Consider the following 57,065-nt stretch of genomic DNA (forward strand, 5'->3'; position numbering starts at 1 on the left):
CTGAGCAGCGCGATCTGGCGCGTTACATCGATCTGTCGATGCTGGACAGCACCTTTTCCGTTGAGAAGGTCGTCGCGTAACACCGAAACCGGGCAGCAGTCCTGACTGCCCGGCTATTATCCGCAGTATTTACGTGTCGCTGTGAATATTCAGTGCACGACGGGTTCGTCCTGAACTCAGATACTCCGCAATATAATCCTGCGAAATCTCACCGTTATAACCACCCTCTTCATCCACAATCGGCATCCAGCTGGTGTTGCTCTCATACAGACGCGACAGAACAACGCGCAGGTTGTCTTCCGCTTTGCCCGTCATTCGGAACGGATGCAGCATGTCTGCGCAAGAGCCAGTGGCGTGACGCGCTTCGCGGCGCTTCACAAAGCCCAGCGGTTTGCCGTTGCCATCCACTACGGTGATCGCGCGGATGTCGTTGTCATCCATGGTGGCAAACGCCTCCGGCAGGGGGGTGGATTCGCGCACGGTGATCGTCGGCTGTTGATCCGTAACGTCACCCGCCGACACCAGCAGCAGGCGTTTCAGGGTGCGGTCCTGGCCGACGAAAGAGCCAACAAATTCATTCGCCGGTTTTGCCAGCAGTTCATCGGGGCTGGCGCACTGCACAATACGGCCCTGACGGAACACGGCGATACGGTCGCCGAGCTTCAGCGCTTCGTCAATATCGTGGCTGACCAGCATCACCGTCTTTTTCAGCTTGCGCTGCATCTCCAGGAACTGGTTCTGGATCACCTCACGGTTGATCGGGTCTACCGCACCGAAAGGTTCATCCATCAGCAGCACCGGAGGATCCGCCGCCAGGGCGCGAATCACGCCGATACGCTGCTGCTGGCCGCCAGACATTTCGCGCGGGTAGCGGTTGAGGAATTTATGCGGGTCCATCGCCACCATATCCATCAGCTCTTCAGCACGCGCTTTGCTGCGTGCCTTATCCCAGCCCAGCATGCGCGGCACCACGGTGATGTTCTCTTCGATGGTCATGTTCGGGAACAGACCAATCTGCTGGATCACGTAACCGATATTGCGACGCAGGGTGACGGTATCCATCTCGTTAGTATTTTCGCCGTTAATCAGAATAGTGCCGCTGCTTGGGGTAATCAGGCGGTTAATCATCTTCAGCGTGGTGGTTTTACCGCACCCTGACGGCCCCAGCAGGACACACATTTCCCCTTCAGGAACATTCAGGTTAACGTTGTCGACGGCCTTAAAGGTCTGGCCATTTTTCTGTGAAAATTGTTTGGTGAGGTTTTCCAGTTTTATCATTATCGAATCCCCTTCGGAGTCAGCACGACCTGCAGGCGATGGAGCAGCCAGTCGAGCACAATAGCTAAAAGACAAATCATTAAGGCACCGGCAATCAACATGCGAATGTCGCTCCCGCCGATACCGTTCAGCAACAGCAGCCCCAGACCACCCGCGCCAATCACGGCGGCGATAGCCATGACGCCGATATTCATCACCACGGCAGTACGAATGCCGCCGAAAATCACCGGCAGGGCCATTGGGATCTCCACCCAGCGCAGGCGCTGCCAGAAGGTCATGCCGATTCCGCGTCCGGCTTCACGCAGACCAGGCGGCAGGCTGTCGAGCGCGGTGTGGGTGTTACGCACAATCGGCAGCAGCGAGTAAAGGAATACAGCGGTAACGGCGGGCAGGGCGCCAATACCCTGACCGATCAGCGAAAAGAGCGGAATCATCAGGCCGAAAAGGGCAATCGACGGAATGGTCAGAACAATGGTCGCGATGCCCAGCACCGGCGTCGCCAGCCATTTATGGCGCACGATTAAAATGCCCAGCGGCACGCCGGTCACGATCGCCAGTCCGACGGCTAATGCCACCAGCCACAGGTGCTGAAAGGTGAGGGTTAATAAATAATCCCAGTTATCAATAATGTAGTGAATCGTCTCCATAGCGCCTCCTTACAGCAGCTGCTTGCTACGCAGGAAATCACGGGCGACCTGCTGCGGTGACTGATGGTCGATATCAACCTTTTTATTCAGCTCGGTGATAACGTCGTTATTAAGCTGGCCGGAGAGGGTATTGAGCGCCTCTTCCAGACCGGGGTTGGCCGCGAGGGTGTCTTTGCGCACCACCGGCGTGACCGCATAGCTCGGGAAGAAGCCTTTATCATCTTCCAGCACTTTCAGATCGAAACCTTTTACGCGCCCGTCAGTGGTGTAGATAAGGCCCGCATCGACAAAACCGTCGCGCACGGCGTTATACACCAGGCCGGGGTCCATCTGGCGAATTTGCGGACGGTCCAGTTCCATCTGATAGGCTTCCTGCAGCGGCTTCATGCCATCGCTGCGCCCGGCGAATTCCAGGTCTAAGCCCAGCAGCCAGTTGTTGTCCGGATCGGTTTTGCGGATCTGCTCAATTTTGGCCACCATCTCGGACATCGTATTGATGTGCTCGGTTTCGGCGCGTTTACGTTGCATGGCGAACGCGTAGGTGTTGTTCATATCCGCCGGTTTAAGCCACACCAGGCCGTGTTTCGCGTCCAGGCGTTTCACCGTGTCGTAGGACTCCTGCGGCGACATGCGTTTGTTGATGTGGTTAAAGATAATCAGCGACGTCCCGGTGTACTCCCACGTCATATCAATCTGCTTGTTGATCATCGCATTCCGGGAAATGACCGTCGCGATATTGGTTTGCGGCTGAACCTGAAACCCTTTCTTTTGCAGATACTGTACGGTCATGGCAGATAAAATATGCTGCTCGGTAAAGCTCTTGGTCGCCAGAATCAGCGGTGCGGCCTGGGCCTGGCTGACCAACAGCGCGGCGGTAAACAGGGCCGCCAGGCGTGAAGACAGTCTCATACTTGCTCCTTGTTATTGTTATCGTGCGATATGTGGGCTCATCAGGCGGCCCAGTGCAGCCAAAAGCGTATCCAGAATCAGCGCGAAGAGCGCCGTGGCCGCCGCACCCAGAATCAGGGTCGGGAAATCGTTCAGATAGATGCCAGGGAAAATCAGCTCGCCGTAGCTGCTGGCACCGATCAGGAAGGCCAGCGGTGCGGTACCGACGTTGATCGCCGTGGCGATGCGGATGCCGGAGAGCATCACCGGCCAGGCGTTAGGGATCTCCACCTGACGCAGGCGCTGCCATTTGGTCATCCCGATACCGTTAGCGGCTTCGAGCAGTGAGGCGGGAACCGAGCACAATCCGGCATAGGTGTTACGCACAATCGGCAGCAGCGACGCCAGGAACAGGGCGATAATCGCCGGTTTGTCACCGATGCCGAGTACCACCATCGCCAGGGCCAGAACCGCCAGCGGCGGCAGGGTGTTGCCGACGTTAAAGATTTGCATCACGTATTCGGCGGTGCCACGCGCGGCCGGACGGCTCAGTAATATTCCGCTCGGGATCCCGACTAACAGGGCAAAGAACATGGAAGAGAAAACTAAAATCAGGTGCTGCTGACCGAGATACAGCAGGTCAACCTGGCGCGCTTTGATCGTATCCAGCCCAATTCCCCAGGCGAGGAGAGCGAGAACTGCAATAATCGCGCCGATGAAAAGCAGCGTACGTGTCAGTAATGATGAGTGCATTGCGGTGTGTCTCCCTGTGCGCATGCGTTATAGCAACCCATTGATTGCCTGTTGTTATGCCATGTTTCGGCAGGGGTACATGACCTATAGCAAGCGATTGGGAAGGGTTCCAGCGGCAGAGAAAATCAGTTCGGGGAAGATGGCAATGTAAACAGGGTGTTACGCCTTATGGAGTAAGGCCTCAGGGGATGCGGGCAGAATAGTCCTAAAGGTAAAACGTGTGAAGTGACACCGTCACAAATGAGGGGTTTCGCACGGCAGGAGAAGTGCCGTGCGAAGAGACGATTAGCGATACAACGGTTTGTCGGCGACCGGGATCAACAGGGAGGATTGCCAGCTGGCCAGCGTCTGGCGGGCAAGCTGAGCAAGGCCGACGTAAAACGGATGACCGGCTTCTTCAATGAACACCGTCAAAAAGCGCTGGCTCCACGGCAGCAAATGCCATGCCAGGAGTTGATCGCGCTCGGCGTCGCGTCCATTTTCGGCAAGCCAGGCGGCCAGCATCAGCAGCGTGCCGAAATGGTCTTCCGGCTCGTTTTGCTGTACCTCGAAAGCGATGGCGTTTTCCCGCATCCACTGGCGCAGGGCCAGCGTCGAATCGCCAAACAGCACCGATTCACGATCGAGCCACACGGAACCCCATGGCGGCGCATGCAACGCCCACGGGCCGATGAACAGACGCTGCCAGGCATCCGCCAGCGGCTCGTCGGTGGTGGTGCGCAAGGTCTCAGCGATGGGCCGTAAATCGTCCTGCGCCAGCGGCCAGTCCAGGTGCCAGTCGCTGGTGGTCAGCGCTGACACCAGCGGAGCGGCCTGCTCGCTGTCGGGTGAGAAATAAAACAAGGCTCCCAACACCCGGGCACTCAGTGCGAAAGATTCGCGCGGTAACACTTCATTCATAACAACGTTCCTTTAAACCTTCTCGATCTGCACCAGGTTGGTGTGCTGCGGGTTGCCTTTCGCCAGCGGCGACGGGCGGTGTGTGGTCAGGGTATTGATGCACGAACCGTGATCGACACGATCCCCGCTCATATTCGCATCGTGCCATGCGCCCTGGCCCATCGCGCTGACGCCAGGCATGATGCGCGGCGTCACTTTTACCGGAATACGCACCTCGCCACGGGCGTTAAACACCCGCACCAGATCGCCATTTTTAATGCCGCGCTGATCGGCATCGACCGGGTTAAGCCACACTTCCTGACGGCAGGCGGCCTGTAAGATATCAATATTGCCGTAGCTGGAGTGGGTGCGAGCCTTAAAGTGGAAACCAAACAACTGCAGCGGGAACTTGCTGCGCTCCGGAGCGTCCCAGCCGTCAAAGGTTGATGCGTACACCGGCAACGGACTGATGGTTTCGTCTTTTTCCAGCTCCCAGCTGCTGGCAATTTTCGCCAGCTGGCTCGAGTAGATCTCAATTTTGCCCGACGGCGTTTTCAGCGGATTGGCCTGCGGGTCGTCACGGAATTGCTTGTACGCCACAAAGTGGCCGTTCGGATCTTTGCGCTTGTAAATGCCCATCTCTTTGAGGGCGTCGTAGGAGGGCAGCTGTGGATCTTTCTCAAGCATTTTCGCGTACAGCAGTTTTAACCACTCCTCCTGCGTACGCCCTTCGGTGAACTGCTGATAGACATCCGGACCCAGGCGCTTCGCTACTTCGCTCATGATCCAGTAGATCGGTTTACGCTCAAATTTCGGCGCGGTGACGGGCTGGAGGAAAATCAGATAGCCCATGTTACCCGCGTAGTCGTTAGGAATAATATCTTCCTGTTCGACGGTCATCAGATCGGGCAGCAGAATATCGGCGTATTTCGCCGACGAGGTCATAAAGTTATCGATCACCACAATGGTTTCGCACAGGCTTTCGTCCTGCAAAATATCGTGGGTTTTGTTGATATCGGAATGCTGGTTGGTGATGGTGTTCCCGGCATAGTTCCAGATGAATTTAATCGGCACATCCAGCTTATCTTTGCCGCGCACACCGTCGCGGGTGGCGGTCATCTCAGGGCCACGCACAATGGCATCGGTCCAGCTGAAGCAGGAGATCTGGGTTTTGACCGGGTTATCCGGGAGCGGCATCCGTTCAATGGTGATGGTGTAGGTGGATTCACGGGCACCGCTGTTACCGCCGTTGATCCCGACGTTGCCGGTCAGAATGGGCAGCATGGCGATGGCGCGGGATGTCAGCTCGCCGTTGGCCTGACGCTGTGGTCCCCACCCCTGGCAGATATATGCCGGTTTCGTGCTGCCGATTTCCCGGGCGAGTTTGATGATTCTGTCGGCGGGAATACCGGTGATGCGTGACGCCCATTGCGGCGTTTTGGCCGTACCGTCTTCGCCCTGGCCGAGAATATAGGCTTTGTAGTGGCCGTTTGCGGGCGCATCGGCGGGCAGCGTTTTTTCGTCGTAGCCGACGCAATAGGTGTCGAGGAAGGGCTGATCGACCAGGTTTTCGTCGATTAACACCCAGGCGATACCCGCGACCAGCGCGGCGTCGGTGCCTGGGCGGATTGGAATCCACTCATCTTCGCGTCCTGCGGCGGTATCGGTATAGCGCGGATCGATGACGATCATGCGCGCATTTGAGCGTTCACGCGCCTGTTCCAGAAAATAGGTGATCCCGCCGCCGCTCATACGCGTTTCCGCCGGATTGTTGCCAAACATCACCACCAGTTTGGTGTTTTCGATATCCGAGGTGCTATTGCCGTCGTTGGAGCCGTAGGTGTAAGGCATGGCACAGGCGATTTGCGCGGTGCTGTAGGTGCCGTAGTGGCTGAGAAATCCGCCGTAGCAGTTCATCAATCGCGCCACCAGCGAGGCATACGGCGAGGAGCGGGTAATGTTGCCGCCGACGATGCCGGAGGAGTAGTTGATATACACGGCTTCGTTGCCGTATTTCTCCACCACGCCTTTCAGACTGCGGGTGATCGTATCAAGGGCTTCATCCCAGCTGATACGCTCAAACTTGCCTTCACCGCGCTTGCCGACGCGCTTCATTGGGTAGTTAAGACGGTCGGGATGGTTGATTCTGCGGCGGATCGAGCGGCCACGTAAACAGGCGCGCACCTGATGATTGCCGTAGATATCCTCGCCGGTGTTGTCAGTTTCGACCCAGTAAACCTCGTCGTCGCGGACGTGTAATCGCAGGGCGCAGCGGCTGCCACAATTCACTGAACAGGCGCCCCAGACCACTTTATCCGCGGCAGGCTGTACCGCCTGTTGTACGGCAGCAGCGGCACTTTTCAGGCCGAAGGGTAGTGAAATCCCTCCGGCAGCGAGCGCCAGAGAGCCAATTGCAGTGGATTTAACGAGAGTTCGACGGCTGATCCCGCCGTGATGTTCGATATCGGACATGACTCACTCCATCTTTGTCATTGCGTAGGGTTTTACCCGCGATAAGAACCGGGGTAATGATGGAGTGAGTTTTACCTATTCAGGGGTAATAAACATTAATCCTTATCAAGCTAAGGGAATTCCCGCAGATAAATTACTGCGGTTCGTTCGGCGCATTGTCTTGCGTCCCCGCGCCACCCGCAGGTGCGCTGCTGCTGCCGGTACGGGTGTAGAGAATTTTAAAGGTATCGTTCGCGCAATGTCCCACCACCTGCGCATCCGCCTGGTCGGCCTGATCGTTTGGCACAATGTTCAGGCTAAAACCGGATTCAGGCACGCCGTTATTGATAATGCGTTGCTGAATATCACTTTTCACGCGCTCGCACGAGTCGGGGGCGGCCAGAACAGCAGGGGAAATGCCTGCTAACAGCAGCGCGGTAATCCAGGGTAACCGTTTCATGTGTGGCTCCTTCTCTCTGTGTGTGAGTCTTATTTTAGCAGGCATAATGTAAATAGTTGTATTGCCGCGAAATTTTCTGAAAAATCCGAGAGCGAATTAAATTCTGGTTAAGTGCGCGATGTGATTATTTAAGCGAGCGATGAGTAGCCTTCTAATAAATCCATTCGTTGGCCATATTCCTGTACATTATTTATTTGAATGTGGATTTTAATTTCCAGCGTCGTCAATGAAAATAAAATTGAGCAAGTGGCTTATTTAATTATGCCCGTTAGGCTTATTGGCTGACGTTTCATTTTAATTCTGTACTTTTAAATTTTACGGAACAGGAGAAATAAAATGTTAAGCCAAAAAAGTTTGACGGAAAAAGAGCGTCAGGATGGAATGTATGTGTTAGAGCAGTGCATGGGATTTGTCTGGCAGGCTGCCCTGCGTACCGCTGCGTTATTACGGGTTGCGGATCATCTTAAAGACGAAGATAAAACCGCAGAGCAGCTCGCGCACGAGCTGAATGTCGATGCCGGCTATCTGTATCGGGTCATGCGAACCCTGGCCTCTCGCGAGGTGTTTAGCCAGACTGACGATGGTCTGTTTACCCTGACCCCCGCCGCACAGTTTTTGCGGTCTGACACCCCATACTCCTTGCGCGAAGCCGTGCTGATGTTAACGGATAAAACCCTCTGGCAGCCCGCCGGGGAGATGACGGATATCGTGAAAGGCAGGCCGGTCTTTAACGAATTATTTGGCATGCCGTTTTATGAGTACTGGGGGACGAAAAAAACACCGTCAGGCGACGACGGTTTTCATGCCGGGATGGCCTCGATGTCGAGCGTCGAAAACGACATGCTGGCCGATAATTATCATTTCCCGGAAAATGCCACGGTGGTTGATATAGCCGGTGGGCTGGGGAATCTTTTATTGACGGTTTTGCGACGCAATCCCACTCTGCACGGTATTTTATTTGATCGCGATAACGTAGTTAGCGAAAACAGTTTGCATTTATTAGGCAATAAATCCCGCTGGGAAACCATTGCAGGGAGTTTTTTCGAAGCCTGCCCGGTAGCTGATATTTATATGCTGAAATATATTTTGATGGACTGGCCAGACGAAAAAGCCAGTCAGATATTACATACCTGTCGTAAAGCGATGAAAGCCAGTTCCCGTTTATTAATTCTGGAGCCGCTGATCAAAGAGCAAGATAACGAGCAGGGAAGGTATGAAATTGATCTTCTCTTGCTGTCGGGTTTCGACGGCGGACGTGCTCGTACGGAGAAAGAGTATGCAGACTTGTTAGGTCACGCCGGGCTGAAGATAAACCGGGTGATCCACACACCGTCCTATTTATCCATCGTGGAGGCGGTACCGGCCTGACGCGTCGCCGGGTTCACAAATGTCATCATTGCTGCTGTGTTTCGCTAAAAAGTAACCCTCTGTATTTGCTAATATGTGAGGTAATAATGTTCACGCATCGGTGAGAATGTGAAGAAACTAGCAGTAATGATTGCGCTGACAGGCGTGCTGGCGGGGTGCGATAACGCCTCCGCGCCGCTGTCGTTTACGCCGGAGATGGCCAGCTTTTCGAACGAATTTGATTTTGATCCCCTGCGCGGGCCGGTAAAAGACTTCACCCAGACGCTGTTCAATGAGAAAGGGGAAGTGAGTAAACGCGTCACAGGATCGCTCTCGCAGGAGGGGTGTTTCGATACCCTGGAGTTGCACGATCTGGACGCGAACACCGGCGTGGCGCTGGTGCTGGACGCCAATTTTTATCTGGATGCAGAAACCCAGCAGCAAAAAATAAAGCTGCAGGGGAAATGCCAGCTGGCTGAGCTGCCCTCGGCGGGCGTGACATGGGACACAGACGATAACGGATTTATTGTCACCGCACACGGCAAGGCGATGGAAGTGAAGTACCGCTACGACGCTGACGGCTATCCGCTGGGTAAAACCACGGTGTCTGGCGATCAGCATCTGTCGGTGTCAGCCACGCCGTCGAATGATAAGCGCAAAAAACTCGATTACTCTGCCGTCAGCCTGCTTAACGACAAACCGCTTGGGTCGGTGAAACAGAGCTGTGATTACGATCGCCACAATAACCCGGTAAGTTGCGAATTACATATTGTGGATGACAGCGTGAAACCGGCGGTGGCGCACAAGTACACCATTAAAAACAGTATTGAATATTACTGACTGGCAGGCGTTTAAGCCGGGTGGGGCGAAGCCGCTACCCGGCTTAAACGCGTCACTGTGCGGTGGGTTTCAGAAGCTGGCTTCCGGTCGCTCTGTGTTCTGCCAGGTAGCGATCCTGGAAAATACACATGCGAATGGTGTTGCGGTACTCGCCGTTGATAAAGAACTCGTGAATCAGTTCGCCTTCAACCATAAACCCGAGTTTACGGTAAATATGGATGGCTTTTTCATTCTCTTTATCGACGATCAGATACAGCTTATACAGGTTGAGCACCGTAAATCCGTAATCCATCGCCAGTTTCGCCGCACGGGTGGCAAGGCCTTTCCCCTGGTATTCCGGCGAAATAATGATCTGAAACTCCGCCCGGCGGTGGACGTGGTTAATCTCAACCAGTTCGACCAGACCGGCTTTTTCTCCGTCGCACTCGACAACGAAACGGCGCTCGCTCTGGTCGTGAATATGTTTATCGTACAGATCCGACAGCTCAACAAACGCCTCGTAAGGCTCTTCGAACCAGTAACGCATGACGCTGGCGTTATTATCGAGCTGGTGAACGAAGCGCAAATCCTCACGCTCCAGCGGTCTGAGTTTTACCGTTAACGGGCTGGCCATAATCATCCTTTCTGGCTGTCGAAATTAAGGCGCGACCGAACGACCGGTACGACGATCCAGGCAGCGCAGGGTATTCGGTTCCCAGTAAGCATTCACGTTCGCGCTTTGCTGGCATTTATCACGCATATCAAAAGCGACATCATCTTTGTCCCACTCTTTTTCAACGCGTTTATTAACTTTATGGCGAAGACTGCGGGTGTCATTCCATTGTTCTTTATCCATTGCGGCATTCTGACGGCTCTGCGCGCTGTCACCCGACTCAATGATCAGTTTGCTGGTGTTGGCGGAGGCGGGGGCCGTAAAGGCGAACGCCGTCAGGGAGAGCATGGCCGCCAGACAGAAGCGATTGCGTAATGTACTCATTGCATGTTCCTTGTAGTGGGTTTACCCAGGGTCAATTCTACACCAATCTGAAAAGGTGGCATACCCACGCGGCAGGCAGGGTAATGGTCGCGCCATTATCGCGTATCATGGTTAAACCTATTCTCACTCACTCGTCAAAATGATTAAAACAACCTTACTTTTCTTTGCGACCGCGCTGTGCGAAATCCTCGGCTGCTTCCTGCCGTACCTGTGGCTGAAACGCGGGGCATCGGTATTGCTGTTACTTCCGGCGGGGATCGCGCTGGCGCTGTTTGTCTGGCTATTGACGTTACATCCGGCGGCCAGCGGGCGCGTGTATGCCGCTTACGGCGGTGTTTATGTCTGCACGGCGCTTGTCTGGCTGCGGGTGGTCGATGGCGTGAAGCTCAGCGCCTACGACTGGGCAGGCGCGCTGATTGCACTGTGTGGGATGTTGATCATCGTGGCAGGCTGGGGGCGCACATAAGCGCCTTTGTTTTGTGATCTGTGGAAGATTTTTTGATCACTATACTTGTATGGTAGTTGCGTAATTAAGTAAGTTCCTTGCATCACACTGAGCGATGTAAGGAACTGGATCATGAAAATTGTCGGGGCCGAAGTCTTTGTCACCTGCCCGGGTCGTAATTTTGTCACCCTTAAAATCACCACGGACGACGGGATCGTCGGCCTGGGTGATGCCACCTTAAATGGACGCGAGCTTTCTGTTGCCTCCTATCTGAAAGATCACCTTTGCCCGCAACTGATTGGCCGCGATGCGCACCGCATCGAAGATATCTGGCAGTTCTTCTATAAAGGCGCCTACTGGCGGCGCGGGCCAGTCACCATGTCGGCGATTTCTGCTGTCGATATGGCCCTGTGGGATATCAAAGCCAAAGCCGCCGGTATGCCGCTGTATCAGCTGCTGGGCGGTGCGTCGCGCGAAGGTGTCATGGTTTATTGCCATACCACCGGGCAGACCATCGATGATGTGCTGGAAGATTACGCGCGTCACAAAGAGATGGGTTTCAAGGCGATCCGCGTGCAGTGCGGCGTTCCGGGCATGAAAACCACCTACGGCATGGCGAAAGGGAAAGGGCTGGCCTACGAACCGGCGACCAAGGGCGACTGGCCTGAAGAGCAGCTGTGGTCCACGGAAAAATACCTCGATTTCACGCCTAAACTGTTCGACGCCGTGCGCAACCAGTTCGGCTTTAACGAGCATCTGCTGCATGACATGCATCACCGCCTGACCCCCATCGAGGCGGCCCGTTTCGGCAAGAGCATCGAACAGTACCGCATGTTCTGGATGGAAGATCCGACGCCCGCCGAAAACCAGGAGTGCTTCCGCCTTATCCGCCAGCACACGGTCACACCGATTGCAGTCGGGGAGGTGTTCAACAGTATCTGGGACTGCAAACAGCTGATCGAAGAGCAGCTGATCGATTACATCCGCACCACCATTACCCACGCGGGCGGGATCACCGGGATGCGCCGGATTGCCGATTTCGCCTCGCTTTATCAGGTGCGCACCGGCTCGCACGGCCCGTCCGATCTGTCGCCGATTTGCCACGCCGCCGCGCTGCATTTCGACCTGTGGGTGCCGAACTTTGGCGTTCAGGAGTACATGGGCTATTCCGAGCAAATGTTGGAGGTCTTCCCGCACAGCTGGAGCTTCGATAACGGCTATATGCATCCGGGCGATAAGCCGGGTCTCGGCATTGAGTTTGATGAAAAACTGGCCGCGAAATATCCGTACGACCCGGCGTATCTGCCGGTCGCCCGCCTGGAAGATGGCACCTTGTGGAACTGGTAAGTTGAGATCGGGAGTCCGTATGACAACTGAAACTATCAATACAGAAAGTTTAACCAAGCCTGCGCGGATTAAAAAAATCCAGACCCTCACTCTGGTGCTGTTATTCCTGGCAGGGATTGTCAATTTTCTGGATCGCTCCTCACTGAGCGTGGCCGGTGAAGCCATTCGCGGTGACATGGGGCTGTCGGCAACAGAATTTGGCTTTTTGCTTTCCGCATTTTCACTTTCGTACGGACTGGCGCAACTGCCTTCCGGCATATTGCTCGATCGCTACGGGCCACGACTGGTGTTGGGCGCAGGCGTAATCTTCTGGTCATTGATGCAGGCCCTCACCGGCATGGTGAACTCCTTTAGCCATTTTATCCTGCTGCGTATTGGCTTAGGGATCGGCGAAGCGCCCTTTATGCCTGCCGGGGTGAAATCCATCACCGACTGGTATGTGCAAAAAGAGCGGGGGACCGCGCTGGGGATTTTTAACTCCTCAACGGTTCTGGGGCAGGCCATTGCGCCACCGATCCTGGTGACAATGCAAATCCTGTGGGGCTGGCGGGCCATGTTCGTGATCATTGGTCTGCTGGGGGTGATAGTCGGCGTTTGCTGGTACGCCTGGTATCGCAACCGCGCGCAGTTCGCTTTCCAGCCGGAAGAACGCGAATACCTTTCCGCGCCGGTAAAACCGCGCCCAACGTTACGTTTTAGCGAATGGAGTGCGTTGTTCAAACGCCGCACCACCTGGGGAATGATTTTAGGGTTCTCTGGCGTGAACTACACCGGCTGGTTGTATATCGCCTGGCTGCCCGGCTATCTGCAGGCCCAGCAGGGCTTTAGCCTGGCAAAGACCGGCTGGGTTTCGGCGATCCCGTTCCTGGCGGCAGCCGTCGGGATGTGGGTCAACGGACTGGTGGTCGATGCACTTGCCAAAAAAGGCTATGACCTCGCCAAAACGCGCAAAACGGCGATTGTGGTGGGATTGATCCTGTCGGCTTTAGGCACTCTGCTGGTCGTGCAATCGTCGTCCCCGGCGGAAGCCGTCACCTTTATTTCGTTAGCCCTGTTTTGCGTCCACTTTGCCGGAACCTCCGCGTGGGGCCTGGTGCAGGTGATGGTCGCTGAAAGCAAAGTCGCCTCCGTTGCCGCCATCCAGAACTTCGGCAGCTTTGTTTTTGCCTCGTTCGCGCCGGTCGTGACCGGCTGGATCGTCGATAAAACGCATTCCTTTAATCTCGCCCTGGTGGTCGCGGCCTGCGTCACCTTTGTTGGGGCGATGTGTTATCTCTTTATTGTTAAACACAGGATTGATTAATTTCTTAATAACAACGCGTTATGTAAGAAAGGGATCGGTCAGGAGCAACCATGAAAAGCATCGTTATTCAAAAACCGAATGAGCTGTTGATCGAAGAGCGTCCGTTGCCCGTTCCGGCACCGGGCGAAGTCCGCGTCAAAATCACCTTAGCCGGGATTTGCGGCTCCGACAGCCATATTTATCGCGGTCACAATCCGTTTGCGAAATACCCGCGTGTCATTGGCCACGAATTCTTTGGCGTGATTGACGCAGTCGGAGAGGGCGTGGAAAAAGCGCGTCTCGGGCAACGCGTATCCGTGGACCCGGTGATCAGCTGCGGAGAGTGTTGGCCTTGCTCAGTCGGCAAACCGAATGTCTGCACGTCGCTGGTGGTTTTGGGTGTGCATCGTGACGGCGGATTCAGCGAATATGCCGTGGTTCCGGCGAAAAATGCGTGGACCATTCCGGATACGATTTCCGATCGCCACGCGGTGATGGTGGAGCCTTTCACCATTGCGGCCAACGTCACCGGGCACGCTCAGCCGACGGACAAGGACATCGCCCTGATTTACGGTGCCGGTCCGATGGGACTGGTGACCGTTCAGGCGCTCAAAAGCGTCTATAACGTGAAACAGGTTATCGTCGTCGATCGCATCGATGAACGGCTTGAGATGGCTAAACGCAGCGGTGCGGACTGGGTGTTCAACAACGCGGAGCAGTCCTTGCAGGCGGCACTGCATGAGAAGGGGATAAAACCGACGTTAATCATCGATGCCGCCTGCCATCCGACGATATTGCAGGAGGCGGTCACCCTCGCGTCACCGGGTGGTCGCATCGTGCTGATGGGCTTCTCCAGCGACCCGAGCCAGGTAACTCAGCAGGGTATTACCGGCAAAGAGCTGTCGATATTCTCATCTCGCCTGAATGCCAACAAATTCCCGGTGGTCATCGACTGGCTGGAAAAGGGGCTGATCGACCCGGAAAAACTGATTACCCACACTTTTGACTATCACCACGTGACAGACGCCATCGAACTGTTTGAGAAAGACCAGCGGCAGTGCTGCAAAGTCTTGCTGACGTTCGGCCAATAACAACAAACGCGGTTAAGTGGTACGCATCTTACCTACATTCAGAGATAGCCATTATGACTCAGACACAACCTCAAAGAACGACGTCGGATCTGGTGAAAGCGGCGGTGTCCGGCTGGCTTGGCACCGCGCTGGAATTCATGGATTTCCAGCTCTATTCGCTGGGTGCGGCGCTGGTCTTTCATGAAATATTCTTCCCGGAGCAGTCCGCTGCGATGGCGTTGATTCTGGCGATGGGGACCTACGGCGCGGGCTATATTGCGCGCATCGTCGGGGCGTTTATCTTCGGCAAAATGGGCGACCGGATCGGGCGTAAAAAGGTGCTGTTTATCACCATCACCATGATGGGGATCTGTACCACGCTGATTGGCGTTCTGCCAACCTACGCGCAGATCGGGATTTTTGCACCGGTTCTGCTGGTGACGCTGCGTATTATCCAGGGGCTGGGTGCCGGGGCGGAAATTTCGGGTGCGGGGACAATGCTTGCGGAATACGCGCCGAAAGGGAAACGCGGGATTATCTCATCGCTGGTCGCAATGGGGACCAACTGCGGGACCTTAAGCGCCACGGCGATATGGGCGGTAATGTTCTTCGCCCTTGACCGTGAAGAGCTGGTCGCCTGGGGCTGGCGCGTACCTTTCCTCGCCAGCGTCGTGGTGATGATCTTCGCCATCTGGCTGCGAATGAATCTCAAAGAAAGCCCGGTGTTTGAGAAGGTCAACGATGAGAGCAGCCCAGTGGTGACGGCAGAAGAGACCTCTCTGGGGGCGATGTTCAAAAGCAAATCCTTTTGGCTGGCAACCGGCCTGCGCTTTGGTCAGGCGGGAAACTCCGGTCTGATTCAGACGTTCCTCGCGGGCTATCTGGTGCAGACGCTGCTGTTCAATAAAAGCATTCCGACCGACGCGCTGATGATCAGCTCCATTCTCGGGTTTATCACGATCCCGCTGCTGGGCTGGCTCTCCGATAAGGTCGGGCGTCGTCTGCCGTACATTCTGCTCAATATTTCCGCCATTATTCTGGCCTACCCGATGCTGTCGATTATCGTCGATAAAAGCTACAGCCCAGGGGTGATCATGCTGTCGATCATCATCATCCATAACTTTGCGGTGCTGGGGCTGTTTGCGCTGGAAAACATCACCATGGCGGAGATGTTTGGCTCGCGTAACCGTTTCACGCGGATGGCGATTTCGAAAGAGGCCGGTGGTCTGGTGGCGGTCGGTTTTGGCCCGGTGCTGGCGGGGATTTTCTGCAACATGACCGGCTCATGGTGGCCGATTGTGGCGATGATGGTGGTCTACTCCCTGATTGGCCTGGTGTCTGCTTTCCTGATGCCGGAAGTGCGCGACCGCGATCTGAGCCTCGCGGAAGATGCCGCTGAAAAATCGGGTTCGGCAGTGCCTCTCGGGCATACGGTGAATCAGTAATCTGATGGGGCGGGAGCGTGATCCCGCCTTTTCTTCTCTTCTTGTATGGTAGTTGATGAAAATCAAAGATGTCATACCAATTGCGTGAGATGGTCTACCTCCTCAGATTCGACGACCTCTCACCTAAATGAGCCTTCTCATGAATAATAAATTGTTGAATGCCAAAGCGACACTTCCTGCTTATGACCGTAACACACTGGTACCACGTATCGTGCACCTGGGTTTCGGTGCGTTTCACCGCGCCCATCAGGCCGTTTACACCGATATCCTAGCGGCTGAGCATCATAGCGACTGGGGCTACACCGAAGTCAACCTGATTGGCGGCGAACAGCAGATTGCCGATCTCAAAGCCCAGGATAATCTCTACACCGTGGCGGAAATGTCCGCCGATGCCTGGACCGCTCGCGTCGTCGGCGTGGTGAAAAACGCGCTTCACGCGCAGGTAGATAGTCTGGAAACCGTGCTGGCCGCCATGTGCGAGCCGCAGGTGGCGATTGTTTCACTCACTATCACCGAAAAAGGCTACTGCCACGCGCCTGCGACCGGGCAACTGATGCTCGATCATCCGCTGATTGCCGCCGATCTGCAAAACCCGCAGCAGCCAAAATCCGCGCCGGGCGTGGTGGTCGAAGCGCTGGCACGCCGCAAAGCTGCGGGCTTACCGGCGTTCAGCGTGATGTCCTGCGACAATATGCCGGAAAACGGCCATGTGATGCGTAACGTCACCTGTGCGTATGCGCGTGCCGTTAACGCTGAGCTGGCAGACTGGATTGAAGCGAACGTGACGTTCCCGTCTACGATGGTCGATCGCATTGTTCCGGCCGTGACGGCAGAGACGCTGGATAAAATCGAACAGATTACCGGCGTTCGCGATCCGGCAGGCGTGGCCTGTGAACCTTTCCGCCAGTGGGTAATTGAAGACAACTTTGTCGCCGGGCGTCCTGAGTGGGAAAAAGCAGGCGCAGAGCTGGTGTCTGATGTGATTCCGTTCGAAGAGATGAAACTGCGTATGCTCAACGGCAGCCACTCTTTCCTTGCCTATCTCGGCTATCTGGCGGGCTATCAGCACATCAACGACTGTATGGAAGACGAAAACTATCGCCGTGCAGCCCATGCGTTGATGCTCAACGAACAGGCACCGACTCTGAAGGTAAAAGGGGTCGACCTGGGGCGCTACGCTGACCTGCTGATTGCGCGCTACAGTAACCCGGCGCTGCGTCACCGCACCTGGCAAATCGCGATGGACGGCAGTCAGAAGTTACCGCAGCGTATGCTCGATTCCGTGCGCTGGCATCTGGTGCATCAGCAGAGCTTCCCGCTGCTGGCGCTGGGCGTGGCAGGCTGGATGCGTTATGTCGGCGGTGTGGATGAAAGTGGAAACGCGATTGAAGTCTGCGATCCCTTGCTGACAACGATTCAGGCTGCGGTGAAGGGCAGTGCCGAAGGCGAAAGCCGCGTGAAAGCGCTGCTGGGAATTGAGGCGATTTTCGGCAATGAACTGCCGCTGGAAGCGCGTTTTGTGGATGCGGTAATGCACGCATATAAAATGTTGCTGGAGCAGGGCGCTAAAGCAACCGTGGCGCAGACTGTCTCTCAGAAATAATCTCGACTCATGCCGCCGCGTACGGCGGCATGTCATTGCACCTGTTAGTGCATTCCCAGACGAATCAGTTCAATCGGTTCGAACTTGCCTTCACAACCTTCCACTTCTACCGTTTTGTTGCGGCGTACCTGGGTCGCATCCAGCCCCTCGGCGTGAATTGCGCGGATAACCCCAATATGGCCAGTGCCGTTAATCATTACACGGCTGCCAGTGGTAATAGCGTTGCGGTTGCGGTCGTAAGTCATCATGGTTATTTCTCCTCTTCTCAACACATCACGGCGATATACAGTTCCAGCCGCTGACGGGAGAATATAAATACGCCTCTTGCGGCAACATTTTTTTGTTTTTGATCAAGGTCACACTTTTTTGTCAGCATTTTATCCGCATGGCCCCGCTCAGACGCAAATTGACAAAACGGACAATTGTTTTCGTTTATTGATAGTTCCGTCAGTGAACGGTTTAGCCTTCGTTTCAAATAGGCATGTCACTCTGAAGACAGATAAGTAATTATTTTTATTTGGATAAGGAAGGGCTTATGTACAAGAAAATATTGATGCCTGTGGACGTATTTGAAATGAATCTGAGCGATAAAGCAGTACGCCATGCGGAGTTCCTGGCGAAGGCGGATAACGCCACCATCACGCTGCTGAATATCTTGCCCATCAGCAGCCGCTCGTTGCTGCGCGGCTTTAACTCTGATATCAAAAAATTTGAGGCTTATATGGTAAACGAGTCAGAGAAAAAGATGAATGAATTAAAACGCTTGTTTGATATCGCGCCGGAGAATATTCACACCGAAGTACGTTTTGGCAATGTTCGCGATGAGATCATCAGTATGAGCAATAAAGATGATTATGAGGTGATTGTTATCGGCTCTAAGACGCCCGGTTTATCCAGCCATCTGCTTGGCTCGAACGCGGAATCTGTTATTCGCTACGCCAAAATACCGGTATTAGTGGTACGTTAATTTCTGGACCGCATCCCTGAATTCACGCGGGATGCGGTTTTCATTAATCTTCCGTAAACCAGTCGCTGTTTTCCTGGCGAATAAGCTGAACCGACTCGCCAATTTCCTGCAAATGCACGGTCATCGCTTTGACGATGGCGTCTCCGTCGCGTTTTTCCAGCGCGGCAAAAATATCGTGATGCTGACGCAGCAGCATTTCCGGCGGGGAGACGTGATCGAGACTCATATAGCGCACGCGGTCCATCGTCGCTTTGATATTTTCAATGGTATCCCACGCCAGCTGACAGTCGGCAATTTGCGCCAGCTTCTGGTGAAACTCATCGTCGAGCTGGAAAAAATCATTGATCTGTGTGCGTTCAATCGCAATGCGCTGCTGGTGGAGGTTTTGTTCCAGAAGGTAACACTGATGCTCGTCGACCAGCGACGCCGCCCGACGCACAACCGCGCACTCAATCGCCTGACGGACGAAACAGCCGTTGCGCACCTGCGAGAGGGAGATCTTATTGACGTAGCTGCCGCGCTGCGGGCGAATCTGAATCAACCCGTTTTCCGCAAGCTTAATAAAAGCTTCGCGAACCGGCTGGCGGGACACGTCAAAACGCACCGATACCTCTTTTTCAGAGAGCGGAGTGCCAGGCGGAATCAGGCAATGGACGATATCTCGTCGCAAAATGCGGTAGATTTGCTGATTAACAGGTTGGGTAGGATTAAGTTGCGATTCGGCGGCCATTGGATGTGGTTTCTCAGAGAGTTAACGCTTCAATACTACCATTCTTTTGCCGCGCATCCCATACCCGACCCGCAGGCCGGGCAGGGAAGTATCAGCCGCGATGCACGCTTAAACCCGCAAAACTCTGGCTAACAGGCATCATTTCGACGGTGTTGATGTTGACGTGTTTTGGCAACGTCGCGACCCACCAGACGGTTTCGGTCACATCTTCCGGCGTCAGGGCTTCGGTGTTCTCATAGGTTTTGCCTGCTTTCGCATCATCACCTTTGAAACGCACGTTGGAAAATTCCGTGCCGCCCACCAGGCCTGGCTCGATATCCGTCACGCGGATAGCCGTACCGTGCAGGTCGGTGCGCAGGTTCAGGCTGAACTGACGCACAAAGGCTTTGGTTGCGCCGTACACGTTGCCGCCCGCGTAAGGCCAGCTCCCGGCGGTAGAGCCGATGTTGATCACATGCCCACGGTTGCGCTCGACCATGCCAGGCAGCACCGCGCGGGTCATGTACACCAGACCTTTATTGTTGGTGTCGATCATGTTTTCCCAGTCTTCTACGCTGGCCTTGTGCGCAGGCTCCAGACCCAGCGCCAGACCGGCGTTGTTCACCAGAATATCAATGGCACGCCATTCGGCAGGCAGGTTCGCAAGCATCTCTTCAATGGCGGCACGATTACGCACGTCCAGCTGCGCCGTCAGAATGCTATCGCCAAGCTCGTCTTTCAGCTCCTGTAAACGCTCCTGACGACGGCCTGTTGCAATCACTTTATGCCCATTGGCGACGAAGCGACGCGTGATGCTTTCACCAAAACCCGCCGTTGCCCCGGTAACTAATACGATCATCTCACTGTTCCTCAACGCTTTTTGTGTTGTACAACCATAGCACGGCATCCGGCACACCGTTAAGGCAACTTTTGTATCGCTAAATGATCGACTTTTCCGTCAACAAAGGTGACGTCATCAGTAAATATCAGCGATACATTTATACCGCCTGGAATTCAAAACCGGGTCTTACTGGGCTTTTTAATCACCCCGGAAACAGAATATCTTGCAGCAATCCGTCTGCCGTTAATGGGGATTGCAGCTCACTGCTGCCTGTCCTACTCTGGGAGGATAATTATGTGCCCAGGAGTCAACGATGTCGGTTTCCAATCCATTTTTTGAAGTCAGCGTATTGCCTTATCAGGCGCCTCGATTCGACGTAATCGAAGACAGACACTACCGCCCGGCATTTGACGAGGCGATGCGCCAGAAGCGCGCAGATATTGATGCCATCATTGCTAACACCGCCGCTCCCGATTTCACCAACACCCTTCTGGCGCTGGAAAAAAGCGGCGCGATGCTTTCCCGCGTCAGCAGCGTCTTTTTCGCGATGACCTCGGCACATACCAATGATTTTTTACAGGAACTGGACGAAGCCTTTTCCACCGAACTGGCCGGACTGGCTAACGATATCTGGCTGAATAACACGCTATTTTCACGCGTCGCGGCGGTGCGGGAAGGGGCCGCGTCGCTGGATGCCGAGTCCCGTCGCCTGGTGGAAGAGACGTATCAGCACTTTATTTTGGCCGGTGCGCAGCTAACAGACGAGCAAAAAGCCGAGTTAAAAGCGCTGAATACCGAGGCCGCGTCCCTCACCAGCCAGTTTAATCAGCATCTTCTGGCGGCGGATAAAGCCGGTGGGCTGGTGGTGGATGATGTTCACCTGCTTGAGGGGCTGAGCGCCGAGGAGATCGCGACGGCCGCGCGTGCCGCTGCGGAAAAAGGGCTGGCTGACCGCTGGCTGATTCCGTTGCTCAACACCACCCAACAACCGGCGCTTGCGGCGCTGCACGACCGTAAGACGCGGGAAAAACTGTTCAGGGCGGGCTGGACGCGTACGCAAAAAGGCGATGAAAACGACACCCGTGAGATCGTGCTGCGCCTGGCACAACTGCGCGCGCGCCGCGCACAACTGCTGGGGTTCGAGAGTTATGCCAGCTGGAGCATTGCCGATCAGATGGCGAAAACGCCTGACGCAGCGCTGAAATTTATGCGCGGGATCGTCCCAGCCGCGAGAGCGCGCGCCGAACGCGAGCAGGCGGATATCCAGAAAGTGATCGATGGCGAGCAGGGGCATTTCAGCGTGCAGGCCTGGGACTGGGCCTATTACGCGGAGCGCGTGCGCCTTGATAAATATGCTCTCGATGAATCGCAGATTAAACCCTATTTCGCTCTTGATAACGCCCTGCGCGATGGCGTGTTCTGGGTGGCCAGCCAGCTGTTTGGCATCCGTTTTGTCGAACGTTTCGATATTCCTGTCTATCACCCGGACGTCCGCGTGTGGGAGATCTTCGACCATACCGGCGAAGGGATGGCGCTGTTTTACGGCGATTTCTTCGCACGTGATTCCAAAGGCGGCGGGGCGTGGATGGGCAATTTCGTTGAGCAATCCCATGAATTCTCCGCCCGCCCGGTGATTTACAACGTCTGTAATTACCAGAAACCGGCCGCTGGCCAGGCGGCGCTGCTCTCCTGGGATGATGTGATCACCTTGTTCCACGAGTTCGGTCACACGCTGCACGGTCTGTTTGCCGATCAGCGTTTTGCCACGCTATCCGGTACCAACACGCCGCGCGATTTTGTGGAATTCCCTTCGCAAATTAATGAACACTGGGCCAGCCATCCGCAGGTGTTTGCGAACTATGCCCGTCACTATCAGACCGGCGAGCCGATGCCGGATGCCTTGCGCGAGAAAATGCTCAGCGCGACGCAGTTCAACAAAGGCTACGACATGACCGAGCTGCTGAGCGCGGCGTTGTTGGACATGAACTGGCACGGCATCGGGGCGCAGGAAACGGTCAGCGATGTTGAGGCGTTTGAAACCGCCGCGCTGAAAAAAGAGGGGCTGGATCTGCCCGCCGTGCCGCCGCGCTATCGCAGCAGCTATTTTGCCCATATTTTTGGCGGCGGTTACGCGGCAGGCTATTACGCCTATCTGTGGACACAAATGCTGGCAGACGACGGCTATCAGTGGTTTGTCGAGGAGGGCGGATTAACGCGTGAAAACGGGCAGAAATTCCGTGAGGCGATTTTGTCGCGGGGGAATAGCAGTGATTTAGCTGAACTTTATCGTAAATGGCGCGGGCACGATCCGAGGATTGAAGCGATGCTCCTGAATCGTGGATTGAGTGAATAAGGTTTTCGCATGACGACTTTTCATCAACTTAATGCCACCAGCCTGCAAGGCCAGCTTATCTCTATGACCGACTATGCGGGGAAGCTGGTTCTGGTGGTAAACACTGCCAGCCATTGTGGCTTCACACCACAGTACGCCGGCCTGGAAATGCTCTACAAAAAGTACGCGGACCAGGGGCTGGTGGTGCTTGGTTTTCCCTGCAACCAGTTTGGTAAGCAGGAGCCTGGCGGCACTGAAGAAATTACCCAGACCTGCCGTATCAACTATGGGGTGAGTTTCCCGATGTTCGAGAAAGTGGAAGTCAACGGCGACGCGGCGCACCCGGTGTTTCGTTTCCTTAAAGAAGCCTTGCCCGGCGTGCTGGGAGGGCGAATCAAGTGGAACTTCACGAAGTTCCTGATCGGGCGCGACGGGAAACCGCTCAAGCGTTTTGCCCCCATCTCCACCCCGGAGAAAATGGAGGCCGCCATTGTTGCGGCACTTAAAATCTAAGCATCAGGGAAAGTCGAAAACATAAATGCCCTTACGGGCATTTATGTTTTACAGGCAACTATTCTGATATTACTGATTAAACAGCCAGTCTGTTACTCCAGCGTATTAATGGAAAAACAGCGCAATCAGAATAATGATGGGAATAGGAACGCCTAAGAAGAACAGTAATAATGAGCGCATTGTAGACCTCTCGCTTAATTAAAGATTATAAATCACGTTGACGGCCACCGAAGGTCGCACACAGGCTGGCGACAAAGGCACCGGCCAGCAGAGAAATAAATGTCCACAGCATGAGATAACTCGTGGTTTTGCGTGCGGTATCAGCAGCTTGCTGCGCTTTCTCCTTCGCTTCTTTTAATTTAGCCTGGGCTTTGTCATAGGTGCTCTGTACCCGCTGCTCAGCCTCTTGCTGAGTAATACCCGTGTTTTGAGCAATCAGCTGGGCGACATACTGACGATCTTCCTGAGGTAAAGCGCCGGTGGTTATGCTATTGGCAAATATGCCGGTCACTTCACCTAACTGTGCAGGAGAAACGTGTTGCTGAGAGGGCGCTGCAGGAGCAGGCGCTGCGGCAGGAGAGGCGGGATCGGCTGCGCCGTTTGCTGGTGTGCCCGGATTATTCGCCCTGAACAGTGAGTTAACAAAATAGTTCATTGACGAACCCTCTACAGGCGACGATCCGTTCGCCATACTTGCTGCACCCGTCGCCGTGGCCACCGCAGCACCTCCGGCAACGGTACCCACCACTTTAGCGCCCCCGCCAACGATGGCACTCATCGTGCTCGTTAACAGTGCTGCGGAGACCAGCGCCGCCACAGCCCAGGCTAAAAACCCGTGTGCAGTGTCGCGAAAGTAAACTTCATCGGTGTGGGTATCGACCCACTTCGAGCGCAGTCGTCCGGCTAAATAGCCGCCCATACCCGACGCAACAATTTGCGTGAACGTCAGCCAGGCGATGGCAGCGATACCCACCGTACCCGCGTCAAGCCCACGGCTTTCCCATGGCGACACGGACGTAAGCCCCAGGCCTGCGCCCAGAATCAGCAATATCAAAGAGAGGGATGCTGCGGCTGCGGCACCGGCAAAGATGGCGCCCCATGAGACGGCGCTACTGCTCGCGGCGGGCACGGGCAGGCGCGTATCAGGATACGTCGTGTTAACGGAGGCGTGTTCGTGAATGTGAGTCATAGCTGTTGTCCTTTGATTAATCTTTGCGTTCGGAACCAGGAACTGATTGAAAAAACAGGAAACATTATCACCTTCAACATTAAGACTCTTGAGGAGCCTGGTAATGCCATAGATAAAAGGGAAAGCTGTAAAACCTTAAAAAACGAAAACTTAAAAATCAGACTGGGAATGCATTCCACGAACTAAGGATAGTAGATAATTTTGCCCCTTCCGGATTTTTAACGTTATAAATCCGTTAGCAATGTAGATGACGGATTTTATAGTGAGCCGTAAATTTACCCGGCGCGGCAGGGTGAATGACACAAGAACTACTCTGCGTTGGCACTCTCGTCTGAGCCAAATAGGAGTCCACTTTGTGCCAGGAGCGGACTTTTTGCACTTCAGCCGCCTGGCGGGCGGCTCTCAGTCTTATCTCATTTCTCAGATTAAAAGCTCCAGTCCGCTGCTGTCGCGAGCGTCACAAACGGGCCAGCAAGGGTGGCGTTGTGATGGCTGATGATTTCATTAGCTGACAGGTAGCTGTTATCCATTGTCGTGTGCGCATCTGAAATCAGCACAGTCCTGAATCCCAACCCCGGCGCTGCACGGCAGGTAGTGTCCACACAGAATTCTGTTTTCATCCCAGCGATGACAAGTTGTTTTATTCCCCGCTTGCCGAGCTGAAGCTGCAGGCTCGTATCCCGGAAACAGCTGGGGTACTTTTTAATAAAAACGACATCTTGCTCAGCATTCACACTCATTTCGGGTATCAGCTGTGTGAAGGGACTTTGCTCAGAGAAGGGGGATTCGTCAGGACCGGTGTGACGGGCAAAAAAGACTGGCACTTGCGCTTGCCTGGCTTTTTGTAAAAGCAGGCAAATGTTTGACAAAACCGAGTCTGCGAGATGGGGTGACGAGGGGCCACGGAAAAGCCCCTGCTGCATATCGATAACTAAAAGTGCATTTTCAGATGAAATCATGGTGTATCTCCATTCAGTAAATCATGAACGGAGAGATTTTCTTCCCCGTCCGGTTTGGCGGGGAGTCAGAATCTGTTTTGTCAGGAGCCAGTCACAGATGCGCACACGCCGCCGAAGGTTTCGGTGGTGGTAACGGTTGTCGCTGGCTGAGCTGGCTTAATCATTTTCCGGCATTCTCTTATGAGTTGAGAATCAGTAAACACAACAAATCTTAAAAACGGCTCTTCATATTTTAGCACCGGGAATTGAAGATTTCAAAGGATATGTTTCCTGATTGATGACGTTCGCGGCTGGCATATTCCGACAAAAATTTAGCTTCCGCTCCTCGCTCAGCGCGGATCCCCCCAAGGGCAAGCATTAGAGAAGGGGTCAAGAGAAGATGAATCGGTGAATCTTTTGCGCCCTTCAGGATCGAAAGAGGTGTGATTACCGGTAACTGCGTAGTGCCGCCGGGAATACCTCGGTTAGCCAGTCAATAAACACGCGTAACCGGTGCGTCATGTGCCTGTTCTGGGGATAGACGACATAAAAAGGATAACTCGCGGGGCGCCATTCTTGTAGGATCTCAACCAGTGTGCCGTTGTTCAGTTCTTCTTTCGCCGCATAGCAAAAGGTCTGGATGATTCCCATTCCCGCCAAGGCCGCAGCCAAATGCGCATTACTTTCGTTAACCCCGATGTGATGCTGCGTCTTCATCTCCCGCTCTTCACCTTCTACGATAAAGCGAAAAGGAAAGGCTCTGCCCGTCAGCGGAGACAAATAGCTCACCAGCTTATGTCCATTTCTTAATTCTTCCGGATACGCAGGTACACCAGCGGCTTTCAGGTATCCCGGCGTAGCGCAGGTCACCATCGGGGCATCACCAATGTGGCGGGCGATCAACGAGGAGTCATTGAGAGCGCCACCGCGAATGACACAGTCCACATTTCCGCTAATAAGATCCACCGGCCTATCGGAAACGCCTAAATCGATTTTGATTTCCGGATAGCGCTGCAAAAAATCCGGTAACGCCGGGATCAGGACTTCACGTGCGGTAGAGCCGCCGACATCAATACGCAGATACCCTTTAGGTCTGCTCTGCAAGGCGCTAAACGACGTGTCTATCTCCTCAATATCAATGAGCACCCGCGAGGCTTTTTCATAATAGTCCTGACCCTCTGACGTTGCGACGACGCGCCGGGTCGTACGATGTAAAAGACGCACGCCGAGATGGGCCTCCAGTGATTTAACCAGCTTACTTAATGTGGCATTCGGCAGATTCAGTGAATCCGCTGCCCGCGTAAAACTGCCCGTTTCCACCACCCGCGTAAACGCACGCATAGCCATTAACTGATCCACGTTCTGGTTCTCCGTGAGGGAGTTGATTATTCACCTGTAGAAAGAGTGTTTTCTACTTTTGCTAATTTATCAATAATTTCTCTGCGGCTAGAGTGAGTTCACAGGCTGAATGACGGCCCATTCGAACCCACAACCGAGGATATGGATAATGAGTAAACCACTTTCAGACAAAATTGCCCTGGTCACGGGCGGCAGCACAGGAATCGGTCTTGCCAGTGCTCAGGAACTGGCGGCGCAGGGGGCAAAAGTCTACATCACCGGACGTCGTCAGCAGGAACTGGATGCGGCCATAGCGTTGATCGGCCCGTCGGCTAAGGGGATTCGGGCCGATATCTCCCGTCTTAGCGATCTGGATAATGTTTACGCACAAATTGCAGAAGAGTCGGGGCGTCTGGACATTCTGTTTGCTAACGCCGGTGGCGGAGATATGCTGGCGCTGGGTGAAATAACGGAAGAACATTATGACCGGATTTTCGGGACCAATGTTCGCGGAGTATTATTCACCGTCCAGAAAGCACTGCCACTGCTTGGTGCCGGTTCATCCATTATTCTCACCGCTTCCACCGTTTCGGTAAAAGGGACGGCTAACTTTAGCGTGTATAGCGCCAGTAAAGCCGCAGTGAGAAACTTTGCTCGCTCATGGGCGCTGGACTTGCAGGGGCGGGGTATTCGGGTAAATGTCGTGAGTCCGGGTCCGGTCAAAACGCCTGGATTAGAGGGGCTGGTTGCCGAGGAACAGCGTCAGGGCCTGTTTGATGTGCTGGCGGCGCAGGTTCCGTTGGGCCGGATTGGTGAGCCAGCGGAAGTCGGCAAAGCCGTTGCGTTTCTGGCGTCTGATGCCGCCAGTTTTATCAATGCCATAGAGCTGTTTGTTGACGGTGGTATGGCGCAGATTTAAAACTGATATCACACCGTCAAATCCTACGAGGCGACGGTTTTTCAATGGACGGCTGGTGTCACGCAGTTTTAACGCCACAGTGTGACAGCGCACAATGCGGTTCCAGCCATTCCTGCTGGGTTTTGTCATCTCGCAAAACATAGCGACCGTTTGCAAATCACATCACTATCGTCGGCAAAATTTGCATAACTCCCTTCTTATGACGAGGTTCGGTCAAAACGGCTGCTGTGTGCCAGGAGCAGACATCTGAGAGACACCCATCAAACTTTAACTGTGCGTATACCATTCTTGATTGCTTAGGCCTTTCAGTATCAGTCTTGGCATTATTTCTTATGTATATTAAATAGATATGATTGATTTTTATCTGTGTAAGGGATAAAAATCGCTGATGCCATATGAAACATTTTAATAATGACAGAATCTAATGCACTTCGTAATGACCTTTATTTAGGGATGATATATAACGTGCTTCGAAAATAATTAACATTTTTATAACGTTATTAAGGTCAGGCAAATGAAGCAAGTTGGCATTGTAGGTTGGCGAGGAATGGTAGGGTCTGTTTTGCTCCAGCGCATGGTCGAAGAGAACGACTTTGACGATATTTCTGCGCATTTTTACAGCACGTCCAGTGCGGGTACCACCGGTCCGGTCATTGGTGACGTGAGCTATATACTCAAAGATGCTAATTCCATTAGTGCCCTGGCCGAAATGGACATCATCATAACCTGCCAGGGTGGGGACTATACTAAAGTGGTTTATCCTGCATTGATTGCCCATGGCTGGAAGGGCTACTGGATTGATGCGGCCTCAGCGCTGCGGATGGATGAAAGAGCCTGCATTATTCTCGATCCCGTGAATCGCCCCCATATCGATCGTGCCGTCAATGAGGGAATTAAGCTGTTTATTGGTGGCAACTGTTCGATCACTCTGAGTCTGATGGGGCTAGCCGGGCTGATAAAAGCAGATCTCATTGAATGGATGAGCGTGATGACCTATCAGTCCGCATCGGGTGCCGGTGCTCAGTATGTACGGGAATTGATCACGCAAAGCGCGTATATCAGCAGCCATTTGTCCGCCGATGAACTGGCATCTTCAGGTTCAGTACTTCCGTTAGTCAATAAAGTCAGTGAATTGATTAAAAGCGCTGACATGCCGATTCAGAACTTCGGTGCGCCTTTAATGGGTAGCATCATTCCATGGATTGATAGTGATTTAGGCGATGGCAACAGCCGTGAAGAATGGAAAGGTGAGGCAGAAACGAACAAAATCCTGGGCCTTGCTCCCGGTACGATCCCGGTAAATGGTTTGTGCATACGGGTCGGTGTGATCCGCTGCCACAGTGCTGCAATCACCCTGAAGCTCAAGCGTGAAGTCAGCGAAACAGAATTTGCGGAGTTAGTGGCGCATTCCCATCCCTGGGTTAATTATGTGCCCAATAATAAGGTGGAGAGTGTCAATAAATTGACTCCTGCCTCTATCAGCGGTTCGCTTAAAGTAGGAATTGGCCGTTATAAGAAAATGTCGCTAAACAATGACCCTATCTATTCGGTTTTAACGGTAGGCGATCAGCTATTGTGGGGCGCGGCCGAACCTTTGAGACGCATGTTGAATATTCTGCTCGGTAGAGTTTGATTCATTTTATTCAGACCAAAGCACCTGCTCGGTAGGTGCTTTGGTTTTGTGGCGACACATCCTATTCTACGTCGCCGCAGATGTGATGGACATAAATGGCTCACTTCATCGTCCGCTCTTCGCTCGTAGCGGACCTTCAGTGCCACCGCCTTCGTCTGCTGTGTGCTAGGAGCGGACATTGTGTGCGTATGAAAAAAGGGTATTGCCTGTGGCAATACCCTCCGTATCGGGAAAAATAAATCAGCTTTGACAGAACCGGAGCCGATTTCCAAAAGGATCGTAAACTTCCAGAACATCTCCCCAGTCTTGCTTCACGATTTCCGGGCGACCATAGCCATATTTTTTTCCGTGAAGCTGGTCTCTGAACAACTCAATATTCTGCACAGGTATAAATATCGTTGCTCCCGGACTGGCGTCACCGTGGTGTTCAGAAAGGTGCAACTGCAAACCCTCGCGTTCAATGCCCAGATACAAAGGTAAGCCGGGCTCGAACCGATGTTCAAATTCAACACAGAATGAAAGAAAATCGAGATAGAACTCTCGCGCTTTGCGCTCATCGAACATTCGTAAAATGGGTATAGTCTTGATGAAATGTATTTGAGGCTGAGGAACCTGTGGGGTTAACGCAGCCGATGCAGTGTTCCAGTCCCTGTAGCCTAATTGGTGTGAAACAGTTTCGAGTGCGGCGGAATAAGAAATTTTATGATCACGCATTTCTAGAGAGTTTTTTAACTTCGCAGCCATTTGCTTGGCTTGCTCTACTGATAACATAATTTCTCCTGTCGTCAGGAAACAATGGTGCCCGCATTACCAAATCCCGACCGTCAAGAGTGGTTAAATCATTGAGGTTAAGGACAAACATGCTTTCACCATTTCCATACAGGAAGCGAGCGGCAGGCAGCACGGGCCTAAAATGAGAATATACAGGCCAGGCAAATCGCACAAGTGTTCAGGTTTGAATAGGTACACCCTCAGCGAACTCGATTTTGCAGCTACCAGCGTCAAACACAATTAGCCCAGCGTCTGATTTTCGCTCACAGCGGACCTTCACTTCAGTTACCTGGTCCGCTTCGTGCCAGGAGCGGACCTTTCTAAGGTTCATAGAAAAAACAAGCGGAGTGTTCACCTGTTGATTTTACATCCTGGCTTTATTTATGGATTATGGAATTCTACATGTTCTGAAAAGGATTTATCCATGAGTGTCCTCTTTCCACCCAAGCTGGCTCCAGGAGATGTTATTGGTATAACAGCTCCATCTTCTGGCGTACCTGAACATCTGCATCCCAGATTGGAACTCGCCATAAAAAACCTAAAGAAAAGAGGTTACCAAGTCCGCGAAGGGAGCTGCTTACGCTCGCAGCACAAAAATAAAAGCGCCACTAAATTTTCTCGCGTTGAAGAATTAATGTCTTATCTTACTGACCCAGATATAAAAGCTGTTATGCCACCTTGGGGCGGTGATCTGGCGATGGAATTGCTTGATTTGATTGATTTTGATCTTTTATCCCGGTCTAAACCAAAATGGTTTGTGGGCTTTTCAGATCTTAGTACACTTCAATTCCCACTGACTACGATTTCGGGCTGGGCTACTTTGCATGGGCCAAACCTGATGGATCTTGGCGCTCAAAAGTTAGATGCCACCACTCAGGCTGTATGGGAAATTCTGGAATCGAATCGGGGAACTGTAATCAAACAGTACTCTTCAAAAGCATTTCAAACTGATGAAAATCAATGGGGAACAGCGTCATACGAAGGTTTCAATCTGACCCAAAAAACACAGTGGAAACGCCTTGATAGTTTTACATCTCCTCTCACATTTAGCGGGAAACTGATCGGCGGCTGCCTCGAAATAATATCCAGGTTAGCAGGTACGCCATTCGGGAATGTACCCTTGTTCAAGGCGAACAATAGCCCTCAAGGAATAATCCTCTATTTTGAAAATGTGGAAATGGCTCCCTGTGAATTAACACGCGCATTATTTAGCTTACGATTACAGGGTTGGTTTGATAACTTAAATGGTGTTCTTATAGGCAGAAGTGCTGCACCCGACGTAAGCGACCCGACTAAACATAATTATCTGGATGCCCTTAAATCCGCTTTTGAGAATGTTGCCGTGCCCGTACTTTATGATGTTGATATTGGTCACATGCCTCCTCAAATATCCCTAGTAAATGGAGCCGATGCGACGGTATTTTTCGCTGAAAATGGTAGCTGGGTAACTCAGCAATTGTAGATAAGGCAGTATTAATAACAAAGGCGGCCCTTGCTGTTCTTTTGCACTTAAGGTCCGATCCTCGCTCACAGCGGACCTCGCGCTGCTTCGGCGGTCCGCTTCTTCAGGCAGAACGAATGCTTCGAATAACAAAGAGTAATATTGAGAAACTGCCCAAAACGTCCTTTTTTATCCAGCGGTATCGGGCATGATTTTTCTCCACCAGTCAGGTTTCATATCCTGAAAAGAGTGGGAGAGGGGCGAAAAAATGACGGCTTCATTGTGGTCAAAAACACCGCTGAGTAAAGCCGTCACCGGAGCGTCATCAATCGCACCTAATGAACTGCCACACCTGACGCAGAATGCTCTGGATGAGGTTTTAGATGAGCGATATAAAGAAGGTGTGCCTCCTTCACCCGTCCATTCAACATCCGCCGAGTGGAATTCAAGCCATACTGCGGTCTGACAACCTGAATGCTTCTGGCAAATATCACAGGAGCAGGAATGAGTGGAAACTGGGTTAATCGCTGTGAATCTGATAAACCCGCACAAACATCCGCCTGACAGTTTCAAATCCATATCAGTTGATACCTTATCAACGCTCAGAGAATGACAAAGATAGCATCGTCCGTTTTTTGCTCAAAGCATCTCCAGAACCTTACACATTATCCCCACCGTATCCGGTGCAGATCATCAAAACGCATTTTACGTAACCAACTCACCCAAATCAGTAGTTAACAGTGAATTCCATTGACGAGTGAAGGCGACGGGGTTATCACTATTATGATATCTATCAAAAGGTTAGGCCTGAGAGGTTAAACGTGATTACGTTCCGCGCAATGACGGAAGATGAATATCCCGCTTATCTTGAATATTTTGTTCAGGATTATGCCAATGAAATCGAATCAAACTATCGCGTATCGCAACCGGATTCTCTGGCAAGAGCGAAACAGGAATTAACGGCATTGCTTCCCGAGGGTGTAAATACCGCAGGCCAAATGCTGTTGTGTATTATCGCGCAGTCGGCCCATGTCGGTTATCTCTGGTACAAAACTGATCCGGTTATGCGTACGGCTTTTATCTACGATTTCCATATTCTCACTGCCTGCCAGGGAATGGGATTGGGTAAACAGTCGCTGGCTGCTTTTGAAGCGTATTTACGGATTGAGAGTATTAAAGAGATCAAATTGCGTGTGGCAGGGGACAATGCTCGCGCTCAGCATATTTATGAAGCCAGCGGATTTGGGGTGACGGGTATCAACATGAGTAAATCTATTACTGACTGAGGGACTAAGAATAACCTGATCCGCACATCTATTTGGCGGTGTTTATGCTGCGGGATTTATAGAGGCCGGGTACGCGTCAACGCCACCCGGCCTGGAACATCAGGCCACTTCGTTCGGACAGTCTTCGCCGTTTTCCAGCTGTTTCAGATTACCCAGCGTGGTTTCTGAAATGCTGATCAGCGCTTCGGCGGTCAGGAACGCCTGGTGCCCGGTAAACAGCACGTTGTGGCAGGCGGAGAGGCGGCGGAACACGTCGTCCTGGATGACATCGTTAGACTTGTCTTCGAAGAACAGATCGCGTTCGTTCTCATACACATCCATCCCCAGCGCGCCAATTTTCTGCGTTTTGAGGGCTTCGATCGCCGCCTGAGAGTCAATCAGACCGCCACGGCTGGTGTTGATAATCATCACCCCGTCTTTCATCTGGTCAAACGCGCTCTGATTGAGCAGGTGATAGTTCTCGGGGGTCAGCGGACAGTGCAGAGAGATCACGTCCGACTGAGAGAGCAGCGTCGGCAGATCGACATACTCCACGCCCAGCTCCAGCGCGGCAGCACTTGGATACGGATCGAACGCCAGCAGACGCATCCCGAAACCTTTCAGAATACGCAGCGTCGCCACGCCGATTTTACCGGTGCCGATGACGCCTGCGGTTTTACCGTACATGGTAAAGCCCGTCAGACCTTCGAGAGAGAAGTTGGCATCACGGGTGCGCTGATAAGCACGGTGAATACGTCGGTTCAGAGACATCATCATACCGATGGCATGTTCAGCCACAGCTTCCGGGGAGTAGGCCGGCACACGCACCACTTTTAACCCCAGCTCTTTCGCCGCATCCAGATCGACGTTGTTAAAGCCCGCGCAGCGCAGCGCGATGAACTTCACGCCGTGCTTTTTCAGCTCTTCCAGCACCGGGCGGCTGCCATCGTCGTTGACGAAAATACACACCGCTTCGCATCCGTTCGCCGTTTTGGCGGTTTTTTCAGTCAGCAGAAAGTCAAAAAATTCGAGTTCGAATCCGTAAGTCTCGTTAACATGTTGCAGATACTTTTTATCGTACTGTTTTGTGCTATATACCGCGAGTTTCATAAGACTTTCTCCAGTGATTTTACCATCACGTTAGCATGATTAAAATAATCTTACAATTTATAAAATATTATTGAATTCAATAAGTTCTATGAATAATTCTAGAGCAACTATCCTTAAAAATAGCGTTGACTTCAACTGACTGGCTAAACATGCCACAATGACGGGCACTGTCGGCTTATTTTTTCGCTAAATCAGGATATTAACTGCCCATGAGGGGTAAATACAAAGCCGCAATTGCGCTATTGCTGTTGTTCATTCTTCTGCCGCTGACGCTGCTGATGACGCTCGCCCAGTGGGTGCCAACCCTTGCCGGGATCTGGCTCCCCGTCGGGACGCGCATTGCTTTCGAGAAAAGCCCGCGTCTGACCCGCAATCAAATTATTATCCCCGATCTTCGCTATCTGGTAGAGGACTGCGAAATCGCTCGCGTGGAAAACGCCACGCTGTCGCACCCCAGCCGCTGGAAACTGGACATCGGCGTACTCGATCTTAATACCGCCTGCCTGAGCAAACTGCCGCAGGCGGAACAGGCTAACACCGCGCCCAAAACCCTTGCTGAATGGCAGTCGATGCTGCCGAACACCTGGCTGACCATCGATCGCCTAACGCTCTCTCCGTGGCAGCAGTGGCAGGGCAAACTCGACATCTCTTTAACCCCCTCCATTCAGGACGTGACCTATCAGGGCGAACAGGTCAAGGTGCGCGGCAAGCTTCGCGGGCAAAACCTGACCATCAGCGAGTTTGAAGTCCATCTGCCGGATTACCCGCAGCCGATCAGGCTGGCGGGGGAGTTTACCCTGCCGCTGGTGCCGGACGGCGTGCCGGTGAAAGGCCATGCGGAGGCCACTCTGACGGTGCCGCCGCTGTCATCACCGGTAGACGCGGATCTCGACTGGGAAGAGAACCGTGGTCAGCTGGTGCTGACCGCCCGCGATAACCCCGATCCGCTGCTGGATTTGCCGTGGCAGCTTACCGCCGAACAGCTGATAGTCAGCGACGGACGCTGGCACTGGGATCTGGAGGGGCTACCTCTGAGCGGGCGCGTGGGCGTGAAAGTTGACAACTGGCAGCAGGGGCTGGAAAACGCCACCTTTAGCGGTCGTCTGAACGTGCTGACTCAGGGCGATGCCGGGAAAGGTAACGCCGTGCTGAGCCTCGGACCGGGCAAGCTGAGCATGGAAAACAGTGCCATGCCGCTGCAGGTGGCGGGCGAAGCCAAGCAGGGCGACCTGATTCTGTACGCGATTCTGCCAGCCCAACTGACGGGCAGCCTCGCCGATCCGCAGCTCGTCTTTGAGCCGGGCGCGCTGCTGCGTTCGCGCGGTCGGCTTATCGACTCACTCAATATCGACGAAATTCGCTGGCCGCTGGCGGGCGTTAAACTCTCGCAAAAAGGAGTGGATGGCCGTCTGCAGGCGATTCTGAAAGCCCATGAAAACGACATGGGCGATTTCGTGCTGCATCTCGACGGACAAGCCAATGACTTCCTGCCGGACAGCGGCCTGTGGCAGTGGCGCTACTGGGGCGATGGGCACTTCACGCCGATGAATGCCCGCTGGGATGTGGCCGGGAAGGGCGAGTGGCGCGACAGTGCCATCGAACTGACGGCGCTCTCGACCGGTTTCGATAAACTACAATACGGCACCATGCTGGTGAGCAAGCCGCGTCTGGTGCTGGATCAACCGGTGCGCTGGATGCGTGGCGAAAACAATCCGCACTTTAGCGGCGCGCTCTCCCTGGATGCGGAGCAAACGTCGTTCTCCGGCGGCAGCGTGTTACCGCCGTCGACCCTCAAGTTCAGCGTCGACGGCACCGATCCAACGTTCTTCCAGTTTAAAGGCGATCTGCACGCCGGGGCGATTGGCCCGGTCCAGTTGAACGGTCGCTGGGACGGGGAGCGTCTGCGCGGGCAGGCCTGGTGGCCAAAACAGTCCCTGATGGTCTTCCAGCCGCTGGTGCCGCCCGACTGGAAAATGAATCTGCGCGACGGCGAACTGTACGCTCAGGTGGCGTTTTCGGCGGCCGCCGGGCAAGGATTCGAAGCGGGTGGTCATGGCGTGGTGAAAAGCGGCAGCGTCTGGATGCCCGACAACCAGATCAACGGCGTCGATTTTGTACTGCCGTTCCGCTTCAGCGAAGGCACCTGGTCTCTGGGCACGCGCGGCCCGGTCACGCTGCGCATCGCCGAAGTGATAAACCAGGTCACCGCACGCAATATTACCGCCGATTTGCAGGGCGATTATCCGTGGAGTGAATCCCACCCACTGCTGCTGACCAACGTCAGCACCGACGTGTTGGGCGGAAAAATCACCCTGCAGCAGCTGCGGATGCCGCAGCACGATCCGGCGCTGCTGCGGGTGCAGAATATCTCCTCCAGCGAACTTATCAGTGCCGTCAATCCGAAACAGTTTACCCTGTCCGGCCCGGTGAGCGGGGCGCTGCCGTTCTGGCTGGAGAACGAGAAATGGATCATCAAAGACGGCTGGCTGACTAACCCCGGCCCGATGACGCTGCGTCTGGATAAAGACACGGCAGACGCCATCGTCAAAGACAACATGGCGGCGGGCGTGGCGATTAACTGGCTTCGCTATATGGAAATTTCTCGCTCGTGGACGAAAATCAATGTAGATAATCTGGGTGTGTTGACCATGCAGGCGGCGATCAGCGGCACCAGCCGCGTCGACGGTAAAAGCAACACCGTGAACCTCAATTACACTCACGAAGAGAATCTTTTTACCCTGTGGCGCAGCCTGCGCTATGGGGATAATTTACAGGCATGGCTTGAGCAACACGCGGCGTTACCGGATGCCCGCTGTCAGGCAGGCAAGGAATGTGAGGAACAACAATGAAAAAGCTGACAGGCGCGCTCGGCGTGGTCATGGTCGCAATGCTATCAGGCTGTACGCCCCGAATCGAAGTGGCGGCACCGAAAGAGCCGATCACCATCAATATGAACGTCAAAATCGAACATGAAATCCATATCAAAGTGGATAAAGACGTCGAAACCCTGCTGAAATCACGCAGCGATCTGTTCTGAGGATGCCATGAAACGACTTCTTGCAATCGGTCTGCTGGCGCTGGGCATGAGCGCTCAGGCGCAGGCGATCACCTTAAACGAAGCGCGCGCGCAGGGGCTGGTGGGCGAGACGCTCAGCGGCTACATCGCGCCGCTGCGTCAGGATAAACAAACGCTGGCGCTGGTGAACGAGATCAACGCGGCGCGTACCGAAAGCTACCAAAAACTGGCGGACAGCAACAATATTCCGGTGGATGAAGTGGCGAAAATGGCCGGGCAAAAGCTGGTGGCCCGCGCGCAGCCGGGCGAATACGTGAAGGGTATCAACGGAAAGTGGCTGAGGAAGTGATCAGCGGTAGCGCTTGCGATACTCGCCAGGCGACACGCCAAAGCGCTGCTTGAAGGCCGTAGAAAAATGGCTATGGTCGGCAAAGCCCCAGCTATAGCCAATGCCCGCCAGTTTTTCATCATCGCCTGTGGCGCGTAGCACCTGCGCGCACAGGTCCAGCCGCCGGTTTTTGATGTACTGCGCCACCACCAGCCCTTTATCGGCAAACATGCGATACAGGCTGCGTACCGACATCCCGCTCTCGGTGGCAATCCACTCCGGTCGCAGCGCTTCCGACTGAATATTGGAATCGATAAGCGACAGCACATTCTGGAACTGACGCTCTTTACGCGGCGGCGCCGATTCGCGCTGCTGAAACGCCGGGCGCAACAGACACACCATCGCTTCCAGCGCCGCTTCGCTCTCCATATCGCTCAGCTGCGCATTATCCATACTTTCCTGCAACAGCCGATAGCTCAGCTGCACGGTGGGCAGCGTGCGCGACAGCTTATGGGCGCAGCTCACCTCATGGAAACGGCACTGCTGTTCCAGAATCTGGCGCGGCAGTAACAGGGAAATCTGGCGCGATTTGTCGTGCCAGTAGATCGAGCAGGGGCGTGAGGCGTCAATCAGCGTAATGTCGCCCGCGTCGATCACAATCTGCTTATCATCCTGCTCCAGCGTAGCCTGACCTTCGAGCTGAAACACGGTGTAAAACCAGGCGTCGTTGCTGGTTTTGATCTCCTGACGGGTGCGAAACAGGTTAACGCCTGCGGCGGTGACGGTGCTGAGCTTCAGGCTTCTGGCATAGCTGGTTTCCAGTTCACCGATGAACTGGCCCGGCAACGGGCGGGCGGCAAAGCTGCCACACACCTGGTTAATTTGCGCCAGCCACTGCTGATATTTTTCCTGCTCACTTGCACACGCCATCTTTCTTCTCGCTGCACTGTCAATGTTTTTGCATTGTTGCATTTGTGTTGCATTTTGTCAGAGGTCAGGGCTGACTATAGGAAAGAACACTCGCTGATAACAGTGTTATAAGCCGGAATTATCATGATTTGCGGGGGCTGTCACAGGTGGCAAAACGAATGTCACAGAGATAAAAGCGCGTTTTGCAAACCCATCTTAGACTGCGATGACACCCTGCGAATAATAATGAAGGAGCACCCTATGTCTGAGTCACAGACCGCCGTCCTGCAAAGCGTGCAACAGTTTTTAGACCGTCATCATGGCCTGTGGATCGAGGGTCGCCCGTCTGCCTCTGAAAGTGAAAAGCGTCTGAACATATTCAATCCGGCGACGGGTGAAGTGATTGCCTCGACGGCAGATGCGAGTGTGGACGATGTGGATCGCGCGGTGATGTCCGGCTGGCGCGCCTTTGTCTCACGCAGCTGGGCCGGGAAACTGCCTGCCGAGCGCGAGCGCATTTTGCTGCGTTTTGCCGATCTGGTGGAGCAGCATACGGAAGAGCTGGCGCAGCTCGAAACCCTGGAGCAGGGCAAATCGATTAACATCTCCCGCGCGTTTGAAGTGGGCTGCACCCTGAACTGGATGCGCTACACCGCCGGGCTGACCACCAAAATTGCGGGCAAAACGCTCGATCTCTCCATTCCGCTGCCGCAAGGGGCGCGCTATCAGGCGTGGACCCGCAAAGAGCCGGTCGGCGTGGTGGCCGGAATTGTCCCCTGGAACTTCCCGCTGATGATTGGCATGTGGAAGGTGATGCCTGCGCTGGCCGCAGGCTGCTCTATCGTGATCAAACCGTCGGAAACCACGCCACTGACACTGCTGCGCGTGGCCGAACTGGCAAGCGAGGCGGGCGTTCCCGATGGCGTATTTAACGTTGTCACTGGCAGCGGTGCCGTGTGCGGTGCGGCATTAACCTCGCATCCCCACATCGCCAAAGTGAGTTTTACTGGCTCAACGGCCACCGGCAAACAGATCGCACGCACCGCCGCCGATACCTTAACGGGTGTGACCCTGGAGCTGGGCGGCAAAAACCCGGCCATCGTGCTGAAAGATGCCGACCCGGCGTGGGTGGTGGAAGGACTCATGACCGGCAGCTTCCTCAATCAAGGGCAGGTGTGCGCCGCCAGTTCGCGCATTTACATTGAAGCACCGCTGTTTGATACCCTGGTGAGCCACTTTGAGCAGGCGGTGAAATCCCTGAGCGTCGGGCCAGGCATGTCGCCCACGGCACACATCAACCCGCTGGTCTCCCGTGCCCATTGCGACAAAGTGCAAACCTTCCTCAACGAGGCGCAGCTCAGCCATGCCGAGCTGATTACCGGCAACAGCGGCCCGGATAAACAGGGCTATTACGTTGCGCCAACGCTGGTGGTAAACCCCGATGCCAGCCTGCGCCTGACCCGCGAAGAGGTGTTTGGCCCGGTGGTAAATCTGGTGCGAGTGGCCGATGGGGAAGAGGCACTCCAGCTGGCGAACGACACGGAGTATGGCCTGACGGCCAGCGTCTGGACGCAAAATATCAGCAAAGCGCTGGAGTACACGGACCGTTTACAGGCGGGAACCGTGTGGGTGAACAGCCATACGCTGATCGACGCCAACCTGCCGTTTGGCGGCATGAAACAGTCCGGCACAGGCCGCGATTTTGGTCCTGACTGGCTGGATGGCTGGTGTGAAACGAAGTCGGTGTGTGTGCGGTATTAATTGCCCTTGTCGGGTGGCGGCAACGCTGCCCGACAAATCATCACTGCGACCAACGATTTCGCCCGCCTTCTTTCGCCCGATAGAGCGCCGCATCCGCCTGCGCGACAACGCCGTCTGCGGTCAACCCCGCCGACATTCCGGCGATCCCCATGCTTGCCGTCACATACTCGCTCACCTTCGACGCCTTATGCGCGATCGCGGCCTCGCGCAAATTATCCTGAATACGTTTCGCAACCTTATCGGCCATTTCCGGTGGGCAATCGAAGAGGATCAGCAAAAACTCCTCGCCACCATAGCGTGACACCAGATCGTCCGGCGAGCGAACCGACGCTTTCAGCGCCTGCGCCACCCGCACCAGACACTCATCGCCCGCCTGATGACCGTACGCATCGTTGTAAAGTTTGAAATAGTCGACATCCAGCATAATCAGCGTGAATGATTTTCCCTGGCTGACCGCGCGCTCCAGCACGTTTCCATCTCTCGTCGGTTGGCCGTTTCCGTTAGCGGGTCCTGATGCGCCAGCGCGTCGAGTCGGGCAATCAGCAGCTGGTTTTGTTGATTGCGCTGCCAGGCTTCGTCGAACCAGCGCAGCAGGATAAAACGCCCGCAGATCAGGATCAGCGTGAACACCGTCCACATCGCCGCGAAGCGAACAGGCAGGCCATGATTAAGCACGACACTTGCGAGCGGCAGCGTCAACCACAGCGGCAGCACGCAGGCGAGCAATCCCACTGGATAGAAATAGAGCGCGGTAACGGCGGCCAGCAGCAGAATGGTACACAGGGGCCAGGCGTGAGGAAGCTGCCAGTCAACGATAAACCAGTAACAGCAGAGCGCCCACAGCAAGCCGGAGGTAAAGAGCACCAGGCTAATCCCGGCGATATGCCGCCAGCTCCTCACCACCAGCGCCGCCGACAGGGCAATGACCCCGAGCATTGCGGCATCCACCAGTAACCCGATTTGCTGCCCTGAAATATGCGCAGGATCGAAACTGGGCACTAGCGTGTTACGTAGCAGAATCATCAGCGCAAAGCTGACGTGCACAAACGCCAGCCACGGCATATTGATTGTCAGACCGCGATAAACCATCGCCTGGCGAGTTGGCCACGAGGTTAACTCGGGCTGCGGGGTGTGCCTCTTATCTGTCATTTACGCGTCATCGTTGAGAAAGGGCAGGAATAGACAAAGCGTGGCACTTTCCGGCGAGAATTCAATGGTATCCCGTTAAAATCTGGCCGGGCATTTGCCCGGCCAGATTTGCTACTTCTCGTCTTTCTTCTTGCCGAGCGTGGGTGTCTCGTCGAAGAAGTTCCACGGTTTGAGCAGGGTATGAACCCACTCGGTCGGCATGATCGGCCACTCCTCGGCGCGCGCCACGTGCGTGGTGCCGGTGGTCATCCACACCACATCGTCCTGATTATCGATGGATTCGTTATCTTTGCTGTACTGCCCCAGACCGCTGTCGTGAATCGAACGGTTCGGGAATTTGCCTTCCGGATAGCGCTCATTCGCATGATAACGCGTGACCCACAGCTGCTTATCCATAAAGCTCAGGCGATGGTAGATCCACTCGTCTGGCGCGAATTTCGCGCCGCTCGCGACCGGGTGAGTGCCGCCCGCGTAAGGGATAATCTGGTACGACACCGGGTTGCCCATGCGGTTCTCTTTGCTGGTGTTGCTCAGGAGTCGAATGGTGCCAGGGTCGAACTTCTGCGCCGCCTGCTGCTCTGTATCAATATTGTATTGATTCACCTGCATGGTACTGGTGCGCGGGCCTCCGGCAGTGTTCGGTTTCACCTCCGGGTCCATCGCCACCAGACGGTTGTTGGTGCCATCCACGTCCATATCCAGACGGAAGTTGTAGATGTGCTGGTGGGTGGTACCGACGATGTTGTGGTCGATCAGGGTGCCATATTTGGTATCGTCTTTGGCGCTCGGGTCATGCATGGTTTTAGCCTGCACACCTTTTACCGCTTCGATACCCGTTGCGCCAGCATCGATGCCGATGGTGCCGTTTTCGTGGAAGATCCAGTCAAAGATATAGTCGTAGTTACCGACAGTACTGATCCAGCGCACCACCAGTTCACGGCGCTCGGTGCTGACGTTCGGTTTGCCCATCTCCTGATGCTTATATTCCGGCCCGGCGTAGCGTTCAAACACGGCAATCGCGCGGGGGATCTCCATCGGCGTGCCGGTGTAATCCGGAATGGTTTCGTTGAGCATCACCGCGTTCGACGGCGCATCTTTGCCGCGCACCAGCGGCGAGGTCAGGGTGCCCATACCGTAATCACCGGAATCGAGATAGGCTTTGAAGTACCAGCCCACGTCCGGGTCGCCATAAGGAACAATCATCCCGCCGAGCGAGCCCTGATACATCACCTGGCGTTTTTTGCCGTTGTCGTTATAGGTCACGGTGGAGATGACAGGCCCGACGCGGGAGTCGAGACTCAGGTGGAAGTCCCAGTTCTGCCAGTGGATCATATCGCCCGTAATGGTGTAGTGCTTGCCCTCTGGCTCGACGATCTCCAGCGGTTTTTTGACGGTGGCGATACGGTCACGACCATCATACGGACGCGGATTCATTGGCACCGGCACCACCGGGCCTTCTTCAATTTTGAGGATTTTTTTCTGCTCGAGGTCGACCACCGCCACCAGGTTTTCAATCGGGTGTGCCCAGTAGTTACCGTCGCCGGTGTCGAGATAGCTGACCACTTTCAGCAGGCGCTCTTCCTGTTTCAGACCGTCTTTACCGTCAAAATAGCCGACGGTCAGCGGGGTACCGATCACTTTCTGCGGATCGTCCACGCCGTGTTTTTTCAGCGCTTGCGCATATTCCGGGCTGCTCATGATGATCTGCTGTACGGCGGTGAAATCATCCAGCAACACCATGCCGTGGGCGTCGTTGACCGGCGTCCAGCTCAGGACTTTTTTGTCCTTCAGATCAACGACGCTCTCAATGACGTGTTTACCATCCAGCATGGTGACATTCGCCTGACGCGGAGCATCGACAGCCGTGCCGTTCAGAACAAAATCCCACACTTTGGCTTTATCGGGTTCGGCCAGCGCAATCTGGGTGAAACGGGTATTAGGTTTGAACTCCGCCGCAGTTTTCACGATCTCGACGGCCTGTTTAATTTCGTCTGCGGTCAGTGCGTTGAGCGGATGCGGGCGTTTTTCCACCTGGAAGGTCTGATCAAGTCCCGACTGGAAAACATCGTTGATGAAGGTGTCGGAGATAAACGCCTTGTTGTCTTTCATCACCACCGGTACCTGCAGTTTAAGCGGCTTGCCGTTAACGATGGCGGTATTCGCGCCCGGTTTGACCTTCACAAAGGCACCGTCTTTGGCAATGGTAAACATCTGGGCGTAATCGTCCCATTGCACATCGGCGCCAAAATCGGCCAGGGTTTTATCCATCGGAACCATATGCGCTTCGCCGCCATGGGCGAACGCGGGAGATTGCCAGGCGCATAACAACGCGACAGCCACGGCCAGTGCCGTCTTACGGGCAGAAAAAGAAGAAGGGCTTCCCATCGTTGACCTCATCATTATTGTGTTATTGGTGTTGTGCAGCGTTATCCTGGCAGGCGCGGGCGCAAAGTGTTTGCCTGCACCTGCCAGGTTATTTGTCACTCTTGCCAAATTAAAAACCGGGAAGGGGCCTTCCCGGTAAAAAGACACATCAGTCGGTGAAATCGCCCTGCTGGCGAGCCACGAGAGTCAGAATGGAGTAAAGCGCGACAGGCTGCTGGTGCTGGTTAAAGACCTCGACGGCCCACTCCACCACGCCGGTTGGTTTTTCGTCTGCGGTGCGCTGTTTCTTCAGGGTTTTGCGCTTACAGGTCAGACGCACCTGAATGGTATCGCCCGGTTTGACCGGCTCGATAAAGCGCAGATTTTCCATGCCGTAGTTGGCGATGACCGGCCCGACGCCCGCATCAACGAACAGACCCGCCGCCGCAGAAATCACAAAGTAACCGTGTACCACGCGCTCGCCGAAGATAGACTCCGCCGCGCCAATTTTGTCCATGTGGGCGTAGAAATGATCGCCGCTCAGGCAGGCAAAATTGACGATGTCCGTTTCGGTCAGGGTGCGGCGTGGAGTCAGCAGACTGTCGCCCGGCTGCAGCTCTTCGAAGTATTTGCGGAACGGGTGTACGCGATCTTCCTGCACCTGCGCACCGCGCACCCACTGTTGGCTGACGGCGGCGAGCATCGACGGGCTGCCCTGAATGGCGGTACGTTGCAGATAGTGCTTCACCGCACGCAGCCCGCCCAGCTCTTCACCGCCGCCCGCGCGCCCCGGCCCACCGTGAACCAGCTGCGGCAGCGGGGAGCCGTGGCCGGTAGACTCTTTCGCCGACTCGCTGTTAAGGATCTGGATACGCCCGTGCGCCCGCGCCGCGCCGGAAATAAACTGGCGAGCGATATTCGCATTTGCCGTCACCAGCGTTCCGGCCAGGCTGCCTTCACCGGCGCGGGCCAGAGTCATGGCGTGGTCTGCGTCGCGATACGGCATCAGCGTAGCGACCGGCCCAAAGGCTTCCGTCGCGTGAACGGCAGGGGACTCGTCAGGCTGCGGACAGAAGAGCAGCGTCGGCGGGAAGAATGCGCCCGCAGCGTGTAGATCGGCTTTGCCGCCGAGACGGATCTGGCAGCCCGCAGACACCAACAGATCGACTTTTTCCTGTACATCGGCACGCTGTTCGGCGTTGACCAGCGCCCCCATTTTGACCCCTTCCTGCGCCGGATCGCCAACCACCACTTTTTCGAGACGGGCGATCAGCGCCTGGCTGACCGCTTCAGTCTGCCCTTGCGGAACAATAATGCGGCGAATGGCGGTACATTTTTGCCCGGCTTTGGCGGTCATCTCACGCACCACTTCGCGGATAAACAGCGCAAATTCCGGCTGCTCCGGCGTCACGTCTTCCCCCAGCACGCAGCAGTTCAGCGAATCCGCTTCCATGGTGAACGGAATGGATTTGCCAACGATATTCGGGTGCACACGCAGCATCTGGCCGGTGGAGGCGGAGCCGGTAAACGTCACTACGTCCTGGAAATCGAGATGATCCAGCAGGTCGCCCGCACCGCCGCAGATCAGGCTAATTGCCCCCTCCGGGACCAGGCCGCTGTCGACGATGGATTTGACCATCGCCTGGGTGACCTGCGCGGTAGCGGTAGCCGGTTTAATGATTGCGGGCATCCCGGCAAGCCAGGTCGGCGCCAGTTTTTCCAGCATCCCCCAGCAGGGGAAGTTGAAGGCGTTGATATGCACCGCCACGCCGGATTTGGATGTCAGCACGTGGCGCGCGGCAAAACCGCCTTCCTTAGACAGGGGGATCAGCTCGTCTTCTGGCCACAGGGTGTCATCGGGCAGTTCGCGGCTGCCGAGGCTGGCGTAGGTGAACATCGTGCCGATGCCGCCTTCGATATCCACCCAGCTGTCCGCGCGGGTCGCGCCGGTCTCTGCCGACAGGGCATAAAAATGGTCTTTCTGGCTCAGCAAATGTTTGGCGACTGCTTTCAGCATCGCCGCGCGTTCGATAAAGGTCATCGCGCGAAGTGATTCACCGCCGCGTTCGATGGCAAAGCGACGCGCTGCCGCCATATCCAGGCCTTCGCTGCTCACACTCCACAGGGCTTCGCCGCTGATGGCGTGATGAATGTTGCGCTCACGGCCCCGGCCAGACTGCCAGGTGCCGGACAAGAAGCTCGCTAACTGCTGCATCTCTCTTCTCCAAATGTTACGTAATTTCACTATAGATAGTTTGATTATGAATCATAAAAAGCAAGTGATGTTTTAATGATTTGTTAACAATGTGATCTTGTCGGATGAATCTTCAGACGAACAGCGCCCGCCATAAGCGGCTTGCTGTAAAAGCCTTGCGAGCGATATCACAAAATAGACAAACACTCCTTGGGGTTATATTTAACCTTTGTGTAACTTTTAAGAAGCGAAGTGATTCATCATTAAACGATGATTGACGATTTAACGAATCATAAAGGTGACGACGTGACGGAAGAACAACGCTTTGAACAGCGCATCGCACAGGAGACAGCCATCGAGCCGCAAGACTGGATGCCGGACGCCTACCGCAAAACCCTGATCCGCCAGATTGGTCAGCATGCGCACTCCGAAATTGTCGGCATGCTGCCGGAAGGAAACTGGATCACCCGCGCACCGACACTGCGCCGCAAAGCGATTTTGCTGGCGAAAGTGCAGGATGAAGCGGGGCACGGGCTGTATCTCTACAGCGCGGCGGAGACCCTGGGCTGTGCGCGGGAAGACATCTACCAGAAGATGCTCGACGGCAAGATGAAATACTCCTCGATCTTCAACTACCCAACCCTGAGCTGGGCCGACATCGGCGTGATTGGCTGGCTGGTCGATGGCGCGGCCATCGTTAACCAGGTGGCCCTGTGCCGCACCTCCTACGGGCCGTATGCCCGCGCAATGGTGAAAATCTGTAAAGAAGAGAGCTTCCACCAGCGTCAGGGGTTTGAAGCCTGTATGGCACTCGCGCAGGGCAGCGAATCTCAACGCCAGATGCTGCAGGACGCCATCAACCGTTTCTGGTGGCCCGCACTGATGATGTTCGGACCGAACGACGACAACTCCCCCAACAGCGCCCGCAGCCTGGCGTGGAAAATCAAACGCTTCGGTAATGACGAACTGCGTCAGCGCTTTGTCGACAACACCGTCGCGCAGGTCGAGATGCTGGGCATGACCGTGCCGGATGCGGATCTGCACTTCGATGAAGCGAGCGGCCACTACCGCTTTGGTGAAATCGACTGGCATGAATTTGAAGAAGTGATTAACGGACGCGGCATCTGCAACCACGAGCGCCTCGCCGCGAAACGTAAAGCCTGGGAAGAGGGGGCGTGGGTGCGCGAAGCCGCACTGGCGCACGCAGAAAAACAACACGCCCGCACCGCCGCGTAAGAGGAATTAACCATGAGCAATGTCTACTGGCCGTTATATGAAGTGTTTGTTCGCAGCAAACAGGGGTTATCCCACCGTCACGTTGGCAGCCTGCACGCCGCCGATGACCGCATGGCGCTGGAAAATGCGCGCGATGCCTACACCCGTCGCAGCGAAGGCTGTTCGATCTGGGTGGTGAAAGCCAGCGAAATCGTCGCCTCGCAGCCGGAAGAGCGCGGAGAATTTTTCGACCCCGCAGAGAGCAAGGTCTACCGTCATCCGACCTTTTACACCCTCCCTGATGGCATCGAGCACATGTGAGGATGGATATGAAAGCAACAACGCAATATGCCCTGCGTCTGGGTGATAACTGTCTGGTTCTGTCGCAGCGTCTCGGCGCGTGGTGCGGCCATGCGCCAGAGCTGGAGATCGATCTGGCGCTGGCTAATATCGGCCTGGATTTACTCGGACAGGCGCGCAATTTCTTAACCTACGCCGCCGAACTGGAAGGACAGGGCGACGAAGACACGCTGGCCTTTGGCCGCGATGAGCGCCAGTTCAGCAATCTGCTGCTGGTGGAGCAGCCGAACGGAAACTTCGCCGACACCCTGGTGCGTCAGTATTTCATCGACGCCTGGCACGTGGCGCTTTTTACCCGTCTGACCCAAAGCCGCGACGCGCAGCTGGCCGCGATTGCCGCGAAAGCGATCAAAGAGGCGCGCTACCACCTGCGCTTTAGCCGCGGCTGGCTGGAGCGTCTGGGCAACGGCACGGAGGTGTCGGCGCAAAAAATGCAGCAGGCGATTGATTCCCTGTGGCGCTTTACCGCCGAACTGTTCGAAGCCGATGCGCTGGAAGAACAGCTTATTGCCGAGGGGATCGCCGTCGACCCGCGCGAACTCCGCGCCGAGTGGGAAGCGGAAGTGTTTGCCGGTTTCCAGCAGGCCAGCCTGAACATTCCGGAAGAGTCGGCGTATCGCACCGGCGGCAAAAAAGGGCTGCACACCGAACATCTGGGACCGATGCTGGCGGAGATGCAGTATCTCCAGCGCATGTATCCCGGTCAGCAGTGGTAAGAGGAGGTCGCTATGCAACGTCTCGCTGAGATCGCCCCGGCGGAAATCCCGCAAATCTGGTCGCTGTTAAGCCAGATCCCGGACCCGGAAGTGCCGGTGCTTACCATCACCGACTTAGGCATGGTGCGCAGCGTCTGCGCACAGGCGGGCGGCTGGGTGATTGGCTTTACGCCAACCTATTCGGGCTGCCCGGCGACGGAGCATCTGCTCGGCGCCATTCGCGAGACGATGACCGCCCACGGTTTTACGCCGGTGCATATCGTCCTGCAGCTTGACCCGGCCTGGACGACCGACTGGATGACCGACGACGCCCGCGCGCGACTGCGTGAATACGGCATCAGCCCACCGGTAGGCCACAGCTGCCATGCGCATGCCCCTGCCGAGGTGGCCTGCCCGCGCTGCGCGAGCACCGACACGTCGGTTATCAGTGAATTTGGTTCAACGGCCTGTAAAGCGCTCTATCGCTGTAACGCCTGCCGTGAACCTTTCGACTATTTCAAATGTATCTGAGGTTGCCATGACAACGTTTCATTCCTTAACGGTGGCAAAAGTGGAACCCGAAACCCGCGATGCGGTGACCATTACTTTCGCGATCCCACAGACTTTGCAGGACGCCTACCGTTTCCGCCCCGGTCAGCATTTGACGCTCAAGGCGCAGCTGGCAGGCGAAGAGTTACGCCGCTGCTACTCCATTTGTCGCAGCGTAACGCCGGGCGAAATCAGCGTGGCGGTGAAAGCCATCGACGGCGGGCGTTTTTCTCGCTATGCCCGCGATGAGATCAAACAGGGTATGGCGCTGGAGGTGATGGTGCCTCAGGGCCACTTTGGCTATCAGCCGCAGGCGGAACGCGCCGGGCGCTATCTGGCGATTGCCGCCGGTTCAGGGATCACGCCGATGCTGGCGATTATCTCCAGCACCCTGCGGGTCGAACCACAGAGCCATTTCACTCTGATTTACGGTAACCGCAGCAGCCAGAGCATGATGTTTCGCCAGGCGCTGGCGGATCTGAAAGACACCTGGCCGCAGCGCCTGCAGCTGGTGAATATTTTCAGTCAGGAGACCCTCGACAGTGAACTGCTGCACGGGCGTATCGACGGCGAAAAATTGCAGCAGCTGGGAAAAACGCTGATCGATTTCAGCCTGTTCGACGAAGCCTTTATCTGCGGCCCTTCGGCGATGATGGACGACGCCGAGCTGGCGCTGAAAGCGCTGGGGATGCCGGAGAAAACCATTCACCTTGAGCGCTTTAATACGCCGGGGAGCGCTGTGAAACGCGCGACGACGATTCAGGCGCAGGGGCAGAAAGTGACTGTCCGTCAGGATGGCCGCGACCGCGAAATCACGCTCACCGCTGATGACGAAAGCATTCTCGATGCCGCCCTGCGTCAGGGCGCGGATCTGCCGTACGCCTGCAAGGGCGGCGTCTGCGCCACCTGCAAATGCAAAGTGCTGCGCGGAAAAGTCGATATGGCGACCAACTACAGCCTGGAGCCGGACGAACTGGCGGCGGGATATGTCTTGAGCTGCCAGGCGCTGCCGCTGACCGCCGACGTGGTGGTCGATTTTGACGCGAAGGGGATGGCATGAGCGAGCTGATTGTCACCCGTCATGGCCGCGTGCTGCAGCTGACGCTGAACCGTCCGGCGGCGCGCAACGCCCTGAACAACGCGCTGCTTTCACAACTGGCGGACGAGCTGGAAGCCGCTGCGGTTGATGGCGAGATCTCCGCCTGTGTCATTTATGGCAACGAGCGCTGCTTTGCCGCCGGGGCCGACCTCAACGAGATGGCGGAGAAAGATCTGCCTGCCACGCTGAACGACGTTCGCCCGCAGCTCTGGGCGCGCATTAACGCTTTTAACAAACCGCTGATTGCCGCCGTAAACGGCTTTGCGCTCGGCGCAGGCTGCGAATTAGCACTGCTGTGTGACGTGGTGATCGCCGGAGACAACGCCCGTTTTGGTCTGCCGGAAATCACGCTTGGCATTATGCCGGGCGCGGGCGGTACCCAGCGTCTGATCCGCAGCGTCGGCAAGTCCCTCGCCAGCAAAATGGTGCTGACGGGCGAAAGCATTAGCGCGCAGCAGGCGCAGTCGGCGGGGCTGGTGAGCGACGTATTCCCGTCGGCGCTGGTGCTGGAATATGCCCTGAAGCAGGCCGTACTGATGGCGCGTCATTCTCCGCTGGCATTGCAGGCCGCGAAACAGGCGCTGCGCCAGTCGCAGGAAGTGCCGCTGCAGGCCGGTCTGGCTCAGGAGCGTCAGCTGTTTACGCTGCTGTCTGCCACGGAAGACCGCCGGGAAGGCATCGCCGCTTTCTTACAAAAACGCACCCCCGACTTTAAAGGACGCTAATTGTGGAATTTATTCTGAGTCATGTTGAGCAGGGCGTGATGACCATTACGCTGAACCGCCCGGAGCGTCTGAACAGCTTTAACGATGTCATGCATCAGCAGCTTTCCGAGTGCCTGAAGCAGGCCGAACGGGACGACACTATCCGCTGCCTGTTGATTACCGGTGCAGGACGCGGGTTTTGCGCCGGGCAGGATCTGAATGACCGCAACGTTGACCCGAACGGCCCCGCGCCGGATCTCGGCTACTCCGTGGAAACCTTCTACAACCCGCTGGTACGCCGCCTGGCAAAACTGCCGAAACCGGTGATCGCGGCGGTGAACGGTGTGGCAGCGGGAGCAGGTGCAACGCTGGCGCTGGGCTGCGACATGGTGATCGCCGCGCGTTCCGTGAATTTTATGATGGCGTTTAGCAAGCTCGGGCTGGTGCCGGATTGCGGCGGCACCTGGCTGCTGCCGCGCGTCGCCGGACGTGCGCGGGCCATGGGTCTGGCGCTGCTGGGCGATAAGCTGAGCGCAGAGCAGGCGCACGCCTGGGGGATGATCTGGCAGGTGGTTGACGATGAAGAACTCTCATCCACCGCGCAGAAACTGGCGATTCATTTTGCCTCTCAGCCGACCTTGGGGCTGGGGCTGATCAAACAGGCGATGAACGCCGCCGAAACCAACACCCTGGACGAACAGCTCGATCTGGAGCGTGATTATCAGCGACTGGCCGGGCGCAGCGACGACTATCGCGAAGGCGTAAGCGCGTTCCTCGCCAAACGCCCGCCGAATTTCACGGGGAAATAAGATGACGATGAGAATTCACACCGTCGCCGTGATCGGCAGCGGCACCATGGGGGCCGGGATCGCCGAGGTGGCCGCCAGCAACGGACATCAGGTACTGGTGTACGACATCGCTTCAGACGCCGTGGTTCGCGCCATCGAGGGCATCCGTACGCGGCTGGAATCCCGCGTCGCGCGCGGAAAATTGTCCTCCGAGGCCAGCGAAAAAATCGTCGCGCGTCTGCTCCCCGTTAACGATATCCAGGCGCTTGCCGCCGCCGATCTGGTGATTGAAGCGGCCTCCGAGCGCCTTGAGGTGAAAAAAGCGCTGTTCAAACAGCTGGGCGATATCTGCCCGCCGCAGACGCTGCTCACCAGTAACACCTCATCGATTTCGATCACCGCGGTGGCTGCCGAGGTGCGCCATCCGGAACGCGTCGCCGGGCTGCATTTCTTTAACCCGGCGCCGGTGATGAAGCTGGTGGAAGTGGTGAGCGGGCTGGGGACGTCAACCGAAGTGGCGGATCTGCTGTGCGAACTGGCGCTGAACTGGGGCAAACAGCCGGTGCGCTGCCAGTCCACGCCTGGATTTATCGTCAACCGCGTGGCGCGACCGTTCTACTCCGAAGCCTGGCGCGCGCTGGAAGAGAATGTCGCCCCGGCGCAGGACATCGACGCTGCGCTGCGCGAAGGCGGCGGTTTCCCGATGGGTCCGCTGGAGCTGACAGATCTCATCGGGCAGGACGTGAACTTTGCTGTGACCTGCTCGGTGTTTAACGCTTTCTGGCAGGAGCGCCGTTTTCTGCCGTCGCTGGTTCAGCAGGAGCTGGTGCTTGGCGGACGTTTCGGTAAGAAAACCGGGCAGGGGGTTTACGACTGGCACAGCGAGCGGCCAGCCGCCCAGTGGCTGGAACCGGTCGGCGCGACCTTTAGCCCGACGACCATCGCTAAAAGAAGTGACGGTGTCACGGAAATCGACGAAGTGCTGCTGGTGGAAACTACCGGCGAAACCGCGCAAAGCCTCGCCCTGCGCCTTAATTCACCGGTGGTGGTGGTCGATCGGATGGACGGCGACGCCGTGGTGATTGCCGCAGCGGCCAGTAATCCGTACTCCGCCACGCGAAAAGCGATCTATCACCTGCAGCAGCAGGGAAAACGCGTTCTGCAAAGTGCGGATTATCCCGGTCTGCTGATCTGGCGCACCGTGGCGATGATCATCAACGAAGCGCTGGATGCCCTGCAGAAAGGGGTGGCCAGCGAGCAGGATATCGACACCGCGATGCGCCTCGGCGTGAACTATCCCGTCGGGCCTATTGCCTGGGGTGAACGTCTGGGCTGGCAGCGCCTGCTGATTCTGCTGGAAAACCTGCAACGCCACTACGGCGAAGAACGTTATCGCCCCTGTTCACTGCTGCGCCAGCGTGCGCTTCTGGAGAGTAGCTATGAGTCATAACGCCTGGCACAACGCCCGCGCCATGTATGAAAACGATGCCTGCGCCCAGGCGCTTGGGATCGACATTATCGAGATGGACGAGGGCTACGCGGTGCTGACCATGACCATCACGCCGCAGATGCTCAACGGTCACAAAACCTGCCACGGTGGCCAGCTGTTCTCGCTTGCGGATACGGCGTTCGCCTACGCCTGCAACAGCCAGGGGCTGGCGGCGGTGGCCTCGGCTTGCACCATTGATTTTCTGCGCCCTGGGTTTGCCGGAGACAAGCTGACCGCCAGCGCCCGCGTGAAACATCAGGGCAAACTGACAGGCGTGTACGACATCGAAATTACTAACCAACAACAAAAAACAGTCGCCTTGTTCCGCGGTAAATCGCACCGCATTGGCGGCAGTGTGACAGGAGAAGCCTGATGCGTGATGCATTTATCTGTGATGGTGTTCGTACCCCGGTGGGGCGTTATGGCGGTGCGTTGTCCGGCGTGCGTGCAGACGATCTGGCGGCCGTCCCGCTGCGCGCGCTGCTGGCGCGTTATCCGCAACTGGATGCAGAACGTATTGACGATGTGATTTTCGGCTGCGCGAACCAGGCCGGGGAAGATAACCGCAACGTGGCGCGCATGGCCGCGCTGCTGGCGGGCTTTCCGCAGACGGTGTCGGGCACGACCATCAACCGTCTGTGCGGCTCCGGACTGGACGCCGTGGGGTTTGCGGCACGCGCAATTAAAGCGGGCGATGCGGATCTGCTGATCGCCGGTGGCGTTGAATCCATGTCCCGTGCGCCGTTTGTGATGGGCAAAGCCACCACAGCCTTCCAGCGTCAGGCAGAGATGTACGACACCACCATTGGCTGGCGATTTGTGAATCCGCTCATGCATCAGCAATTCGGAACTGACAGCATGCCTGAAACGGCAGAGAATGTAGCTGAATTGTTAAATATTAGCCGCGCCGATCAGGACGCGTTTGCACTGCGCAGCCAACAGCGTACCGCGCAGGCCCAGCAGAACGGCATTCTGGCGCAGGAGATCGTGCCGGTGAGCGTGGCGGGCAAAAAGGGCGTTATCACCGAAGTGCGGGTGGATGAACATCCCCGCGCCGACACCACCTTAGCGCAGCTTTCCGCCCTCAAAACCCCGTTTCGTAAAAACGGCGTCGTGACGGCCGGGAACGCATCGGGGGTGAACGACGGTGCTGCAGCGCTGATTATTGCCAGCCGTGAGATGGCGCAGCAGCAGGGGTTAACCCCGCGTGCGCGCATCGTGGCGATGGCCAGTGCCGGCGTCGAACCGCGACTGATGGGGCTTGGCCCGGTTCCGGCCACACGCAAAGTGCTGGAGCGCGCGGGTCTGAGCATTAACGATATGGACGTGATTGAGCTGAACGAAGCGTTTGCATCGCAGGCTCTGGGCGTGTTGCGCCAGCTGGGGTTAGCGGATGATGCCGCGCACGTAAACCCGAACGGCGGCGCGATTGCCCTGGGCCATCCGCTGGGGATGAGCGGCGCACGACTGGTGCTGGCGGCCAGTAATGAATTGCATCGACGCAACGGGCGCTACGCGCTTTGTACGATGTGCATCGGTGTGGGCCAGGGCATTGCCCTGATCCTGGAGCGTGTTTGAGCAAAACTACCTGCGAGTACCCTACAAAATGACAACGACAACAACACAACTTGATGCCATTGAAACAGCCTCGGTGGACGAATTACAGGCGCTGCAAACTGAACGCCTGAAGTGGACGCTGAAGCATGCTTATAACAATGTACCCATGTACAAACGCAAATTCGACGCTGCGGGCGTGCATCCTGACGATTTCAAAGAGCTGTCCGATCTCAATAAATTTCCCTGCACGACCAAACAGGATCTGCGGGATAACTACCCGTTCGATACCTTCGCGGTGCCGATGGAGCAGGTGGTGCGCATTCACGCCTCGTCCGGCACCACCGGTAAACCGACGGTGGTCGGCTATACCCAAAACGATATCGACAACTGGGCCAATATCGTGGCCCGTTCCCTGCGCGCGGCCGGTGGCACCGCGAAAGACAAAATTCACGTGGCGTATGGTTACGGTTTATTTACCGGCGGGCTGGGTGCGCATTACGGCGCTGAACGGTTAGGCGCGACGGTGATCCCGATGTCCGGCGGGCAGACGGAGAAACAGGCGCAGCTGATCCGCGATTTCCAGCCGGATATGATCATGGTAACGCCGTCCTACTGCCTCAACCTGATAGAAGAGCTGGAGCGTCAGATGGGCGGCGACGCCAGCCAATGCTCCCTGCGCGTCGGCGTGTTTGGCGCAGAGCCATGGACGATGGCGATGCGCCATGAAATTGAGAGACGTCTGGGGATTACCGCGCTGGATATTTACGGCCTGTCAGAGGTGATGGGCCCAGGCGTGGCGATGGAGTGCATCGACACTGCCGACGGCCCGACCATCTGGGAAGATCACTTCTATCCCGAGATCGTCAACCCGAACGACGGTACACCTTTGGCCGACGGCGAGCAGGGCGAACTGCTGTTTACCACCCTGACCAAAGAGGCGCTGCCGGTGATCCGCTATCGCACCCGCGACCTGACGCGACTGCTGCCGGGGACGGCGCGTACCATGCGCCGCATGGATCGTATCAGCGGGCGCAGCGATGACATGCTGATTATTCGCGGGGTGAACGTCTTCCCGTCACAGCTGGAGGAGGAGATCGTCAAGTTTGAGCATCTGTCGCCGCACTACCAGCTGGAAGTGAACCGTCGCGGGCATCTTGATTCACTTTCGGTAAAAGTCGAGCTGAAAGAGAGCAGCCTGGTGCTGAGCCACGAGCAGCGCTGCCAGGTGTGTCATCAGCTGCGTCATCGCATTAAATCGATGGTCGGGATCTCGACGGACGTGACGATTGTGAACTGCGGCAGTATCCCGCGCTCCGAAGGCAAAGCCTGCCGGGTGTTTGATCTGCGCAAAGTGGCGGCTAACGGTTAACCCTCCGCCCGGCCTATAAACTATCGTAGGCCGGGCAAGCGCAGCGCTGCGCAGTATCTGTGTGCTATGATTCATCCAGGACAAAAATCACAACAGAATGAATCAGATGAGTAAACTCGATACTTTTATTCAGCACGCCGTCAGCTCTGTGCCCATCAGCGGAACGTCGCTGATTTCATCCTTATATGGCGATTCGCTCTCGCACCGTGGCGGTGAAATCTGGCTCGGGAGCCTGGCTGCGCTGCTGGAAGGGATGGGATTTGGCGAGCGCTTTGTGCGTACCGCGCTGTTTCGCCTGAATAAAGAGGGCTGGCTGGATGTCTCGCGCATTGGCAGGCGCAGTTTTTATCGTCTGAGCGACAAGGGGCTGCGGTTAACCCGTCGCGCAGAGAACAAAATTTACCGCGCGGAACTGCCGGCGTGGGACGGAAAATGGCTGTTATTGCTCTCGGAAGGGCTGGATAAAAATACCCTCGCCGATGTGAAAAAACAGCTCATCTGGCAGGGGTTCGGCACGCTGGCCTCCAGCCTGATGGCCTCACCGTCGCAGAAAATGGCCGATGTGCAATCCCTGCTGCATGAAGCGGGTGTGGCCGAAAACGTGATCTGTTTTGAAGCGCACTCTCCGCTGGCGCTGTCGCGTGCGGCGCTGCGCTCCCGCGTGGAAGAGTGCTGGCAGCTCACGGAACAAAACGTGATGTACGAAACCTTTATCGACTCGTTCCGGCCTTTACTCCCTCTGCTGAAAGAGGCGAGAGCCGATGAGCTGACGCCGGAGCGCTGTTTCCAGATCCAGCTGTTGCTGATCCATTTTTATCGCCGCGTGGTGCTGAAAGATCCGCTGTTGCCGGAGGAGTTACTCCCCGCGCACTGGGCCGGGCAAACTGCCCGCCAGCTGTGCATTAACATCTACCAGCGCGTGGCACCGGGTGCCCTGGCGTTTGTCAGTGAAAAAGGGGAAACCTCGGTCGGGGAGCTGCCGGTACCGGGGGCGCTCTATTTCCAGCGCTTTGGCGGCCTGAATATTCCATAACGGAGGAAGAATGCCTGTATATCAAATAGATGGTCTTACACCTGTCGTGCCTGATGAGAGCTACGTTCATCCTACCGCCGTGCTGATTGGCGATGTGATTTTAGGCAAAGGTGTCTACGTCGGGCCGAACGCCAGCCTGCGCGGCGACTTTGGCCGGATTGTGGTAAAAGACGGTGCAAACATTCAGGATAACTGTGTAATGCACGGCTTCCCTGAGCAAGATACGGTGGTGGAAGAGCACGGGCATATCGGTCACAGCGCCATTTTGCACGGCTGCGTGATCCGTAAAAATGCGCTGGTCGGCATGAACGCGGTGGTGATGGACGGCGCGGTGATTGGCGAAAACAGCATCGTCGGCGCGGCGGCGTTTGTGAAAGCCAAAGCCGAAATGCCCGCCAACTATTTGATTATCGGCAGCCCGGCAAAAGCCATTCGTCAGCTGAGCGATCAGGAGCTCGAATGGAAAAAGCAGGGGACGCGCGAATATCAGGTGCTGGTCGAGCGCTGCAAAATGACCCTGCATCAGGTAGAACCGCTGCGGGAAGTGGAGCCGGGCAGAACGCGTCTGGTCTTTGATGAAAACCTGCGCCCAAAATCCTCGCAAACGAAATAAAATTTGTCTGTTTATGTCAGCGCAAAATTATTTTCGTCGGCCTTTTCAGGGGCATCGATGATGCACGGTTAAAATAAACATTGCTTATTATGCCCTGCCGTGCATTAATGCCCAGCGTTTACGATTTAAACAAATTTGCCAGCCGAAAGGCCAGAATAAAGGAGCCTTATATGTCTGCAAAAATTATTGGTTTAGT

General features: G+C 55.5%; 55 protein-coding genes and 1 pseudogene (2 of these 56 cut by a window edge). 34 read left to right on the plus strand and 22 right to left on the minus strand.

Annotation, left to right across the window (positions count from 1 at the left end; all coding sequences use genetic code 11):
* Positions 1-80, plus strand: partial view of a dethiobiotin synthase gene (bioD, locus tag ACB496_RS09720; RefSeq protein ID WP_371975060.1) — the final stretch only. 616 nt of this gene lie to the left of the window's left edge; the window shows 80 of its 696 coding nt (coding positions 617-696); its start codon lies beyond the left edge, outside the window; the stop codon is at positions 78-80.
* A 49-nt stretch (positions 81-129) separates the two neighbouring features.
* On the opposite strand, the gene osmV is transcribed toward bioD, so the two are convergent.
* The 7 genes from osmV to ACB496_RS09755 all read right to left on the minus strand — a co-directional run bounded on the left by osmV (position 130) and on the right by ACB496_RS09755 (position 7,356).
* Positions 130-1,278, minus strand: a complete 1,149-nt coding sequence (gene osmV, locus ACB496_RS09725) for an osmoprotectant ABC transporter ATP-binding protein OsmV (protein WP_371975061.1) — start codon at positions 1,276-1,278, stop codon at positions 130-132.
* Positions 1,278-1,925 carry an osmoprotectant ABC transporter permease OsmW gene (osmW, locus tag ACB496_RS09730; protein ID WP_100780283.1) on the minus strand — a complete coding sequence of 216 codons (648 nt, stop codon included), beginning with the start codon at positions 1,923-1,925 and terminating at the stop codon, positions 1,278-1,280. Before osmW ends, osmV begins: the two co-directional genes overlap by 1 nt.
* Positions 1,926-1,934: 9 nt before the next feature.
* Positions 1,935-2,834 (minus strand): osmoprotectant ABC transporter substrate-binding protein OsmX, encoded by a 900-nt coding sequence (osmX, locus tag ACB496_RS09735; protein ID WP_371975062.1) that lies wholly within the window; start codon positions 2,832-2,834, stop codon positions 1,935-1,937.
* An 18-nt stretch (positions 2,835-2,852) separates the two neighbouring features.
* Positions 2,853-3,566 carry an osmoprotectant ABC transporter permease OsmY gene (osmY, locus tag ACB496_RS09740; protein ID WP_100780281.1) on the minus strand — a complete coding sequence of 238 codons (714 nt, stop codon included), beginning with the start codon at positions 3,564-3,566 and terminating at the stop codon, positions 2,853-2,855.
* Between the two features lie 285 nt (positions 3,567-3,851).
* Positions 3,852-4,466, minus strand: a complete 615-nt coding sequence (gene dmsD, locus ACB496_RS09745; RefSeq protein WP_371975063.1) for a Tat proofreading chaperone DmsD — start codon at positions 4,464-4,466, stop codon at positions 3,852-3,854.
* Positions 4,467-4,478: 12 nt separating this feature from the next.
* Positions 4,479-6,917: a selenate/tellurate reductase subunit YnfE gene (ynfE, locus tag ACB496_RS09750; RefSeq protein WP_129034842.1), complete on the minus strand. Its 2,439-nt coding sequence runs from the start codon at positions 6,915-6,917 to the stop codon at positions 4,479-4,481.
* A gap of 133 nt (positions 6,918-7,050) precedes the next feature.
* Positions 7,051-7,356, minus strand: coding sequence for a DUF1161 domain-containing protein (locus tag ACB496_RS09755; protein ID WP_100780278.1), 306 nt, complete (start codon positions 7,354-7,356; stop codon positions 7,051-7,053).
* 336 nt (positions 7,357-7,692) lie between these two features.
* On the opposite strand from ACB496_RS09755, the gene ACB496_RS09760 reads away from it, so the two are divergent.
* Complete coding sequence (locus tag ACB496_RS09760; protein ID WP_371975064.1) at positions 7,693-8,724, plus strand: methyltransferase; 1,032 nt, start codon at positions 7,693-7,695, stop codon at positions 8,722-8,724.
* Positions 8,725-8,850: 126 nt separating this feature from the next.
* Complete coding sequence (locus tag ACB496_RS09765; RefSeq protein WP_228483289.1) at positions 8,851-9,543, plus strand: YnfC family lipoprotein; 693 nt, start codon at positions 8,851-8,853, stop codon at positions 9,541-9,543.
* 52 nt (positions 9,544-9,595) lie between these two features.
* On the opposite strand, the gene speG is transcribed toward ACB496_RS09765, so the two are convergent.
* Positions 9,596-10,156 carry a spermidine N1-acetyltransferase gene (gene speG, locus ACB496_RS09770; protein WP_100780275.1) on the minus strand — a complete coding sequence of 187 codons (561 nt, stop codon included), beginning with the start codon at positions 10,154-10,156 and terminating at the stop codon, positions 9,596-9,598.
* A 24-nt stretch (positions 10,157-10,180) separates the two neighbouring features.
* On the minus strand, positions 10,181-10,519 hold the full coding sequence (locus tag ACB496_RS09775) for a DUF1283 family protein (RefSeq protein WP_371975065.1): 339 nt from the start codon (positions 10,517-10,519) through the stop codon (positions 10,181-10,183).
* 139 nt (positions 10,520-10,658) lie between these two features.
* Here ACB496_RS09775 and ACB496_RS09780 point away from each other — a divergent pair, with 139 nt between their 5' ends.
* From ACB496_RS09780 to ACB496_RS09805, 6 genes are all read left to right on the plus strand, one after another.
* Positions 10,659-10,985, plus strand: coding sequence for a YnfA family protein (locus ACB496_RS09780; protein WP_129034846.1), 327 nt, complete (start codon positions 10,659-10,661; stop codon positions 10,983-10,985).
* 111 nt (positions 10,986-11,096) lie between these two features.
* Positions 11,097-12,311 (plus strand): starvation-sensing protein RspA, encoded by a 1,215-nt coding sequence (gene rspA, locus ACB496_RS09785; protein ID WP_371975066.1) that lies wholly within the window; start codon positions 11,097-11,099, stop codon positions 12,309-12,311.
* 19 nt (positions 12,312-12,330) lie between these two features.
* Complete coding sequence (locus ACB496_RS09790; protein WP_319418528.1) at positions 12,331-13,614, plus strand: MFS transporter; 1,284 nt, start codon at positions 12,331-12,333, stop codon at positions 13,612-13,614.
* Positions 13,615-13,664: 50 nt separating this feature from the next.
* Positions 13,665-14,684, plus strand: coding sequence for a Zn-dependent oxidoreductase (locus tag ACB496_RS09795; protein WP_371975067.1), 1,020 nt, complete (start codon positions 13,665-13,667; stop codon positions 14,682-14,684).
* 53 nt (positions 14,685-14,737) lie between these two features.
* On the plus strand, positions 14,738-16,108 hold the full coding sequence (locus tag ACB496_RS09800) for an MFS transporter (RefSeq protein WP_123428061.1): 1,371 nt from the start codon (positions 14,738-14,740) through the stop codon (positions 16,106-16,108).
* Positions 16,109-16,247: 139 nt separating this feature from the next.
* The gene (locus ACB496_RS09805) at positions 16,248-17,711 is read left to right on the plus strand and encodes a mannitol dehydrogenase family protein (RefSeq protein WP_371975068.1); all 1,464 of its coding nucleotides are present in this window, start codon (positions 16,248-16,250) and stop codon (positions 17,709-17,711) included.
* Between the two features lie 44 nt (positions 17,712-17,755).
* Here ACB496_RS09805 and ydfZ read toward each other — a convergent pair whose 3' ends face one another.
* The gene (ydfZ, locus tag ACB496_RS09810; protein ID WP_100780267.1) at positions 17,756-17,959 is read right to left on the minus strand and encodes a putative selenium delivery protein YdfZ; all 204 of its coding nucleotides are present in this window, start codon (positions 17,957-17,959) and stop codon (positions 17,756-17,758) included.
* Positions 17,960-18,246: 287 nt separating this feature from the next.
* Between ydfZ and ACB496_RS09815 the strand changes: the two genes are divergently transcribed.
* Positions 18,247-18,678: a universal stress protein gene (locus ACB496_RS09815; protein WP_248860164.1), complete on the plus strand. Its 432-nt coding sequence runs from the start codon at positions 18,247-18,249 to the stop codon at positions 18,676-18,678.
* Positions 18,679-18,721: 43 nt separating this feature from the next.
* On the opposite strand, the gene ACB496_RS09820 is transcribed toward ACB496_RS09815, so the two are convergent.
* A complete protein-coding gene (locus tag ACB496_RS09820) occupies positions 18,722-19,408 on the minus strand; it encodes a GntR family transcriptional regulator (protein WP_100780265.1) in 687 nt (228 codons plus the stop codon).
* A gap of 91 nt (positions 19,409-19,499) precedes the next feature.
* Positions 19,500-20,246, minus strand: a complete 747-nt coding sequence (ydfG, locus tag ACB496_RS09825; protein WP_102103648.1) for a bifunctional NADP-dependent 3-hydroxy acid dehydrogenase/3-hydroxypropionate dehydrogenase YdfG — start codon at positions 20,244-20,246, stop codon at positions 19,500-19,502.
* A gap of 295 nt (positions 20,247-20,541) precedes the next feature.
* Between ydfG and dcp the strand changes: the two genes are divergently transcribed.
* Positions 20,542-22,581, plus strand: a complete 2,040-nt coding sequence (dcp, locus tag ACB496_RS09830) for a peptidyl-dipeptidase Dcp (protein ID WP_371975069.1) — start codon at positions 20,542-20,544, stop codon at positions 22,579-22,581.
* Positions 22,582-22,590: 9 nt separating this feature from the next.
* Entirely contained in the window at positions 22,591-23,073 is a 483-nt protein-coding gene (locus ACB496_RS09835; protein ID WP_371975070.1) for a glutathione peroxidase, read from the plus strand.
* Positions 23,074-23,278: 205 nt separating this feature from the next.
* Here the strand turns inward: ACB496_RS09835 and ACB496_RS09840 are convergent, their stop codons facing one another.
* The 3 genes from ACB496_RS09840 to ACB496_RS09850 form a co-directional block, all read right to left on the minus strand.
* Complete coding sequence (locus ACB496_RS09840; protein WP_371975071.1) at positions 23,279-24,262, minus strand: hypothetical protein; 984 nt, start codon at positions 24,260-24,262, stop codon at positions 23,279-23,281.
* A 425-nt stretch (positions 24,263-24,687) separates the two neighbouring features.
* Positions 24,688-25,221, minus strand: coding sequence for a cysteine hydrolase family protein (locus ACB496_RS09845; RefSeq protein ID WP_371975072.1), 534 nt, complete (start codon positions 25,219-25,221; stop codon positions 24,688-24,690).
* A gap of 426 nt (positions 25,222-25,647) precedes the next feature.
* Positions 25,648-26,559 (minus strand): LysR family transcriptional regulator, encoded by a 912-nt coding sequence (locus tag ACB496_RS09850; protein WP_371975073.1) that lies wholly within the window; start codon positions 26,557-26,559, stop codon positions 25,648-25,650.
* A 148-nt stretch (positions 26,560-26,707) separates the two neighbouring features.
* On the opposite strand from ACB496_RS09850, the gene ACB496_RS09855 reads away from it, so the two are divergent.
* Together ACB496_RS09855 and asd are read left to right on the plus strand one after the other, a co-directional pair.
* Positions 26,708-27,457, plus strand: a complete 750-nt coding sequence (locus tag ACB496_RS09855; RefSeq protein WP_371975074.1) for an SDR family NAD(P)-dependent oxidoreductase — start codon at positions 26,708-26,710, stop codon at positions 27,455-27,457.
* A gap of 514 nt (positions 27,458-27,971) precedes the next feature.
* Positions 27,972-29,090, plus strand: a complete 1,119-nt coding sequence (gene asd, locus ACB496_RS09860) for an aspartate-semialdehyde dehydrogenase (RefSeq protein ID WP_371975075.1) — start codon at positions 27,972-27,974, stop codon at positions 29,088-29,090.
* A gap of 240 nt (positions 29,091-29,330) precedes the next feature.
* Here the strand turns inward: asd and ACB496_RS09865 are convergent, their stop codons facing one another.
* Positions 29,331-29,861, minus strand: coding sequence for a glyoxalase superfamily protein (locus ACB496_RS09865; RefSeq protein WP_371975076.1), 531 nt, complete (start codon positions 29,859-29,861; stop codon positions 29,331-29,333).
* A gap of 424 nt (positions 29,862-30,285) precedes the next feature.
* Here ACB496_RS09865 and ACB496_RS09870 point away from each other — a divergent pair, with 424 nt between their 5' ends.
* Positions 30,286-31,323 carry a S66 peptidase family protein gene (locus ACB496_RS09870; RefSeq protein ID WP_371975077.1) on the plus strand — a complete coding sequence of 346 codons (1,038 nt, stop codon included), beginning with the start codon at positions 30,286-30,288 and terminating at the stop codon, positions 31,321-31,323.
* 168 nt (positions 31,324-31,491) lie between these two features.
* Here ACB496_RS09870 and ACB496_RS09875 read toward each other — a convergent pair whose 3' ends face one another.
* Positions 31,492-31,881 carry a GFA family protein gene (locus tag ACB496_RS09875; protein WP_371975078.1) on the minus strand — a complete coding sequence of 130 codons (390 nt, stop codon included), beginning with the start codon at positions 31,879-31,881 and terminating at the stop codon, positions 31,492-31,494.
* Between the two features lie 242 nt (positions 31,882-32,123).
* On the opposite strand from ACB496_RS09875, the gene ACB496_RS09880 reads away from it, so the two are divergent.
* Entirely contained in the window at positions 32,124-32,588 is a 465-nt protein-coding gene (locus tag ACB496_RS09880) for a GNAT family N-acetyltransferase (RefSeq protein WP_371975079.1), read from the plus strand.
* 99 nt (positions 32,589-32,687) lie between these two features.
* Here ACB496_RS09880 and ACB496_RS09885 read toward each other — a convergent pair whose 3' ends face one another.
* Entirely contained in the window at positions 32,688-33,677 is a 990-nt protein-coding gene (locus tag ACB496_RS09885; protein WP_100780247.1) for a 2-hydroxyacid dehydrogenase, read from the minus strand.
* Positions 33,678-33,886: 209 nt separating this feature from the next.
* On the opposite strand from ACB496_RS09885, the gene ACB496_RS09890 reads away from it, so the two are divergent.
* From ACB496_RS09890 to ACB496_RS09900, 3 genes are read left to right on the plus strand one after another with little or no spacing between them, the layout of a single operon-like run.
* On the plus strand, positions 33,887-36,526 hold the full coding sequence (locus ACB496_RS09890; RefSeq protein ID WP_371975080.1) for a YdbH family protein: 2,640 nt from the start codon (positions 33,887-33,889) through the stop codon (positions 36,524-36,526).
* Positions 36,523-36,714, plus strand: a complete 192-nt coding sequence (locus ACB496_RS09895) for a YnbE family lipoprotein (protein WP_100780245.1) — start codon at positions 36,523-36,525, stop codon at positions 36,712-36,714. The genes ACB496_RS09890 and ACB496_RS09895 overlap by 4 nt, the downstream gene beginning before the upstream one ends.
* A gap of 7 nt (positions 36,715-36,721) precedes the next feature.
* A complete protein-coding gene (locus ACB496_RS09900; protein WP_371975081.1) occupies positions 36,722-37,042 on the plus strand; it encodes a YdbL family protein in 321 nt (106 codons plus the stop codon).
* On the opposite strand, the gene feaR is transcribed toward ACB496_RS09900, so the two are convergent.
* Positions 37,043-37,951, minus strand: a complete 909-nt coding sequence (gene feaR, locus ACB496_RS09905; RefSeq protein ID WP_371975082.1) for a transcriptional regulator FeaR — start codon at positions 37,949-37,951, stop codon at positions 37,043-37,045.
* 240 nt (positions 37,952-38,191) lie between these two features.
* Between feaR and ACB496_RS09910 the strand changes: the two genes are divergently transcribed.
* On the plus strand, positions 38,192-39,691 hold the full coding sequence (locus ACB496_RS09910; RefSeq protein WP_371975083.1) for an aldehyde dehydrogenase family protein: 1,500 nt from the start codon (positions 38,192-38,194) through the stop codon (positions 39,689-39,691).
* A 40-nt stretch (positions 39,692-39,731) separates the two neighbouring features.
* Here the strand turns inward: ACB496_RS09910 and ACB496_RS09915 are convergent.
* The 3 genes and pseudogenes from ACB496_RS09915 to paaZ form a co-directional block, all read right to left on the minus strand.
* Positions 39,732-40,840: pseudogene (locus ACB496_RS09915) on the minus strand (membrane-associated sensor domain-containing protein).
* Between the two features lie 111 nt (positions 40,841-40,951).
* On the minus strand, positions 40,952-43,225 hold the full coding sequence (gene tynA, locus ACB496_RS09920) for a primary-amine oxidase (RefSeq protein ID WP_371975084.1): 2,274 nt from the start codon (positions 43,223-43,225) through the stop codon (positions 40,952-40,954).
* 148 nt (positions 43,226-43,373) lie between these two features.
* Positions 43,374-45,419, minus strand: coding sequence for a phenylacetic acid degradation bifunctional protein PaaZ (gene paaZ / locus ACB496_RS09925; protein WP_371975085.1), 2,046 nt, complete (start codon positions 45,417-45,419; stop codon positions 43,374-43,376).
* A 285-nt stretch (positions 45,420-45,704) separates the two neighbouring features.
* Here paaZ and paaA point away from each other — a divergent pair, with 285 nt between their 5' ends.
* From paaA to ACB496_RS09995, 14 genes are all read left to right on the plus strand, one after another.
* Positions 45,705-46,634: a 1,2-phenylacetyl-CoA epoxidase subunit PaaA gene (gene paaA / locus ACB496_RS09930; protein WP_102103857.1), complete on the plus strand. Its 930-nt coding sequence runs from the start codon at positions 45,705-45,707 to the stop codon at positions 46,632-46,634.
* 12 nt (positions 46,635-46,646) lie between these two features.
* Positions 46,647-46,934: a 1,2-phenylacetyl-CoA epoxidase subunit PaaB gene (paaB, locus tag ACB496_RS09935; RefSeq protein WP_100780238.1), complete on the plus strand. Its 288-nt coding sequence runs from the start codon at positions 46,647-46,649 to the stop codon at positions 46,932-46,934.
* An 8-nt stretch (positions 46,935-46,942) separates the two neighbouring features.
* Complete coding sequence (gene paaC, locus ACB496_RS09940) at positions 46,943-47,689, plus strand: 1,2-phenylacetyl-CoA epoxidase subunit PaaC (protein ID WP_371975086.1); 747 nt, start codon at positions 46,943-46,945, stop codon at positions 47,687-47,689.
* Between the two features lie 12 nt (positions 47,690-47,701).
* Complete coding sequence (gene paaD / locus ACB496_RS09945) at positions 47,702-48,199, plus strand: 1,2-phenylacetyl-CoA epoxidase subunit PaaD (RefSeq protein ID WP_107703620.1); 498 nt, start codon at positions 47,702-47,704, stop codon at positions 48,197-48,199.
* Between the two features lie 7 nt (positions 48,200-48,206).
* Complete coding sequence (gene paaE, locus ACB496_RS09950; protein ID WP_107703619.1) at positions 48,207-49,277, plus strand: 1,2-phenylacetyl-CoA epoxidase subunit PaaE; 1,071 nt, start codon at positions 48,207-48,209, stop codon at positions 49,275-49,277.
* Complete coding sequence (gene paaF / locus ACB496_RS09955) at positions 49,274-50,041, plus strand: 2,3-dehydroadipyl-CoA hydratase PaaF (protein WP_181827841.1); 768 nt, start codon at positions 49,274-49,276, stop codon at positions 50,039-50,041. The genes paaE and paaF overlap by 4 nt, the downstream gene beginning before the upstream one ends.
* Positions 50,041-50,829, plus strand: a complete 789-nt coding sequence (paaG, locus tag ACB496_RS09960; RefSeq protein WP_100780234.1) for a 2-(1,2-epoxy-1,2-dihydrophenyl)acetyl-CoA isomerase PaaG — start codon at positions 50,041-50,043, stop codon at positions 50,827-50,829. Before paaF ends, paaG begins: the two co-directional genes overlap by 1 nt.
* 1 nt (position 50,830) lies before the next feature.
* Positions 50,831-52,258, plus strand: coding sequence for a 3-hydroxyacyl-CoA dehydrogenase PaaH (gene paaH, locus ACB496_RS09965; protein ID WP_371975087.1), 1,428 nt, complete (start codon positions 50,831-50,833; stop codon positions 52,256-52,258).
* Positions 52,248-52,670 (plus strand): hydroxyphenylacetyl-CoA thioesterase PaaI, encoded by a 423-nt coding sequence (paaI, locus tag ACB496_RS09970; RefSeq protein WP_231275646.1) that lies wholly within the window; start codon positions 52,248-52,250, stop codon positions 52,668-52,670. Before paaH ends, paaI begins: the two co-directional genes overlap by 11 nt.
* Positions 52,670-53,875, plus strand: a complete 1,206-nt coding sequence (gene pcaF, locus ACB496_RS09975) for a 3-oxoadipyl-CoA thiolase (RefSeq protein ID WP_371975088.1) — start codon at positions 52,670-52,672, stop codon at positions 53,873-53,875. The genes paaI and pcaF overlap by 1 nt, the downstream gene beginning before the upstream one ends.
* A gap of 28 nt (positions 53,876-53,903) precedes the next feature.
* Complete coding sequence (gene paaK / locus ACB496_RS09980; protein WP_100780884.1) at positions 53,904-55,223, plus strand: phenylacetate--CoA ligase PaaK; 1,320 nt, start codon at positions 53,904-53,906, stop codon at positions 55,221-55,223.
* A 97-nt stretch (positions 55,224-55,320) separates the two neighbouring features.
* Complete coding sequence (gene paaX / locus ACB496_RS09985) at positions 55,321-56,256, plus strand: phenylacetic acid degradation operon negative regulatory protein PaaX (protein ID WP_100780230.1); 936 nt, start codon at positions 55,321-55,323, stop codon at positions 56,254-56,256.
* A 10-nt stretch (positions 56,257-56,266) separates the two neighbouring features.
* Positions 56,267-56,869, plus strand: a complete 603-nt coding sequence (paaY, locus tag ACB496_RS09990) for a phenylacetic acid degradation protein PaaY (RefSeq protein WP_100780229.1) — start codon at positions 56,267-56,269, stop codon at positions 56,867-56,869.
* A gap of 170 nt (positions 56,870-57,039) precedes the next feature.
* On the plus strand, positions 57,040-57,065 hold the 5' end (the start) of the coding sequence (locus ACB496_RS09995; RefSeq protein ID WP_100780228.1) for a cold shock domain-containing protein. It continues 190 nt past the right edge of the window; the window shows 26 of its 216 coding nt (coding positions 1-26); its start codon is at positions 57,040-57,042; its stop codon lies beyond the right edge, outside the window.

This window comes from Lelliottia nimipressuralis, from assembly GCF_041464075.1.
Lineage (GTDB): Bacteria > Pseudomonadota > Gammaproteobacteria > Enterobacterales > Enterobacteriaceae > Enterobacter > Enterobacter nimipressuralis.

Coding starts and splice junctions, on each gene's coding strand:
- ACB496_RS09870 (WP_371975077.1), top strand. CDS start 30,286: ATGAGTGTCCTCTTTCCACCCAAGCTGGCTCCAGGAGATGTTATTGGT.
- paaX (WP_100780230.1), top strand. CDS start 55,321: ATGAATCAGATGAGTAAACTCGATACTTTTATTCAGCACGCCGTCAGC.
- paaE (WP_107703619.1), top strand. CDS start 48,207: ATGACAACGTTTCATTCCTTAACGGTGGCAAAAGTGGAACCCGAAACC.
- ACB496_RS09875 (WP_371975078.1), bottom strand. CDS start 31,881: ATGGATTTGAAACTGTCAGGCGGATGTTTGTGCGGGTTTATCAGATTC.
- osmW (WP_100780283.1), bottom strand. CDS start 1,925: ATGGAGACGATTCACTACATTATTGATAACTGGGATTATTTATTAACC.
- ACB496_RS09835 (WP_371975070.1), top strand. CDS start 22,591: ATGACGACTTTTCATCAACTTAATGCCACCAGCCTGCAAGGCCAGCTT.
- dmsD (WP_371975063.1), bottom strand. CDS start 4,466: ATGAATGAAGTGTTACCGCGCGAATCTTTCGCACTGAGTGCCCGGGTG.
- ACB496_RS09820 (WP_100780265.1), bottom strand. CDS start 19,408: ATGGCCGCCGAATCGCAACTTAATCCTACCCAACCTGTTAATCAGCAA.
- osmV (WP_371975061.1), bottom strand. CDS start 1,278: ATGATAAAACTGGAAAACCTCACCAAACAATTTTCACAGAAAAATGGC.
- ynfE (WP_129034842.1), bottom strand. CDS start 6,917: ATGTCCGATATCGAACATCACGGCGGGATCAGCCGTCGAACTCTCGTT.
- ACB496_RS09760 (WP_371975064.1), top strand. CDS start 7,693: ATGTTAAGCCAAAAAAGTTTGACGGAAAAAGAGCGTCAGGATGGAATG.
- ACB496_RS09815 (WP_248860164.1), top strand. CDS start 18,247: ATGTACAAGAAAATATTGATGCCTGTGGACGTATTTGAAATGAATCTG.
- ydfG (WP_102103648.1), bottom strand. CDS start 20,246: ATGATCGTATTAGTTACCGGGGCAACGGCGGGTTTTGGTGAAAGCATC.
- ACB496_RS09790 (WP_319418528.1), top strand. CDS start 12,331: ATGACAACTGAAACTATCAATACAGAAAGTTTAACCAAGCCTGCGCGG.
- ACB496_RS09780 (WP_129034846.1), top strand. CDS start 10,659: ATGATTAAAACAACCTTACTTTTCTTTGCGACCGCGCTGTGCGAAATC.
- ACB496_RS09805 (WP_371975068.1), top strand. CDS start 16,248: ATGAATAATAAATTGTTGAATGCCAAAGCGACACTTCCTGCTTATGAC.
- ACB496_RS09800 (WP_123428061.1), top strand. CDS start 14,738: ATGACTCAGACACAACCTCAAAGAACGACGTCGGATCTGGTGAAAGCG.
- tynA (WP_371975084.1), bottom strand. CDS start 43,225: ATGGGAAGCCCTTCTTCTTTTTCTGCCCGTAAGACGGCACTGGCCGTG.
- ACB496_RS09775 (WP_371975065.1), bottom strand. CDS start 10,519: ATGAGTACATTACGCAATCGCTTCTGTCTGGCGGCCATGCTCTCCCTG.
- asd (WP_371975075.1), top strand. CDS start 27,972: ATGAAGCAAGTTGGCATTGTAGGTTGGCGAGGAATGGTAGGGTCTGTT.
- osmX (WP_371975062.1), bottom strand. CDS start 2,834: ATGAGACTGTCTTCACGCCTGGCGGCCCTGTTTACCGCCGCGCTGTTG.
- feaR (WP_371975082.1), bottom strand. CDS start 37,951: ATGGCGTGTGCAAGTGAGCAGGAAAAATATCAGCAGTGGCTGGCGCAA.
- ACB496_RS09900 (WP_371975081.1), top strand. CDS start 36,722: ATGAAACGACTTCTTGCAATCGGTCTGCTGGCGCTGGGCATGAGCGCT.
- ACB496_RS09895 (WP_100780245.1), top strand. CDS start 36,523: ATGAAAAAGCTGACAGGCGCGCTCGGCGTGGTCATGGTCGCAATGCTA.
- ACB496_RS09765 (WP_228483289.1), top strand. CDS start 8,851: ATGATTGCGCTGACAGGCGTGCTGGCGGGGTGCGATAACGCCTCCGCG.
- osmY (WP_100780281.1), bottom strand. CDS start 3,566: ATGCACTCATCATTACTGACACGTACGCTGCTTTTCATCGGCGCGATT.
- paaC (WP_371975086.1), top strand. CDS start 46,943: ATGAAAGCAACAACGCAATATGCCCTGCGTCTGGGTGATAACTGTCTG.
- paaY (WP_100780229.1), top strand. CDS start 56,267: ATGCCTGTATATCAAATAGATGGTCTTACACCTGTCGTGCCTGATGAG.
- paaZ (WP_371975085.1), bottom strand. CDS start 45,419: ATGCAGCAGTTAGCGAGCTTCTTGTCCGGCACCTGGCAGTCTGGCCGG.
- ACB496_RS09855 (WP_371975074.1), top strand. CDS start 26,708: ATGAGTAAACCACTTTCAGACAAAATTGCCCTGGTCACGGGCGGCAGC.
- paaF (WP_181827841.1), top strand. CDS start 49,274: ATGAGCGAGCTGATTGTCACCCGTCATGGCCGCGTGCTGCAGCTGACG.
- ydfZ (WP_100780267.1), bottom strand. CDS start 17,959: ATGATGACTTACGACCGCAACCGCAACGCTATTACCACTGGCAGCCGT.
- paaD (WP_107703620.1), top strand. CDS start 47,702: ATGCAACGTCTCGCTGAGATCGCCCCGGCGGAAATCCCGCAAATCTGG.
- speG (WP_100780275.1), bottom strand. CDS start 10,156: ATGGCCAGCCCGTTAACGGTAAAACTCAGACCGCTGGAGCGTGAGGAT.
- pcaF (WP_371975088.1), top strand. CDS start 52,670: ATGCGTGATGCATTTATCTGTGATGGTGTTCGTACCCCGGTGGGGCGT.
- ACB496_RS09890 (WP_371975080.1), top strand. CDS start 33,887: ATGAGGGGTAAATACAAAGCCGCAATTGCGCTATTGCTGTTGTTCATT.
- ACB496_RS09910 (WP_371975083.1), top strand. CDS start 38,192: ATGTCTGAGTCACAGACCGCCGTCCTGCAAAGCGTGCAACAGTTTTTA.
- rspA (WP_371975066.1), top strand. CDS start 11,097: ATGAAAATTGTCGGGGCCGAAGTCTTTGTCACCTGCCCGGGTCGTAAT.
- dcp (WP_371975069.1), top strand. CDS start 20,542: ATGTCGGTTTCCAATCCATTTTTTGAAGTCAGCGTATTGCCTTATCAG.
- ACB496_RS09795 (WP_371975067.1), top strand. CDS start 13,665: ATGAAAAGCATCGTTATTCAAAAACCGAATGAGCTGTTGATCGAAGAG.
- paaH (WP_371975087.1), top strand. CDS start 50,831: ATGACGATGAGAATTCACACCGTCGCCGTGATCGGCAGCGGCACCATG.
- paaK (WP_100780884.1), top strand. CDS start 53,904: ATGACAACGACAACAACACAACTTGATGCCATTGAAACAGCCTCGGTG.
- ACB496_RS09755 (WP_100780278.1), bottom strand. CDS start 7,356: ATGAAACGGTTACCCTGGATTACCGCGCTGCTGTTAGCAGGCATTTCC.
- ACB496_RS09845 (WP_371975072.1), bottom strand. CDS start 25,221: ATGATTTCATCTGAAAATGCACTTTTAGTTATCGATATGCAGCAGGGG.
- paaB (WP_100780238.1), top strand. CDS start 46,647: ATGAGCAATGTCTACTGGCCGTTATATGAAGTGTTTGTTCGCAGCAAA.
- ACB496_RS09885 (WP_100780247.1), bottom strand. CDS start 33,677: ATGAAACTCGCGGTATATAGCACAAAACAGTACGATAAAAAGTATCTG.
- ACB496_RS09840 (WP_371975071.1), bottom strand. CDS start 24,262: ATGACTCACATTCACGAACACGCCTCCGTTAACACGACGTATCCTGAT.
- paaI (WP_231275646.1), top strand. CDS start 52,248: ATGAGTCATAACGCCTGGCACAACGCCCGCGCCATGTATGAAAACGAT.
- ACB496_RS09865 (WP_371975076.1), bottom strand. CDS start 29,861: ATGTTATCAGTAGAGCAAGCCAAGCAAATGGCTGCGAAGTTAAAAAAC.